General features: G+C 55.8%; 46 protein-coding genes and 1 pseudogene (2 of these 47 cut by a window edge). 33 read left to right on the plus strand and 14 right to left on the minus strand.

All coding sequences use genetic code 11. From position 1 onward, the window contains the following. The 11 genes from trbE to VL130_RS12590 all read left to right on the plus strand — a co-directional run. A protein-coding gene (gene trbE, locus VL130_RS12540; protein ID WP_325363259.1) for a conjugal transfer protein TrbE crosses the window boundary here: on the plus strand, window positions 1–2,363 show its 3' portion. The gene continues 52 nt to the left of window position 1, outside the view; the window shows 2,363 of its 2,415 coding nt (coding positions 53–2,415); the start codon falls outside the window, past its left edge; its stop codon occupies window positions 2,361–2,363. A gap of 84 nt (window positions 2,364–2,447) precedes the next feature. Further along, on the plus strand, window positions 2,448–3,173 hold the full coding sequence (gene trbJ / locus VL130_RS12545) for a P-type conjugative transfer protein TrbJ (RefSeq protein ID WP_325363260.1): 726 nt from the start codon (window positions 2,448–2,450) through the stop codon (window positions 3,171–3,173). Window positions 3,174–3,211: 38 nt separating this feature from the next. Then, on the plus strand, window positions 3,212–4,423 hold the full coding sequence (trbL, locus tag VL130_RS12550; RefSeq protein ID WP_325363261.1) for a P-type conjugative transfer protein TrbL: 1,212 nt from the start codon (window positions 3,212–3,214) through the stop codon (window positions 4,421–4,423). Window positions 4,424–4,426: 3 nt separating this feature from the next. Continuing rightward, window positions 4,427–5,170 (plus strand): conjugal transfer protein TrbF, encoded by a 744-nt coding sequence (gene trbF / locus VL130_RS12555; RefSeq protein WP_325363262.1) that lies wholly within the window; start codon window positions 4,427–4,429, stop codon window positions 5,168–5,170. Between the two features lie 11 nt (window positions 5,171–5,181). Further along, on the plus strand, window positions 5,182–6,093 hold the full coding sequence (gene trbG / locus VL130_RS12560; protein WP_325363263.1) for a P-type conjugative transfer protein TrbG: 912 nt from the start codon (window positions 5,182–5,184) through the stop codon (window positions 6,091–6,093). Next, window positions 6,086–7,267 (plus strand): TrbI/VirB10 family protein, encoded by a 1,182-nt coding sequence (locus VL130_RS12565; RefSeq protein ID WP_325363264.1) that lies wholly within the window; start codon window positions 6,086–6,088, stop codon window positions 7,265–7,267. The genes trbG and VL130_RS12565 overlap by 8 nt, the downstream gene beginning before the upstream one ends. Before the next feature lie 3 nt (window positions 7,268–7,270). Then, on the plus strand, window positions 7,271–7,483 hold the full coding sequence (locus VL130_RS12570; protein WP_325363265.1) for a DUF2274 domain-containing protein: 213 nt from the start codon (window positions 7,271–7,273) through the stop codon (window positions 7,481–7,483). A gap of 147 nt (window positions 7,484–7,630) precedes the next feature. Then, window positions 7,631–8,596, plus strand: a complete 966-nt coding sequence (locus VL130_RS12575; RefSeq protein ID WP_325363266.1) for an ABC-three component system protein — start codon at window positions 7,631–7,633, stop codon at window positions 8,594–8,596. Further along, window positions 8,580–8,828: an ABC-three component system middle component 8 gene (locus VL130_RS12580; protein ID WP_325363267.1), complete on the plus strand. Its 249-nt coding sequence runs from the start codon at window positions 8,580–8,582 to the stop codon at window positions 8,826–8,828. The genes VL130_RS12575 and VL130_RS12580 overlap by 17 nt, the downstream gene beginning before the upstream one ends. Continuing rightward, window positions 8,815–10,611 (plus strand): DUF2326 domain-containing protein, encoded by a 1,797-nt coding sequence (locus tag VL130_RS12585; protein ID WP_325363268.1) that lies wholly within the window; start codon window positions 8,815–8,817, stop codon window positions 10,609–10,611. Before VL130_RS12580 ends, VL130_RS12585 begins: the two co-directional genes overlap by 14 nt. Window positions 10,612–10,697: 86 nt before the next feature. Next, the gene (locus VL130_RS12590; protein ID WP_325363269.1) at window positions 10,698–11,978 is read left to right on the plus strand and encodes an RES domain-containing protein; all 1,281 of its coding nucleotides are present in this window, start codon (window positions 10,698–10,700) and stop codon (window positions 11,976–11,978) included. A 274-nt stretch (window positions 11,979–12,252) separates the two neighbouring features. Here VL130_RS12590 and VL130_RS12595 read toward each other — a convergent pair whose 3' ends face one another. Together VL130_RS12595 and VL130_RS12600 are read right to left on the minus strand one after the other, a co-directional pair. Continuing rightward, window positions 12,253–15,219 (minus strand): SNF2-related protein, encoded by a 2,967-nt coding sequence (locus VL130_RS12595; protein ID WP_325363270.1) that lies wholly within the window; start codon window positions 15,217–15,219, stop codon window positions 12,253–12,255. After that, window positions 15,219–18,188: a hypothetical protein gene (locus VL130_RS12600; protein ID WP_325363271.1), complete on the minus strand. Its 2,970-nt coding sequence runs from the start codon at window positions 18,186–18,188 to the stop codon at window positions 15,219–15,221. Before VL130_RS12600 ends, VL130_RS12595 begins: the two co-directional genes overlap by 1 nt. Here VL130_RS12600 and VL130_RS12605 point away from each other — a divergent pair. The 4 genes from VL130_RS12605 to VL130_RS12620 are packed head-to-tail and all read left to right on the plus strand — an operon-like array spanning window position 18,141 to window position 27,347. Next, entirely contained in the window at window positions 18,141–20,672 is a 2,532-nt protein-coding gene (locus VL130_RS12605; protein WP_325363272.1) for a UvrD-helicase domain-containing protein, read from the plus strand. The genes VL130_RS12600 and VL130_RS12605 overlap by 48 nt on opposite strands. Before the next feature lie 22 nt (window positions 20,673–20,694). Next, window positions 20,695–23,847, plus strand: coding sequence for a hypothetical protein (locus VL130_RS12610; RefSeq protein WP_325363273.1), 3,153 nt, complete (start codon window positions 20,695–20,697; stop codon window positions 23,845–23,847). Window positions 23,848–23,850: 3 nt separating this feature from the next. Then, entirely contained in the window at window positions 23,851–25,674 is a 1,824-nt protein-coding gene (locus VL130_RS12615; RefSeq protein ID WP_325363274.1) for a DUF1998 domain-containing protein, read from the plus strand. After that, window positions 25,671–27,347 carry an NERD domain-containing protein gene (locus VL130_RS12620; protein ID WP_325363275.1) on the plus strand — a complete coding sequence of 559 codons (1,677 nt, stop codon included), beginning with the start codon at window positions 25,671–25,673 and terminating at the stop codon, window positions 27,345–27,347. The genes VL130_RS12615 and VL130_RS12620 overlap by 4 nt, the downstream gene beginning before the upstream one ends. Before the next feature lie 173 nt (window positions 27,348–27,520). Here the strand turns inward: VL130_RS12620 and VL130_RS12625 are convergent, their stop codons facing one another. The 5 genes from VL130_RS12625 to VL130_RS12645 all read right to left on the minus strand — a co-directional run bounded on the left by VL130_RS12625 (window position 27,521) and on the right by VL130_RS12645 (window position 32,759). Next, window positions 27,521–28,744 carry a type II restriction endonuclease gene (locus tag VL130_RS12625; protein WP_325363276.1) on the minus strand — a complete coding sequence of 408 codons (1,224 nt, stop codon included), beginning with the start codon at window positions 28,742–28,744 and terminating at the stop codon, window positions 27,521–27,523. Then, the gene (locus VL130_RS12630) at window positions 28,741–29,157 is read right to left on the minus strand and encodes a very short patch repair endonuclease (protein WP_414636268.1); all 417 of its coding nucleotides are present in this window, start codon (window positions 29,155–29,157) and stop codon (window positions 28,741–28,743) included. The genes VL130_RS12625 and VL130_RS12630 overlap by 4 nt, the downstream gene beginning before the upstream one ends. A 40-nt stretch (window positions 29,158–29,197) precedes the next feature. Beyond that, entirely contained in the window at window positions 29,198–30,430 is a 1,233-nt protein-coding gene (gene dcm, locus VL130_RS12635; RefSeq protein ID WP_325363278.1) for a DNA (cytosine-5-)-methyltransferase, read from the minus strand. Window positions 30,431–30,565: 135 nt separating this feature from the next. After that, entirely contained in the window at window positions 30,566–31,795 is a 1,230-nt protein-coding gene (locus VL130_RS12640) for a type II restriction endonuclease (protein WP_325363279.1), read from the minus strand. A 364-nt stretch (window positions 31,796–32,159) separates the two neighbouring features. Continuing rightward, complete coding sequence (locus tag VL130_RS12645) at window positions 32,160–32,759, minus strand: HTH domain-containing protein (protein WP_325363280.1); 600 nt, start codon at window positions 32,757–32,759, stop codon at window positions 32,160–32,162. 81 nt (window positions 32,760–32,840) lie between these two features. On the opposite strand from VL130_RS12645, the gene VL130_RS12650 reads away from it, so the two are divergent. From VL130_RS12650 to VL130_RS12665, 4 genes are all read left to right on the plus strand, one after another. Continuing rightward, a complete protein-coding gene (locus VL130_RS12650; RefSeq protein WP_325363281.1) occupies window positions 32,841–34,400 on the plus strand; it encodes a recombinase family protein in 1,560 nt (519 codons plus the stop codon). After that, window positions 34,400–35,305 carry a ParB/RepB/Spo0J family partition protein gene (locus VL130_RS12655; RefSeq protein ID WP_325363282.1) on the plus strand — a complete coding sequence of 302 codons (906 nt, stop codon included), beginning with the start codon at window positions 34,400–34,402 and terminating at the stop codon, window positions 35,303–35,305. The genes VL130_RS12650 and VL130_RS12655 overlap by 1 nt, the downstream gene beginning before the upstream one ends. After that, entirely contained in the window at window positions 35,292–36,215 is a 924-nt protein-coding gene (locus tag VL130_RS12660) for a plasmid partitioning protein RepB C-terminal domain-containing protein (protein WP_325363283.1), read from the plus strand. Before VL130_RS12655 ends, VL130_RS12660 begins: the two co-directional genes overlap by 14 nt. A gap of 124 nt (window positions 36,216–36,339) precedes the next feature. After that, the gene (locus tag VL130_RS12665) at window positions 36,340–36,597 is read left to right on the plus strand and encodes a hypothetical protein (RefSeq protein WP_325363284.1); all 258 of its coding nucleotides are present in this window, start codon (window positions 36,340–36,342) and stop codon (window positions 36,595–36,597) included. Window positions 36,598–36,790: 193 nt separating this feature from the next. Here VL130_RS12665 and VL130_RS12670 read toward each other — a convergent pair whose 3' ends face one another. Further along, window positions 36,791–39,313, minus strand: a complete 2,523-nt coding sequence (locus tag VL130_RS12670; protein ID WP_325363285.1) for an alpha/beta hydrolase — start codon at window positions 39,311–39,313, stop codon at window positions 36,791–36,793. 446 nt (window positions 39,314–39,759) lie between these two features. On the opposite strand from VL130_RS12670, the gene VL130_RS12675 reads away from it, so the two are divergent. The 6 genes and pseudogenes from VL130_RS12675 to VL130_RS19530 all read left to right on the plus strand — a co-directional run bounded on the left by VL130_RS12675 (window position 39,760) and on the right by VL130_RS19530 (window position 45,124). Beyond that, complete coding sequence (locus tag VL130_RS12675) at window positions 39,760–40,947, plus strand: AAA family ATPase (protein WP_325363286.1); 1,188 nt, start codon at window positions 39,760–39,762, stop codon at window positions 40,945–40,947. Beyond that, entirely contained in the window at window positions 40,940–41,584 is a 645-nt protein-coding gene (locus VL130_RS12680) for an HNH endonuclease (protein WP_325363287.1), read from the plus strand. The genes VL130_RS12675 and VL130_RS12680 overlap by 8 nt, the downstream gene beginning before the upstream one ends. A gap of 1,041 nt (window positions 41,585–42,625) precedes the next feature. Next, a pseudogene (locus VL130_RS19525) lies at window positions 42,626–42,895 on the plus strand (Arm DNA-binding domain-containing protein); the annotation flags it as partial. Between the two features lie 21 nt (window positions 42,896–42,916). Beyond that, complete coding sequence (locus VL130_RS12685) at window positions 42,917–43,849, plus strand: tyrosine-type recombinase/integrase (RefSeq protein WP_325363288.1); 933 nt, start codon at window positions 42,917–42,919, stop codon at window positions 43,847–43,849. Beyond that, window positions 43,846–44,775 (plus strand): DUF2971 domain-containing protein, encoded by a 930-nt coding sequence (locus VL130_RS12690; RefSeq protein WP_325363289.1) that lies wholly within the window; start codon window positions 43,846–43,848, stop codon window positions 44,773–44,775. Before VL130_RS12685 ends, VL130_RS12690 begins: the two co-directional genes overlap by 4 nt. Window position 44,776: 1 nt before the next feature. After that, the gene (locus tag VL130_RS19530) at window positions 44,777–45,124 is read left to right on the plus strand and encodes a 4-fold beta flower protein (protein ID WP_414636269.1); all 348 of its coding nucleotides are present in this window, start codon (window positions 44,777–44,779) and stop codon (window positions 45,122–45,124) included. Here VL130_RS19530 and VL130_RS12695 read toward each other — a convergent pair. Then, a complete protein-coding gene (locus VL130_RS12695) occupies window positions 45,121–45,333 on the minus strand; it encodes a hypothetical protein (RefSeq protein WP_325363290.1) in 213 nt (70 codons plus the stop codon). The genes VL130_RS19530 and VL130_RS12695 overlap by 4 nt on opposite strands. A gap of 77 nt (window positions 45,334–45,410) precedes the next feature. Between VL130_RS12695 and VL130_RS12700 the strand changes: the two genes are divergently transcribed. Further along, the gene (locus VL130_RS12700; RefSeq protein WP_325363291.1) at window positions 45,411–46,343 is read left to right on the plus strand and encodes a hypothetical protein; all 933 of its coding nucleotides are present in this window, start codon (window positions 45,411–45,413) and stop codon (window positions 46,341–46,343) included. A 71-nt stretch (window positions 46,344–46,414) separates the two neighbouring features. Here VL130_RS12700 and VL130_RS12705 read toward each other — a convergent pair whose 3' ends face one another. Continuing rightward, the gene (locus VL130_RS12705) at window positions 46,415–46,693 is read right to left on the minus strand and encodes a hypothetical protein (protein WP_325363292.1); all 279 of its coding nucleotides are present in this window, start codon (window positions 46,691–46,693) and stop codon (window positions 46,415–46,417) included. A 288-nt stretch (window positions 46,694–46,981) separates the two neighbouring features. On the opposite strand from VL130_RS12705, the gene VL130_RS12710 reads away from it, so the two are divergent. After that, window positions 46,982–48,076 (plus strand): hypothetical protein, encoded by a 1,095-nt coding sequence (locus VL130_RS12710; protein ID WP_325363293.1) that lies wholly within the window; start codon window positions 46,982–46,984, stop codon window positions 48,074–48,076. A gap of 50 nt (window positions 48,077–48,126) precedes the next feature. Here VL130_RS12710 and VL130_RS12715 read toward each other — a convergent pair whose 3' ends face one another. Further along, the gene (locus VL130_RS12715) at window positions 48,127–48,363 is read right to left on the minus strand and encodes a DUF2312 domain-containing protein (RefSeq protein ID WP_325363417.1); all 237 of its coding nucleotides are present in this window, start codon (window positions 48,361–48,363) and stop codon (window positions 48,127–48,129) included. A gap of 185 nt (window positions 48,364–48,548) precedes the next feature. Continuing rightward, window positions 48,549–50,393 (minus strand): hypothetical protein, encoded by a 1,845-nt coding sequence (locus tag VL130_RS12720; RefSeq protein WP_325363294.1) that lies wholly within the window; start codon window positions 50,391–50,393, stop codon window positions 48,549–48,551. A gap of 47 nt (window positions 50,394–50,440) precedes the next feature. Here VL130_RS12720 and tnpA point away from each other — a divergent pair, with 47 nt between their 5' ends. The 3 genes from tnpA (at window position 50,441) to tnpC (ending at window position 52,790) form a co-directional block, all read left to right on the plus strand. Next, window positions 50,441–50,833 carry an IS66-like element accessory protein TnpA gene (gene tnpA / locus VL130_RS12725; protein ID WP_325363295.1) on the plus strand — a complete coding sequence of 131 codons (393 nt, stop codon included), beginning with the start codon at window positions 50,441–50,443 and terminating at the stop codon, window positions 50,831–50,833. A 26-nt stretch (window positions 50,834–50,859) separates the two neighbouring features. After that, entirely contained in the window at window positions 50,860–51,183 is a 324-nt protein-coding gene (tnpB, locus tag VL130_RS12730; RefSeq protein ID WP_325363296.1) for an IS66 family insertion sequence element accessory protein TnpB, read from the plus strand. Window positions 51,184–51,251: 68 nt separating this feature from the next. Next, window positions 51,252–52,790, plus strand: a complete 1,539-nt coding sequence (gene tnpC / locus VL130_RS12735; RefSeq protein WP_325363297.1) for an IS66 family transposase — start codon at window positions 51,252–51,254, stop codon at window positions 52,788–52,790. Here the strand turns inward: tnpC and VL130_RS12740 are convergent. Together VL130_RS12740 and VL130_RS19535 are read right to left on the minus strand one after the other, a co-directional pair. Then, on the minus strand, window positions 52,772–53,695 hold the full coding sequence (locus tag VL130_RS12740; protein ID WP_325363298.1) for a toprim domain-containing protein: 924 nt from the start codon (window positions 53,693–53,695) through the stop codon (window positions 52,772–52,774). The two genes, tnpC and VL130_RS12740, sit on opposite strands and share 19 nt — an antisense overlap. Before the next feature lie 74 nt (window positions 53,696–53,769). Next, a complete protein-coding gene (locus VL130_RS19535) occupies window positions 53,770–54,069 on the minus strand; it encodes an ogr/Delta-like zinc finger family protein (protein WP_414636270.1) in 300 nt (99 codons plus the stop codon). A gap of 160 nt (window positions 54,070–54,229) precedes the next feature. On the opposite strand from VL130_RS19535, the gene VL130_RS12745 reads away from it, so the two are divergent. The 3 genes in view from VL130_RS12745 to VL130_RS12755 are tightly spaced (at most 52 nt apart) and all read left to right on the plus strand, a layout consistent with a single transcriptional unit that may run on beyond the window. Then, a complete protein-coding gene (locus VL130_RS12745; protein WP_325363299.1) occupies window positions 54,230–56,320 on the plus strand; it encodes a filamentous haemagglutinin family protein in 2,091 nt (696 codons plus the stop codon). Window positions 56,321–56,372: 52 nt separating this feature from the next. Continuing rightward, entirely contained in the window at window positions 56,373–57,134 is a 762-nt protein-coding gene (locus VL130_RS12750; protein ID WP_325363300.1) for a SapC family protein, read from the plus strand. Between the two features lie 19 nt (window positions 57,135–57,153). Next, window positions 57,154–57,671, plus strand: the 5' portion of a protein-coding gene (locus VL130_RS12755) for an OmpH family outer membrane protein (RefSeq protein WP_325363301.1). It continues 73 nt past the right edge of the window; only the first 518 of its 591 coding nucleotides appear in the window; the start codon lies at window positions 57,154–57,156; the stop codon falls past the right edge of the window.

Below are 57,671 nucleotides of genomic sequence, written 5' to 3' on the forward strand. Positions count from 1 at the left end.
TCCCCTGGGTGGCACTCGTCGCGCCCGGCGTCGTCCTCAATAAGGATGGCAGCCTGCAGCGGACCATCCGTTATTACGGACCGGATATGGAAAGCGCCACCTCCACAGAGCTGGTCGCCCTCTCGGCCCGGGCCAACAATATCCTGCGCCGGTTTGGCTCGGGCTGGGCCCTGTTCTTTGAAGCCCGGCGCGACCAGGCAATGGGATATCCGTCACCCGGGGCGGAGACCGGGATTGCGCGTTTGATCGACGAGGAGAGGCGCGCGGCCTTCGAGGGCCAGACCCATCAACACTTCGAGACCCGCTATTTCCTCACGCTTGTGTTCATGCCGGGCGAGGATGTTATCGCCGGTGCCGGTCAGGCATTGATCGAAAAAGCGGACGAGGGGAGTGTGGACAGGGATTGGCGCAAGGAGATTCAGGCCTTTGTTTCGCGGACCGACAACCTGATCGATATGTTCGCCGGCCTTATGCCCTGCAGCCAGCCGCTCAATGATGCGGAAACCCTGACCTATCTGCACGGAACGATTTCTCCAAAGACCCATCCTGTGGCGGTGTGTGATCCGCCTGTCTATCTCGATGCCCTCCTGGTCGATACACCTCTGTTGGGCGGCCTGGCGCCAATGCTCGGCGACCAGCATATCCGCACCCTGACCGTCCTGGGGTTTCCGAACCATACGCAACCTGGATTGCTTGATGTCCTGAACCATCAGGATATGAGCTACCGTTGGGTCAGTCGTTTCATTGCTGTCGATAAGGAAGCGGCGGTGAAGACACTGACAAAAATCCGCAGGCAATGGTTCAACAAACGCAAGTCCGTTACGGCCCTGCTGCGCGAAGTCATGTACAACCAACCCGCAGCTCTGACCGACACCGATGCCGACAACAAGGTCGCCGATGCCGATCTGGCACTTCAGGCCGTCGGCGGAGACCATGTCAGTTTCGGCTATCTGACGACGACACTCACAGTCATGGACGCAGATGCCCGGGTGGCCGACGAGAAGCTACGGCGCCTCGAACAACTGATCAATGGCCTTGGCTTTACCACCATCAGGGAAACGCTCAACGCAGTAGAAGCCTGGCTGGGGTCAATTCACGGCCATCTCTACGCTAATGTCCGTCAACCCCTGGTTCACACGCTCAATCTTGTTCACCTCATGCCGCTCTCAGCGGTTTGGGCCGGACCGGAACGCAATGACCATCTGGACGGACCGCCCTTGCTATACGCCCTGAGTTCAGGTGCGACGCCGTTTCGTCTTAGCACCCATGTTGGCGACGTCGGTCATATGATGATCCTTGGGCCGACCGGTGCCGGCAAGTCGGTTCTGCTGTCTTTCCTCGCGCTCCAGTTCCAGCGCTACCCAAATGCTCAGGTCTTCATCTTCGACAAGGGCGGCTCGGCGAGGGCGGCGACCCTGGCTATGGGGGGGAAACACCATGTTCTCGGACGCCAGGCCGAAATGGCTTTTCAGCCGTTGCGCCAGATCGACGACCCAGCCGAACGCACCTGGGGGCTGGAGTGGCTACTTGGCCTGCTCATACAGGAAGGCGTGGAGATTGTACCCGACATGAAGGACGCCCTGTGGGCGGCGCTCAACAGCCTGGCGTCATCGCCTGAGGCGGAACGTACACTGACCGGTCTGTCAGCGCTCCTGTCGTCGAATGCCCTGAAGGCGGCCCTGCGCCCCTTCACTCTGGAAGGTGCTTTCGGCCAGACCCTCGACGCTGACCAGAACGGCCTCGACCTGTCGCCGATCCACTGTTTCGAAACGGAAGACCTCATGGCTGAGAAGGGGGTGGTCCTGCCCGTCCTGACCTACCTGTTTCACCGGCTGGAAGAACGCTTCGATGGCACACCAACCCTCCTGATCCTCGATGAAGCCTGGGTCTTCCTCGATAATCCCGCCTTTTCCGCGCGCATTCGGGAATGGCTCAAGGTGCTGCGCAAAAAGAACGTCTGCGTCATCTTCGCCACCCAGTCCCTGGCGGATATCGCCGACAGCGCGATTGCGCCAGCCATTATCGAATCCTGCCCGCAACGCCTCTTCCTGCCGAACGAGCGCGCTACGGAACCCCAATCGCGCGTGGCATACGAGCGCATGGGACTGAATCCGCGCCAGATCGACCTGATCGGTCGCGCGATCCCGAAGCGGCAATACTACCTGCAATCCCGACGAGGAAACCGTCTGTTCGATCTTAGCCTCGGACCCATAGCCCTGGCCATATGCGCCGTGTCAGGGCCGGAAGACCAGCGCCTGATCGATGATCTGCTGGCTGAAGGGTGGCGGCACACCTTCCCTGCGACGTTCCTGCGCGCCCGTGGTTTGGCCTGGGCCGCCGACCTTCTCGATCCGCCGCCTTAAACCTCCCTTCACCGTCAACTGATCGATCTCAATGTCTGTCTGAACAGGCGACGCTATCCCTTTGTCTAAATTCGGAGAATTCTCATGATGAACTCTGTAAATCGCAGGCTCTTTGCAGGCCTGTCTGTTGCTGCCTTTCTGGGTATTTCTGTAACACCGGCCGCGGCCCAGCTGGCCGTATTTGACCCGACCAATTACGCTCAGAATATCCTTCAGGCCACACGCGCCCTGGCGCAGGTCAACAACCAGATCCTCCAGCTTCAGCATGAAGCGCAGATGCTGCAAAACATGGCGACCAACCTGAAAAGCTTCAACGTCAGTTCCCTGTTGAAAATCAATTCAGACTTGGCCGCGATCAATCAACTGATGGCGCAGGCCAGGGGCATCGCCTTCACCATTTCTCAGACCCAGGCGGCGCTAAAAGCCCAGTTCCCAACGTCATACGCCCTCGGCATATCCACCAGCGCTTTGGCCACTGACGCGCAAACGCGTTGGCAAAGCGCAATGGACGCCTATCAGCAAACCCTGATCGTCCAGTCGCAGGTCAATGAAAGTCTGCAAACCGATGCCACGACTCTGAATGATCTGCTCAAAGGCTCCGAAGCGTCCGAAGGCAGCCTTCAGGCCGCTCAGGCGACGAACCAGCTCCTGGCCCTGACCGCCAAGCAGCAAATCCAGATCCAGACCCTGATGGCGGCGCAGTACCGGGCCGAAGCCCTGGACGCGGCGCGCAAGGCGCAAGCCGAAGCGGCTGCAAAGGTCACGACCCAGACTTTCCTCGGCTCCGGCACGGCCTACACGGACCACTAAGGTCAAGTGGGCGTTTTCCTCATCAAATCAGGTGCATCGTGGCAGATCTGAACATCATAGATTCATTCCTGGCGACCTTCATCGCCTATATCGACAGTGGCTTCGGTCTGTTGAAGGGCGATGTCGGCGGTCTCACCAGCATCCTGATCGCCATTGACGTCACCATCGCCGGGTTGTTCTGGGCGCTTGATGGCGAGAACAATGTACTGGGCCGGTTGATCAAAAAGGTGCTCTACGTTGGCACATTTGCCCTCATACTCAATAACTTCAGGACGCTTGCTGACCTGATCTTTCAATCCTTCTCGAAACTGGGGCTGGATGCCAGCGCCAACAGTCTGGCGGCAGCCGATCTGCTCAAGCCAGGCAAGCTGGCGGGCATTGGCTTCGAAGCCTCCCATCCGCTGCTGGAGCAGGTCGCCAGGTTGTCGGGCCTCGATACCTTCATTCCGAATTTCCTGACAATCGTCGTTTTGTTGCTCGCCTGGCTGATCGTCCTCTTGGCCTTCTTCGTTCTGGCCATCCAGCTCTTCATCACCGTTCTGGAATTCAAGCTGACGACCCTGGCCGGGTTTGTTCTGGTCCCCTTCGCCTTCTGGAATAAGACTGCCTTCCTCGCCGAAAGAGTCCTCGGCAATGTCATCACCTCCGGGATCAAGGTCATGGTCCTGGCGGTCATTGTCGGCATCGGGTCCGGTTTCTTCGGACAATTCGTCTCGGCGCTCGGCGGGCAGGATGCCGATATCGCGCAGGCGATGACTCTGGTGCTTGCCTCATTGACCATTCTGGGGCTCGGCATCTTCGGCCCTGGCATTGCTTCGGGTCTGGTGGCCGGCGCCCCACAACTCGGCGCCGGCGCTGCGATCGGAACAGTCGGTGCGGCGGCGGGCGCGGGTATGCTCGCCGGCGGCGCCGTCATGGGGGCCGCCCGCGCTATTGCAGGCGCGGGTGGCTCAGCTCTCGGTGCTTTGAAGGCGGCGACGTCTATGGGGGGCGGCGCAAGTGCCTCAAATTCAGGCGGAAGTTCGCCCTCCGCCCCCTCTGGCGGAAGCTCCGGCGCTGGTGGTGGGCCAGGCGCGGGTGGGGCGTCTGCGCCCATCCGGCAGGCCTCACCTGAGGCACAGCCCGAGTGGGCGAAGAAGATGCAACACGAACAACGGCTGCGCGGCCATCTCCATGCCGCCCAGACCGCCATTGCCTCGGGTGACCAACCCGTCGCCTCCGCCAACCCCGACATCACTCAGAAGGACTAAGCCATGATCTTCAGGCGCGCTGTCCAGCGTTATGGACAAACCCCCGAACCCGTCACGCCCTATCAGCGCGCGGCGCAGGTCTGGGACGACCGCATTGGCGCCGCGACGGTTCACGCCGCAAACTGGCGCGCCCTGGCCTTCGGCGCCGTTACCGTGGCCCTGACCTTATCAGGCGGCATGGTCTGGCTGGCGTCGCAGAACCGCGTCACCCCCTATATCGTTGAGGTCGATAAGCTGGGCGAGGTGAGGGCGCTCGGTCCCGCCACGACACCCTATAACCCAGGCGACGCACAGATCGCCTGGTTCCTCGCGCGGTTCATCACCAACATACGCTCTCTGTCGATCGACCCGGTTCTGGTGCGCCAGAACTGGCTGGACGCCTACGATTTCGCCACCGACCGGGCCGCCGTTTTCCTGAACGCCCAGGCACAGGCCCATGATCCCTTCGCCGGCGTCGGGGAACGAAGCGTCACCGTCTCCGTCACCAGTGTGGTGCGGGCGTCACCCACGTCCTTCCAGATCAAATGGCAGGAGCAGACCTATCAACGTGGCGTCCTTACCGGCACGGCCCACTGGACGGCGCTCATGAGCGTTCAGCAGACGACGCCCCGCCGCGAAGACGTGCTCCGCAAGAATCCGCTCGGCCTCTACGTCAATGAGCTGGCCTGGTCGCAGGACTATGCCGGCGCAACCGATGCCAGTTCTGCCGCTGCCCTGGCATCCTCCGTCTCCATCGCTTCGGAATAAGGAACAATTACATGCGCTTATCAACCATAGTTCTGATATCGGTTTCATCTCTGGCGCTGGGCGCCTGCGCCCAGGCCGAGGCCAGACCCATTCCGTATGGCCACCTGCACAAAGGACGACCGCCCATAACGGCGACACCGGCTGCCCGCGTCGCGGCGGCCAATGCGGCAGCTCTTCAGGAGCCGCAAACAACGGCTTTTCTGAACGCGGTCCAGATCTATCCGTTCATGGAGGGCGCTATCTACAGGCTCTATGCCGCCCCGGAAAAGGTCAGCGACATCGCCCTGCAGCCCGGAGAGCAATTGATCGCGATATCGGCGGGTGACACGGCGCGCTGGCTCATCGGCGACACCTACAGCGGCACTGAGACCACAAAGCAGATCCATATTCTGGTGAAACCCTACACTGCGGGCCTTAAAACCAATCTGGTCGTCACCACGAACAGGCGTACCTACCATATCCAGATGGAGAGCACACAAGCCACAGCCATGACGGTCATCTCCTGGAGCTATCCTGCGGATGATTTAATGGTGCTCCAGGCCGCACAGGTGAAGGCGCAAGCTGCTGCGCCCCTGGCTGCGGGCATTGCAGTCGAGGCCCTTCAGTTTCGCTACGCCATCTCCGGCGGCAAGCCGGCGTGGCGCCCGGTTCGGGTTTTTGATGATGGTGAGCGCGTCTATATTCAGTTTCCGGAAAGTCTGGCGCAAAGCGAGGCCCCGCCTTTGTTTGTTGTGGGCACCGATGGCAAGGCCGAGCTGTTAAACTACCGCGTACGGAAATCGCTGTATGTCGTTGATCGGCTTTTCCGGATCGCCGAATTGCGTCTCGGTGGTAAACACCAGCAGATCGTCCGGATCACCAGAACAGATCCGATCGCGCGAGTAAAGGCGTCGGAGCCTGGCATAGGTGGCGGCCATGACTGAGCCAGCGCCCCAGAAAGTCGATCCGGAAACCCTGGTGCTCCGCGCCCGGCCGAAACGCGTCGTGCGTTTTAAGCGCCATGTCCTTGTAGGGGCCGCGGCGGTCGGATGTTTTGCCCTCATGGGCGTCACATGGCTTGGTCTGCGCGGCCCGATCAAGGCGTCGGTGTCGGCACAGCAGGCTTACGATCCGGATAAGGCTGCGGATAGCCAGAAGCCAAAGCCCGATCGCCTGCAAGCCCTCCCCAAAACCTATGGCGACTTGCCGGCCGGCGTCCCTCAGCTTGGGCCGCCATTGCCGGGCGACCTCGGCAAGCCGCTCCTGGAAGCGAGAGAGCAACAGATGTCGTCGCCGGTCTCATCCTCGGCCAGCCCGGCGACGAACGCGCGGACGGAGCCGGGTCTGTTTTTTCAGGTTCGCGAGCCAGGGAACGCATCCGCGCCGGCGGCCCTTGCATCTGTGGGGGAGGCGGACCTCGCAGCTGCTGCGACACTGAAGGCAGCCTTGTCCGTTCCAGGGGAGACCGACCAGAATGGGCAGGGACACAAGCTTGATTTCGTCGCGGCCAGATCGACGGAGAGCATTTACAATCCCCATGCGGTTCAGACGCCCGCATCGCCTTATCAGGTGATGGCCGGCACCGTTATTTCCGCCAGCCTGATCACCGGCCTCAAATCGGATTTGCCGGGAATGGTCATTGCCCAGGTGACGGCGCCGGTCTTCGATACTGTTTCGGGGCGTATATTGTTGATACCAGCGGGAACGCGGCTGATAGGAGACTACGACAGTCAGGTCTCGTTTGGGCAATCGCGCACCCTTCTGATCTGGAAACGCCTGGTCATGCCTGACGGCTCATCGCTAGAAATCGACAATTTGCCGGCCACAGATACAGAGGGCTATGCCGGCCTGAGCGACCGTGTCGACTACCACACTGTCAGTCTGCTTAAGGGCGTCGGCCTTTCGACGCTTCTCGGAATGGCGGCGCTGGGCGGTAGTTCGGACGACAGTGACCTTGTCAGGGCGCTACGCGAAAGCACCCGCGACACCGCCAACCAGGCCGGCCAGAAGATTGTCGACAAGACCCTGAATATTCAGCCGACGTTGACCGTACGCCCGGGGTGGCCGTTGCGTGTCATCGTCCACAAGGACCTCGTTCTTAAGCCCTATGGAGTCTAACCAATGCCCGAACTTAAACTGGCCCGTTTGCCGGACCGTACACCGGTAAAATTGACGATTACAGTTGGTGCCGAATTGCATCAGTCGTTGCGGGACTATGCCGAGCTGTACAAGGCGGCCTACGGGACGGAAGAGCAAGTGGTCGATCTCGTGCCTTTCATGCTGGAGGCATTCTTGCAGACCGATAGAGAGTTCATCCGTTCTAGCCGAAGGTGACCTGCTGCAGTAACAGGACTTACGTAGCTCTAGCTCTCGGTGAACTCCAAACTTCCATGTAGGACGGCCATTTATTTACTCGACCGAGAGATGAATTTGAATAGAGTGCCATCAAACGGGAATCGTTTAGGGAACTATGGGGCGGTAATGAAATACGCGTACGAGGACTTAAGTCCCGAGCAATTTGAGCACTTGATTGTGCTCGTGTGCCAACATTTGCTAGGTGTCTCTGTAAAAGGCTTTGCAACCGGACCGGACGGCGGCCGCGATGCGAAATTTCACGGGACGGCGGAACTTCATCCAAGTACAGCGAAGCCTTGGAGTGGAAAAGTCATCGTTCAGGCAAAGCATTCCAACGGATATAATCGATCGTTCAGTGAAACAGATTTTTATCGTGAAGGTGGGGACAGTACCGTTATCGGGAAGGAGGTTCCCCGGATCCAGGCACTACGCATAGCTAAAGACTTAGATCACTACATGCTTTTCTCCAACCGCCGTCTTACCGCCGGTGCGGACGCGGACATAACCAAGCATATCGCTCAAAACACCGGCCTGGACGAGAGCTCTGTATATCTCTGCGGCATTGAAACAATTGAAATGCTTCTCAAGAGATTCCCGCAGATTGCCAGTATGGCAGAACTAGACCCGATCGATTCACCGTTAATCGTCAGTTCCGAGGAGTTGGCAATAGTCGTCGAGGCATTTGCTCGTCACCGGTCAGTGGTTGGGGAAGCGTTCGATCCTCCGCCGACCGCGAGGACATCCTACGAAGAGAAGAATCAGCTCAATAATATGTCCGAGGATTATGCTAAGGATCTCAGGCGTAAATTTCTCAAGGAGACAGCTCAGATAAAATCCTTCCTCGGGGACCCGGAAAATCTCGATATTCTCGAATCCTACGAGGCAACTACGGAAGAGTTTCAGGGCAGGATAATCGCTCACCGAAAAGATCACCAAAATTTCGACGCGGTGATGGAATATCTGCTAGGGCTGCTTTTCGATCGGGACGCGGTCCTGCGCCAGACAAAGCACAAGCGTCTGACGAGAGCATTGCTGTTTTATATGTATTGGAATTGTGACATAGGATTAAGTGGCGATGCTGAGGCCGAGTAAACACGCCCATCCGGATAAGACGGTTATCGCGGTCGCGTTGAACCTCCTGAGCCGCCTGCGCAATAAGCGGCTTTGCGAGTACGAAAGTTTACGCAGCTACTCCCGCCGGTCCAAGCCCGGTAGCGACCCATTGTTCCTGCCCGCTTTGAATTTCCTGTATTTGATGGGATTGGTTGAGTACCACCCGAAAACTGACGCGTTGGAATATGTAGGCCGCAATGAAGCTATCTAGGTTCTATTCTGACGACCCGGCGGTTTTCGGTCCGATTGAGTTCCTCGACGGGCTGAACGTCGTTTTGGCCGAGATTCGCCTCCCGGAGAACAAGGCCAAGGACACCCACAACCTTGGCAAAAGCATGTTAGGGCGCCTGCTTGATTTCGGCTTCCTCGCGAAGCGAGATCAGAATTTTTTCCTATTTAAACACATAGATCGTTTCGAGCGCTTTACGTTTTTCCTCGAAATACAATTGACCGATGGTTCCTTTGTGACCGTACGCCGCAGCGCTAGGGATTCATCGAGGATTGCCTTTAAGAAACACGTGGCCAAGTATCAGGATTTTGCATTCCTTCCGGACGACCAATGGGACCATTGCGATGTCGCCTTTGAACGGGCTCAAGAGCTGTTGGATAGTTTCTTGGATTGGCGGGGCTTGAAGCCTTGGGGTTATAGAAAAGGACTTGGATATTTTTTAAGATCGCAGGTCGATTTCCAGGATGTGTTCCATCTTCGCAAGTTTATGAATAAGCATGCGGATTGGAAGCCGTTCCTAGCGCACATCCTCGGTTTCGACGCAGACCTAATCGCCAAGCGATACGAGAAGGAAGCTGAGCTGGCGGCAAGCGAGGCTAGAGCTACCACCATCCGCCAGGAGATGGCGGCACCAGAGGAGAATGCCGGCAAGATCGACGGCATGCTCCAATTGAAGCGCCAGGATGTGGACAAGAAACAGGCCCTTTTGGACAGCTTCGACTTTCGATCTCAAGATAAAGCAAAGACTAAAGAGCTGGTAGATGAAGTTGATCAAACGATTGCCGATCTGAACGCGCGTCGTTACTCGCTAAGCCAAAATAAAAAAAAGGTAGCGAACTCCCTGAAAGAGGACGAGATAATATTTGATCCAGAGGAAGCTAAAAAGCTTTTTCAGGAGGCCGGAGTCTTGTTCGAAGGCCAGATTAAACGTGATTTCAAGCAACTCATCGCATTCAATCGGTCGATCACTGACGAACGACGTAACTACCTGGTGGAGGAGCAGGCTGAAATCGAGGCAGAGTTAAAGGTCGTAAATTCCCAATTGACCACTTTGGGCAAAAAGCGTTCCGAGATGCTAAGCTTTTTGGGGGACACTGATACTTTCAGAAAATACAAGCAGCTCTCAAATGAACTGGTCGTTTTGCGAGCGGATATCACTACGCTTGAACGACAAAAGCTGTCTCTAACGCGTCTCAACGATCTCAAGATTGAAATCCGGAAGCTGGGTGAGGAATGTACCCATCTACTTGCTGAAATAGAGGCAGACCTTAACCACCAAAATGCTCACGAAACCAGTCGTTTCGCAATTATTCGCTCGTATTTTAATGAAATTGTCGAAGCGGTAATTGACCGCAAAGCTTTGCTCAGTGTCACGCTGAATAAAGAGGGGCATATGGAGTTTAAAGCAGAGATTTTGGACGAGGCGGGTAATGCGACAAGTGCGGCCGCTGGTTTTACTTATAAAAAGCTTCTATGTGTTGCATTTGATCTTGCTGTTTTGAGAGCCCATATAAATGAACGGTTTCCCCGTTTTGCCTATCACGACGGGATTCTTGAGTCGCTCGATGATCGCAAAAAGCATAACCTAATAGAAGTGTTGCGAGAGTACACTGATCTCGGCATCCAGTCCCTAATTACTATGATAGACTCAGACCTGCCAGCGCTCGTGGAGGATGAGGAGCCATTATTTGCTACGGAGGAAATTGTCGTGCTGCTTCACGACGAGGGTGAAAGCGGTCGGTTGTTCCGCATGCCCAGTTGGTAGAGGCTTCTAGCCAATCAGGAGGCGAAATCAATGAGCTGCCTGCCTTAAGCTAGGAAACGTTGAGGCCAATTAATGACAGGATGCCAATGCCGATCGACCATGTTTGTCCTCAATGCTTTGGGACTGCCGGCCTTAGGCGCCGAATAGAAAAAATCCGACCGAATTATCCGAAAGAAAGTTGCTCTCTTCACCCCTCACGTAAAGGCGTCCCGATTGAAGCAGTTGCAGAAATCGTCGACGGCGTGTTTCGGGACAATTTCGCTCTGGGAGAATTCTCTCCCCACTGGGGTTCAGGCAAAGGAGATGATCTTCAGGATACTCTTTATTCCCTGACAGAAGCCAACGATGACCAAGTTATTCAGGCCTTGATGGCAGCGCTCGAGGATGGTGATGATTACTGGCCAGGTGACGGCGACGATGCGTTTTACGGCAGCGACTTAACCTATGTTCAAAGCGACCACGCGCTCGAAACCCACAGCCACCTTTGGGACCGGTTTTGCGAGAAAATTGTCTACGAACAGCGCTTCTTCAATTCAGAAGCTCGAACAGAGATAGAGACCATATTCAGCAAGATCCATTTACTGCGTGACTCCCAAGGAAGGCCACCAATACATACGCTACATCCAGCTCGAGTTAATGGCGTCTTCTATCGAGCCAGGATTGCCAACGATGATCAAACTCGAAGTAATATCTATAACGACACTGCCACGCACCTCGGACCTCCGCCACAGCGGCTTCGCCGGGCGGGTCGTATGAACGCGGCAGGGATTTCAGCATTTTATGGGGCGTTCGAACAAAGTACAGCAATAGCGGAACTTCGCCCAGCGGTAGGAAGCGTCGTGGCGGTGACGAAGTTTAGGCTTCTTCAGCCAGTGAACGTGTTGGATATGACGCGTTTTGCGCTGCCAGGCAAAAATGGAGACGTCTTTTCTGAAGATCAAATTCGCCGGCTGGGGCAATACCGATTCATGCAGCGGTTCACTGACGAAATTCGCAAACCGATTTTCGCTTCTGATGAGCACCTTGACTACATTCCCACACAAGCGGTCGCAGAGTATCTTGTTCATAGCCATCGTTATTTTTTTGGAGGAAAACAAAGGGGTATAGATGGCATAATCTATTCCTCTGCACAGTCAAAGAGCGGGCGAAACCTTGTTTTATTCGGTAACGCGGCCTTGGTTGAATCCGCCAAACCGTCGACGATGACGAGGGCTTTAGGTTGGGCGGATAATGAGGAGCGCCTAGCCGTCGTACCTGACAGTCTGAATTTTCACAGAATTACCGAAGCGAGGTTCGGACAGGTTGAATATCAGTACCGACCATCAATATCGCATCTGTATGAAGAGGACGACGACGTTCCTTTTTGACCTGGGGCACTAATCGGCGCCCCTCTGCCTTTTGGCTCGTTTCGGCAGGTGTGGGCGGCGCTGATGATCACATCATCGGCTGAAAAGCTGGGCGCATCGCCAGAATTGTCGCTCTTGCGGGCCGGACGTTCGGCGGCTTTGGCGCAGAGGTGCCGAGCACCGAGCACCGAGCACCGGGCTTTTCAAACGGTTGCCAGTCGGCCGGCAGGGCGTCCAATCCATGGTGACCGTGCTGGCCTTTGCACGTCATTGTTCTGGAGCAATTCAAAAGGCCTTAGTGATCGTCTGTCAGCGCAAGCAATATACTGAATATTGTGGGTTGCACCTCTGACATCCGCCCTGCGGCGTATTTCTGAACCAGAGCGATTGCTTCCTTGGCATTCTGTTGTGACATGGCCAGTTGCCTTTCCAGAACCGCAATCTGTCCATGCCGAAACTCAACTGGTCCTGCATTCACCGGCATGCTTTCCCGTCGTTCGAGCGCGAGTTCCCTGTTTTTATTGACGGACTGAAAATGATTAAAAAGCTGGGTAGAATGCATATCCGCTGCTGAAAAGGCACGGCGGGAGCAGTCGGTTATATATTCGCCAGCCAGCACCCGGATTTTATTCCTGTGACCCGTCCGGATGGCGGCTATCTGCTCAGGTTTGAGGACGGGTTGTGAGGGGGACCTGCCTCTTGCAACGGCACTATTTTTCTCGCCGGCCAATGGGCGCAGACAGGTATCTGTTTCATCCTGAGTCATGTCCCGCCATCCATTTTCGGTGTGACAGGCACCGATTCGAATGGTCTGCGCGGGAACCTCTATACGAATGCGTCGCTGAAACGCGCGCCAGAGGGCAAGCAACTGGTGACGGTCTGACTCAAGCACGTGTCTTTGAGCGTCGCTTGTTGCCTTGTTAAATATCTCCTTTGCATCCTCCGACCACAAAGGAGGGATAAAATGGTCCGGAAACGGATCGAACGCGGCGACCGTAATTAGAACGCGTCCAAGCCCGGAAGCAGGGTGTCCTTCAGGAAGGCGGACGACCGATTGTTCGATCGGAAGATTTTCAGGGAAAGAGATACCAAGGTCTGTGGTGTAGCCCGTAACTATCGCATCGTGAACCTCGCAGCCATGATCAAGAAAACGTAAGGGACGCGCAGACTTCTCACCTGCCACAGCCCGTTCGCCGTCATCGGTGAATACCCCTTTTCGGGGGCGGGCTGAAAGGTCAGTACGACGGTAGATGAAAGGAATATGTCCGCCCATCCAGCCATCATGAGACGCTCCGGGTATTAGAAAAGGACTTACACCAGCCCGACCTCTGTCTCCCGTCCCGTGGTACCAGAGGGTCCTGAATGAGTAGTCATCCGTACGGTCATTGCGTTGTCCGATATCAAAATCCGTCGAGGCGGCGATTGTTTTCAGCCAGGATCCAAGTGCTCGCTCCTCATTCCGCAGAGGGGTGTCGTTCTCCCGCGGAGCCTCATTTACGATCAGCGGCGCCGGAGATCCGGCCGATTTCCAGGTGTTGAATTCGGTGCGCGAATTATCGGGACTGAAGGGCGTGTGTGCCGTCAGCCGGCTTGTCAGCCCGGTGCCCTGACCGGTGATTGGGGTAACGGTGCCGGAGACCCTTCCTTTCATAGCTGTACGGCCAAGTGCCTCCTGAATAGCCCGCAGTTCGTCCGGCGACATCGGTGGCAGTGGCGCGTCGAACACGCCCAGGGCTGCAGCATGATCGGCGATCGCAGCTTCCTGCGAACCGTCGGGCAACAGGCGCCAGATATCGACAAGCAGCGACGATTTAACGGGGGCACCGGCTTTACCCAGGCGGTCAACCCGCCCGATCAGCTGGTCGATACTGTCTATTTCCCACGGGAGGGAAAAGAAGATGATCCCCCGGGATACATAGTGAAGGTTTAGTCCTGCCTGAACCCAGTCACCAACGAGGAGTAGCCGATTTTTTCCTGCCAGGAGAGGTGCGAGGGTTTCCTGAATCTCCTTTAGATTCGTCACGCTTTCGTTGTCTGCTGAGGCCGTTCGCCGCAAAGCGGAAATAGCGCCACTGAGCTCGGGAAAGTATCTGGGCAGGGCCGACTGCAGCATGTCGATTGTCGGGTTGTCACCACAGACGACGATAAATGCACGATCAGGACTCTTAGCCCATTGCTCTGAAAGAATATCCAGTAATGCCTCAAGGCGGCTGTCGCCTGGATCAGTCAAGGATAACTGGAGGGCTTCTTCGGCGCGTTCTCCGAGAGCCCCGCCCAGACCGCTCAGTTCCCGAAGCACCGTCCGCGCTGCACGGGCACTTCGCTGGAGTGCGCGGGCCGCAGTCCAGGCCGATCCCTGCATTCCCTGTGCCGGATCTGAATTCGCCAGAAGAGTGGCGGCAATTTCATATCTCAGCCGTTCTGATTTCAGGGGCAGAATGCGGATCTCGTGATTTCGCCGCTCCGGTAGAAAAGCGGACCAGTCAGTCCGGCTGTTACGGATAACCCGACGCGATGACGCGGCCCGCATAAAGGCCCTGGCGCGGATCGCAGGGTCATCAAAATCGGTAGTTTCAGAGACAGCCAGGGCTTCCCGCTCTTCAAGAAGCTCGTCAATAGATCGTGCTTCGTGTCGCGCGCGCTCACTCAGTTCCGGCTCTATAATGCGGAGCAAAAGTTCGCGCCACGCAGGATCACCAAGTCTGGGCGTTGCAGAAAGCACCAGTACTTCGCGGAAGGTGTCGGCTGCCTGCGCCAGATACGCCACAATCTCGCGCGGCATGGTCTGAGGTTCGTCAATGATCAGAAGGTCGAACGCCCGGGAATCCGCCTCGATCGTTCGCCTCTCCTGGCCTGGCCTGGTTGCCAGATCACGGGCCTGGGCCAGTGTAACCGGGCTGAGATCGCCATCTTCAGGTGAAAGGCCGCCTGCAACCGCCGGCATAACATGTCCCCTGATCCAGCATTCTTCCTGCCACTGTGACAACAGGTTGTCGGGGGTTACAACGAGCGTGCGATGCCCGCGATTTTGCCAGCGCAAGGCATTGACTATCATCAGAGCCTGTACAGTTTTTCCCAGGCCGACTTCGTCGGAAAGCAGATGGCGGATCTGTGTGTCACCCAGAACCCGGCGAACTGTGGACATCTGGAAAGGCAATGGATCGGCCGCCACGCCCAAGGCACCACCTAGCGCAACATTAATCGCGGCAGTTCTACGCCTGAGTGCCTGAACGCCGTTTATGAACCGAAGATAAGTGTCCATCACAGGGCACTCCGGTCCGGGATATCCTGACGGGCAAGTCTGTACCTGAGAGCTGCATAGCGAACAGCGCGAGCGGAATGCGGATCTGACAGACACCTGTTCAGAGTGGCAGGCCAGTCACTTGATTCAATGAGAAGGCGCGGAGAGAGCCATAGCTGGAGCAAAGATCTGAGTTCGGGCCGGCCGAGCCGGCGCATCCCTGAGCGACGGGACGCATCGACATGGCTTTCATCCAGTAAGTCAACCAGATCGTCTTCAGTCAGACCTTCGTAGAACGGATTTCGGAGCGCCTCCCAGCGTGCGGCAGGTAGAATGTAAGGTCGGAACATTGACAGGAGCGGCATGTCGCGGGCTTCAACCAGCGCGCGCTGCCAGTTTGCCTCCGGCCTGCTGATATCGACATCGTCAAATGACTCTCGTCCCGAAGCCTGCTGATGAAGCCGGAGATCTTCGTAGGCCTCTATCACTGCCAGGTCGAGATTATCGGCCACATCTTTCGCCCAGTACTCCAGTGAATGACTGAGGTCGGGAACAATGGCAGTGACACGCGTCAGCAAGCGGTCACGTAAAAACATCCGGTCAGCGCTGTCATCGACAACCGGAAGGTCTTCTCCGGAGATAAGGCCCAGTTGCTGAGCACGGCGCAGCAGCGCACCGTGCTGCGTAAGCGCTGACCGGTCAATTGTTTCGTCTATCTTTTGCCACGCCTTGCCACACAGAAGACCGACCGCTGCAAACTCAAGCTTGTCAGCGACGCTCCGACGGCACCATTCCGTCAGTAAGTTGTCAGCACCGGCCATTTGCCAGGCAAGGCCGGAACGCACGATGTCCGTGAGTCCGGCCGTACCGGCGCGGCTGTCCTGCTCACGCAGGAGCGGAGGCAGATTTACGTCCTGAATGGTGACCGAGCCAGGTCGCATGGCGCCCTCCGGAGACCGGACAATGCCGGCTGGCAAAGCATCCATATCCGGAGCCAGAGGCAGGAGCAGCCTGAAGCCGTCATCCTCGTTTGTGGACGCAAGCAGTGGAGAAGTCGGACTGGCGGAAAGCGATGAAAATGATTTTGTTTCGCCGTCATTCGCGGCCCAGTGATTGTCGACCGGGCTGTAATGTAATTCGCGGGGGACCGGCGGGAGCGAAATTCTTACCGGCAGGAAACCCGGGGCCTCTATAGTCAGCTGCGCACCGGATATTCTGTATGCGTTCTCAGCGAGACCTGCCCGCAGCGGGTCAAAAACCGGGGAGTGGCCTGTCAGAGTTTTCGGGAGCCTGTCAATGACTGTGGCTGAGGAAATTTCGGGATGGCTAGCTGATGTAAGGCGTAGAATGACGCTCACCGAATCAACGGCGACCGGTGCGTGGATTCTTATTTCCAGATTGCCCTTTCTCAGGTCATCCAGAGTGGCTTTGGCCGGCAATACGCTGATTGTTGCCGGCCTCAGTTCCGCTGGCTCAACCATTGCAAAGCTGAGATTTTCGTCGCTTTTGCCATCTGCTGACAGGGGGCGGATCGCGGTATGAGTGCCTGCATCAAGGAAGAATGCCAGTGGTGTTCGCCCGCCCGGCGAGGCCGGGCTCACAGGTCTGTTATTACCTGACGGCTGCGGAAAAGCGATGCTGACGCCTGGCTTTACAAAAACAGGGAAGGTGGTGGAAAATGTTGAACCGGCTCCGGGCATTGGCAGGCCGATAACGCCTGGATCGGTAACGGCTCCGGTAAGCCGGAAGCCCTGCCTGCGCAGATAAGAAGCGTCTGTTTCGACCGATGCACTGAAGCGGCGGAATCGGGGCAGGTCATCCGGGCCGGCCGGAAGGGTTTCAATGACAGAGGCAGAGGCAGGTATCGAATCTCCCGGGAAAATCGCCCGGGCCATCTGATCTTCGTCTTCAACCTGAAAAAACGAGGTTTCGCGGGGCTGCATCTTCCCGAGGATTGGGTCACTGTCGTTGGCCAGCGGCGTCATATCATCGCGACGCAAAGGATTTGACGGAATATTATGCAGGTCGGGGAGGAGGATATCTCCTCCGGCCAGGAACGAATGGAGGCTCACTACGTTGTCTGAACCAGAGACCCGCAGACGGTCATTGAGGATTCTCATCGCTGAGATTACCTCGACCCGGAGGTGCATTGGTAATGCGGGGCCGCGAATAAAAGCCCCGACGGGAACGCCTCCGCTCATTCTAAGAAATAGTCGCGACGCTGGAAAATCAGTCGAGCGCCCGGATTTTCTGACAACTAAACTGCGTGCATCGGCCATAGCGCGCTGCGCGACTGGGTCTTTACGGATGTCCGCATCTATCCGTCGCAGGATCCCTTCAGACAACCAGCCCGTTGCATCCGGTAATAGAAGGCGCCGCATGATTTCAGAAGCTGTGACCTCCTGACGTAACCAGTTCTCAAAGCGTATGCTGCCGTGCCCGGCTGCGAGGATCGCCACCTGATTTAAAAGCGCCTCCGGCTCGTCAGCAGATATACCGGATCTGATCGCACGGCGTAATGCATCTGCAAGTCGGGACTGAATCTCTACAGGTACAAGAGCGTTTCCGACTGGCCATGCGATGAGGGGGAAATGTTGCTCCCACGGACTGGTTCCCGGACGGGCCAGACCGAAAATTCTATGCCCTTCTTCGAAATGTCCTGTCACGCCCAAACGGAACTGATGGTCCGCATCCACCCCGAGTTCAGAGGCCAGTACCGGCCAGAAATCTGTTCCTGTGCCCCTGTATCGATAACCAACTTCCGTGACGACAACGAGTAAGGGCAGGTACCGTTCCAGCCAGATGGGTCTTCGAAGGTCAGGTGCCTCTTCGAGGAAATGACTGAGATCTGCCCGCATCTTCCGAAGACTGATCTCGTCAAGGCCGTGCTCAATGGCATACAGGGGCGCCTTATCCCGCTTCGCGCCCAAGGAATCGAAGTGATGCGCGAGCAGCATGTGACCCGATTTCAGGTTCTCAGCCGCCTTCATTCCGTTTCGCTCACTAATATTTTACCCTTAAAAAGACGGCGAGTGCATCGCTTCTTCGCTATAAAGTTGACTGCGTACAAGCGAAAGGTCAATCATATTTTAGATACAAAATGCGAATCAGCTGTGAATTTTCCACCAGACCTCTCATACGGACTTCTGCCATCTGAATCCGGTCCCGATCTCAGGCGGGCTATTGCCGATCTGGTGCGCAGCTTCGTGCACGCGAGACGAGGGTGCAGCCGTTTTGCGGCTGTTGAATGGGTCGCTCAATTTCTTGATCCGGAAACAAAGTCAGGGATCCACCCGACAATCGCAACTGTCGTAGAAGCGATGTGTGAGGTCAACGACATCGGTTCGGGACAGATGCGTGGTGAGCCTGTGCTCTTTGCATTGCCTGAGCGCCGTGTCGCGCTTCCGGACGGCAACGTAATTGTACTCGGGGACCACGGCATCTTGGACTCCCGCGGTGCCTCGCTACTATTCCCGACGGTGGAGGGGAGCGCTGGAATTAATCTGATCGACCTCTTAGATATGGGAGACAACAAAGTTCCCAAAGGGATGCCCCTGATTCGGAGCGAAGGACGCTGGCCGGAGGGCAAAGACATGCCGTCGGTGGTCCGGCGCGCCCTGATACTTTGCTCCGGGTTTGATCCGGCTACGTCTGCCTGGTCGATGAGTGAAGAGAATGCCGCCTTCCTAAATGAGTGGTTCCGTTCCGGACAGGAAGACGAACCGGAGGCAGGGCCTACGGATGCTGATGGCGATCAGCAACTCATCATTGCCGGCGGTGCCGACCGCCGCGTAGTGGTCGAGGCCGGTCCGGGGACCGGTAAGACGTATGTTGCATGCGAACGGGTAAAGAAGCTCGTAACTGATGATGGAATCGCACCGTCACGTATACTGATGCTAAGCTTCACCCGTCTGGCTGTAGCGGAACTCCGCCGGCGTATTGAGGCAGGTATTTCGGACACACCCGGGCTCGCATCGCTTCAGATTTTTACCTTTGATTCTTTTGCTGCGAGGGTAAATAGCGCTTACGGAAAAAATGTCTCCGGAACATATGAAGGCGGAATACGGAACGCAACGCGGGTTCTGTCTTCGGGCGATTTCCTGGTTGCCGATACTTTATCGCAAATCGAGCACCTTATTATTGATGAGGCTCAGGATCTGGTCGGTGACCGAAAAGACTTGTGTCAGGCACTGTTAAAAACGCTGAACCAGACATGCGGTGTGACGGTCTTCGGTGATTTCGCCCAATCAATCTATGACTATCAGGCAACATCAGGAAGTCCGCAGAACTTTCTTTCGGAAGTTGCTGAGAGACCGGATTTTCAGAGCCAGACCCTTTCGTCGGATCATCGCACGAAAACGGTGTTGTTGAAGGCAATGTTTCGGTCTGTCCGTCAAACACTTCGATTCGGGGGAACAAGAGACGCGTATTTTGAGGTCCGTGAGAAAATTCGCGCAGGTGCGTCCGAAAACGACATCTCTGACTTCAGTTCGCACGCATCAACGACCAGCGGTCTGATCCTGACCCGAAGCCGGGCCGGTCTTAATGCGGCAGCAGAGGCTATGCGCGCGCGCGGGAGACGTTTCAGAATCCATCTGCCGGATCGCCCTCTCAGGGTAGAACCATGGATTGGCGCGGTACTGGGAGGGGTGCCGGCATCTCAGCTGGTATCGCGGGCCATGTTCGGCGCTTTGTATGATGACGTTTATCCGTCATGTGCAAGACCGGAAGACGAGTGCTGGGAAATTCTGAAAGATCTCGACGGAGCAAGCCGCGACACGATTACGGTAGGGCGTGTGGCAGAGGCACTTGAGGAGCCGCCTGTTGAGTTAATAAGCAAGTATGAAGGCGACAGCGGCCCGCTCCTGTCCACAATTCATGGTCAGAAGGGCGCAGAGGATCAGCGGGTGCTGCTGCTGATGACAAGGGCGCCAGCTAAGGATGAAACAAACTGGGGAGAAGAGGCCCGAATTCTTTACGTCGGCGCGACTCGTGCTGTCAGGGAATTGCGAACGGGATGGATAAACCCCGCCAGACTATACAGGAACGGAACACCGGAACGTCATTGGGCACCAAGAGCAGATCATTGGTTGACCGAGGTCGGTCTTGAGGGAGACCTTTTGCCCTGGAGTGTGTTTCAGCAGGCAGGATGTGTCGGCGATACAAAAAAAACGATCGCGGCGATCTGGTCAGCGTCGGCTGCAAAAACGTCAGCCGAGGCGATAACAGACTCAAAAGGTAATCTTATTTTATATTCTTCTGGTGAAAAGATACCTCTCGGGTGTTTCTCGGAAGGGTTTGGCAGCTTTATACAGCGCATGCGCCGGGCAGATCCTGATGCCACTCTGCCGGCACGGATTTCCGGTTTTAATTTTTCAGGCGCGACAACGGTCGTGGTGCCTGGCATTCGTTCGGAAATGCCGGGTCTTTCACTAATGCCCTTGCTGGGCGGATTTGCACATGTCGCGCGTTGACTGAAACAGAGGGAGATTTTGCATGACTGACGCCCGCGATCTGATTTTGCAGAGGCTGAAGGCCGATCTTATCGGGCCGGAGGACGCCGGGGAAATAATCTCCGACAGACCGACCGACAGATATCTGACCGGCATCCTATTCCCTCCCGCTACCAACCTTGCACCCGAAGATGACGATGATGCGAGTGATGCCGACAATGCGGATGAAACCGGGACCTCACTTGACAGTGTGAAGGCGTCTTCCACGTTCAGGCCGTCTTCGGCGGGATTGTCGTTTGCTGTCCGGCTGACCGGTCCCAGGCCTTCCCTGCGGGTGCGGATCGATGGTGCGCGATACCGCGGCGAAAAGCATCGGGAGAACGGGGATGCTGATGCCAGCTCAGGCCGCAATCAGCACTGGCGACGGGAACCGGGCTTCGCGGAAATAGTCCTTGATATTGAGACAATGCGGGAGAATGCGAGAGATCCGCTGGACCTGGGCATTAGCGGACTGCCAGGCGTTAGTCTTCACTATCGTCTGGCGCCATGGGGTGACGTGCAGATGGTGACACTTGCCATCACGAACGACGCAAAACCCGCTGCGAAGAAGAGCCGGACAGCAAATGAAGAGGCGGCCCTGTTTCAGGTATCGGTAAGTGTCAGCTGTGCTGAAGATTGCCGGTTTGTTCCTAAGCCCGACAAAATCAGGGCGGGGCTGGATGACGAGGACGCGAGCGCAGCAGCACTGATGTACCGCAATGTGCAGCAATGGGCTGTCGGCCACACCTGTTCGGCCGAATGGGATGAGCCGGTCGGAGACGCTGTCGCTGAGGTACGGACGAGCTGGTTCCCGGAATCCACAGTCTGGGTAGTCAGTGCGGAAGGGGATACGGAGTTTCGCGCCGACAACGTGCGTGCTCAGCTCAGCGCTACATGGCTGTCATCTCAGCATGGCACAGCGCTCTGTGACGGTCTGGAAGCGTTTGTCGGGGCCTACGCGACCTGGATTGAAAGGATCGAAACCGGCACGGATCTTTCCTCTGACTTTGCGGATCAGGGGAAGAAGCACATGGAGACCTGCAGGGATGCCGTCCGGCGAATGCGTAAAGGCATTGAATTGCTCCGGCGTTCACCCGAAGCTCTTGATGCCTTCCGGCTCGCCAATGCGGCTCTGGCATTGCAATATTCGTGGCGACCGAACCGTGATCCGCTTGATCTGACGTGGCGGCCATTCCAGCTGGGTTTCGTTCTGCTGAGTTTGGAGTCCGTAGCGAATCCTGAATCAGCTGACCGTGAAACGATGGACTTGTTGTGGTTTCCAACGGGCGGCGGGAAAACGGAGGCCTACCTGCTTCTCACAGCTTTCACGATCTTTCTGCGGCGCCTTAATGCAGCTGGTGGTTCTTCCGGAGCGGGCGTGACGGCCTTTATGCGTTATACCCTGCGTCTGCTGACCATCCAGCAATTCGAACGCGCCGCGGCGATGATCTGCGCCTGCGAGATGATACGTCTGGGTAAAGCGTCCTCCGGCGGCACCACTTTGCCGGCCCATTTCGGTTCTGACGCGGCCATTTCGCTTGGGCTTTGGGTCGGGCAGGGCGCGACTCAGAATTCTGTTGCAGACGCCGCGAGGGCATTGGATCAGGAGAGTGAAAGTTCGCCGGCGCAGTTGCACAGCTGCCCCTGTTGTCACACCGTCCTCAGCTGGACGGCCTCGTCAGATGGAACCCGTATCGAGGTCAGATGCGTATCCGACAGCTGTGATCTTGCGACCGCGACGGATCATTTGCCGATATGGACTGTTGATGAAAACATCTATCAGGAACGCCCTACGCTGTTGATCGCCACTGTAGATAAATATGCCCAGATAGCGCGAAATCAGAAGACCGGTGCCCTGTTTGGCCGCGGAGGCCCTGAGGTGCCTCCGGATCTCATTATTCAGGACGAACTGCATCTGATTTCCGGGCCTTTGGGTAGTCTTACCGGACTTTATGAGGCTGCTGTCGATGAGCTGTGCAGATCTCAGTCAGGTCGCCGGGCCAAAATCATCGGTTCAACTGCCACTATCCGTCGGGCCGAGTCTCAGATCAGAGCCTTGTTTGACCGCAAATCTTTTCAGTTTCCGCCACCGGGCCTGGATTACAAAAACTCCGGGTTTTCTGTGGAGGACCGAAGTGTACCTGGCCGACGATATGTTGGCGTTACCACTGTCGGGAGATCGGCAAAATTCACTCAGCAGGCAGTGGCTGCATCATTGCTTCAGTCCGCAATGGATCCTCAGCTACCCCTAGAGTCGCGGGATGGATACTGGACACTTGTCAACTATTTCAACTCACTTCGGGAACTGGGGGGAGCCATGGTCCTGATGCGTGACGACGTGGGGCGCAGTATCGGAGACTACGCTGCCCGCCGGAATGAAGCTGAGATTCGTGACACCGGAGAACAGATCGAACTTACCAGCCGGGTCCGGTCTAGTGAAATTCCAAGGTTTCTGAAGAATCTGGAGAAACCCTTCGACCATCCGGATCATGTCGACATTGTGCTGGCGAGCAACATGATTTCGGTCGGTATGGACGTATCGCGACTGGGACTTATGCTCGTGAACGGGCAGCCAAAAACGATTGCGGAATATATTCAGGCAACCAGCCGGGTCGGCCGAAGCCGTAAAGTGCCGGGTCTGGTCATTACGATGTTCAATGCGGCGAAATCCCGCGATCGTAGCCGTTACGAGACGTTTGCCAGCTGGCATCGCAGTCTTTATCGTGATGTCGAGGCCACCAGCGTCACACCATTTGCGCCAAGGGCGCGCGACCGCGCGCTCCATGCGCCCTTTGTTGCCATGATCCGCCACCTTGTCGATGGTATGGCAAATCCTGGCGCGATAGAGGATCATCAGGCCGAGGCAGAGGCCATTCTTGAAACCCTGGTCGAACGTATTGAACGTATCGACCCTTCCGAAACTGAGTCGGCGCGAAGCCAGTTAAACAGATTCCTTGATGACTGGTTCGACCATCAGGGGCTGGAAAAGTACTGGGATGATTATGGCGATGCGTTGCTCACATCTGCCGAAGCCGCAGCTGAACGCGGTAACAGGGCACGATTTTCTAAACAACGACCTACACCAAACTCTATGCGTTCGGTTGAAGCTTCAACTCCCTTCGTCCTCCTGGGCGGCAACGCAGGCATGGGAGAATAAGTAATGAAACCTATTGGGAAAATCCGACGCAGCCAGGTGCTTAGCGGAAATGGTCCGGGCGCAATTATCGACTTCAGAGGCGAAAATGGCGCACCCGTGTCTGTCGTGGCCGCAGGTCTTGAAGCTTGGGACAAGCTGTCAGGAAAGCGGGGCCTCCTTAATGACCAGCGTATTCATCACGACCAACTGCAGGCAAAGCTCCAGGTTAGCGGATTCCGTCTGCCACCGGTAGGGGAGGAAACGGTCGGTCGTGAAAAGCGCCAAAGGCTATTACCTTCCTACCGTTTCCCGGACTGGCACGTCTGTCCGGGGTGCAAACTGCTCCAGAGAAGCAGATCATGGGGCGCTGAAATTGAGAAGCCCGAACTGTTCTGCAATGCCTGCTCAGTAGGCCGCGGCAGGCGAGCCCGGAAAACCTATGTGGTCCCCGTTCGCTTTATTGTCACCTGTGCAGCGGGACACCTGCAGGATTTCCCATGGCTATCCTGGCCAAGACATTCAGAAGGATGCTCCCGCAAAAGGCCTTTAACTTTGATTGGCGAGGGAGCGGGTCTCAAAGGGCTAAAGGTCCACTGTACAGAATGCCGGGCCGAACGGGACCTCGACGGCGCCCTGTCGCCCGGGGCCCTTGGCAAACTCAGGTGTGAAGGCCGGTCACCCTGGCTGAGATCCGCCCCCTGTGACTGCAGCCACGAGCCCGTAGCTATTCAGCGCGGCGCATCGAATGCCTATTTCCCGGTGATTGCGTCAGCGCTCGACGTTCCGCCTTTTGGCGGATCGTTCCGCGACTCGCTTGACGAGTACTGGGACGAGCTGGTGTCACTGGATGACCGGAAGCAACTCCCGGACTATGTACGAAAACGTCTCCACCCAAAATGGCCTGAGCCCAACGTCAGTGCGGATGAACTGACGTCAAGAATTTCGCGGCTCCTAAACCTTCTGGATGACGATGATGTAGGCGATCTGCGACCGAACGAGCATTTGATGCTGTGTGCCGGTGCACCAGGAGGTGAAACTTTTTCTGAATTCAGGATCCGGCCTCAGGCCTTGCCACCAGAAATGGGCGGGCTGCTTGACCAGTTGGTATCCGTGGAGCGCTTAAGAGAAGTCCGTGTGTTGAAAGGCTTTACGCGGCTTACTCCGGCAGAGGGTGGCGACAGCAGTGCATTTGTCGCGCCCCTGTCTGAGGGACGTTTAAACTGGTTGCCGGCAATCGAGGTCAGAGGCGAGGGAATATTTATTAATTTCTGTCTCAGAGACGTGATTGACTGGGAAAACCGTGAAGACGTTAAACTTCGGGCAGGAGAGGCTCACAGCGCCGCAGAACGGGCGTGGAGGGATCACAACGGAGACGACAGACCCTTCCCGCTGGACATTTCTCCCCGGTTTTTGCTCGTTCATACGACGGCGCACGCTTTGACTGAACGCCTGTCCCTCGACAGTGGCTATTCAACCGCCTCAATCCGCGAACGGCTTTATATTTCACCCGGGCCAGAGGGCATGTGCGGGTTTCTTCTATACACGTCGGCGCCTGACTCTGACGGTACCTTAGGTGGTCTGTCCCGAAAAGGCCGAAGCGAAGAAATTGGCCCTCTGTTACTTGGTGCGCTGTATGACCTCGAATGGTGTTCTGCAGACCCTCTTTGCAGTAGCGGGATACTCTCCCTGTCGGAAGGGTCAGGCTCCGCGGCCTGCCATTGTTGTACCTTCCTCCCGGAAACATCCTGCGAGCATTTCAACCGTCACCTCGATCGCGCAATGCTGATAGGAACACCCGAGAAGCCGGACCTGGGCTTCTTCAGACCTCTTCTGAACAGGAATAAATGACCATGGCACGAATGTACCCATCAAAACTTCCTAAGCACGTGCTGGAGAATTCGAAATTGTCTTCGGAGATCAGAGTCTATGATCATCTTCGCGACAAAGTACCAGGAGACTATAACTGTTACTACTCTCGCTCGTGGCACGAAGCCGATGATGACGGCGCAGAGTTCGACGGAGAAGCAGACTTTATCGTAGCACATGCTGAACATGGTCTGCTGTTTGTCGAAGTAAAAGGTGGACGGGTCAGCTGTCGTGAAACCGACGGGCAGTGGCTGAGTGAAGATCGCGATGGCTTCACCTTCAAAATCAAAAACCCAATTGCTCAGGCTAAGAGCAGCAAGCATCATTTTCTCAAACGCCTGAACGAAAGTAAAAGGCTGGGGGGGCGATTTATTCGTGCGAGACACGGTGCGGTTCTGCCAGGCAGTTCCAGACCGTCGCGGGCCCTGGCGCCTGATGCCCCGCTAGAGATTATGGTGTTTGGGGACGGCATGCCGCAACTCCATAACTGGATTATTCAGCGGATGACAGAAGGCGGAGATGCACGCGAAAAGCCGCTGGGTCTGGATGGCCTGAAGGCGCTAGAGGATATTCTGGAGAGCCATTTCGAACTGAGGGCGCATATCGGGATCAGTCTTGCCGATGATGCTAAGGCAATTGAACGCCTCACCGGGGAGCAGGCATGGATACTGGATTCCTTTGAGGATAATCAGGAAATGGCGATTTCTGGCGGAGCTGGTAGCGGGAAAACCGTTCTGGCAGTCGAACATGCACTGAGGTCCGCGGCGTCAGGGCAAAGGACTTTACTGACCTGCTTTAATGCCCCGCTTGCCAGCTATCTGGAGCGAGCGTGTGCCAAACACGAAAATCTGGTTGTCGCCAGCTTCCACGCGTTATGCCGCGCCTTGGCAGGGCAGTCAGGAATTGACGTCCCGTCAGGTGGTGGAACAGCTCTGTTCGACACCATCCTGCCTGATGCGCTGATCGCCGCTGTTGCGAAAAAACCGGAGCTCGGGTTCGATACCATAATTGTGGATGAAGGACAGGATTTTAAGGATTTCTGGCTTGGCGCTCTGAAACTGACGCTGAAGGATAATGGCCTGAAACGGTTTTATGTCTTTTATGACGACAATCAGCGCCTGTTCACTGGCGACGCAAGTTTCATAAAGGAGCTGCCTTCGTCGGTAATTGCATTGAGCAGAAATCTTCGGAATACCAAGAAGATACATGCGCTGATGTCAAAATGGTATGAGGGCAGACGAACGACGGCGTCCGGACCAGAAGGGGAGCAGGTTGGACTTTTAGAGTGCCGTTCCGCCGAAATGAGTTTAGGCCGCGTGAACGAACGCGTATCCCATCTGATACGGTCGGGTCAGGTCACTGCGGGTGATATTGCCATTCTGACCTGCGCCTCCGCGGAGACGCTGTCGGCCCATAAGATAGCCGGCCTCGATACCTGCAAGTCGGAAGACATGGCGAGTGGTCGGATTGTTTTTGACACAGTCAGACGCTTTAAAGGCCTCTCAAGACCCTGTGTTTTCGTTATCGGTCTCGAGGCTCTCAGCGAACCCGAACTAATTTATGTGGCGACGAGCCGCGCAAACCTGCTTCTGGAACTTGCCGGTACTTCCGCCGATATCACAAGAATTACAAAAGCACAGGCCGACCTTACCTGATGGCAAATCTGAACCCACGTTAAGATCACGCCCTAAGCAGATCCGGCAAATTGATCGGGGGGGCGTTGTGAGGCCTCAACGGTATATGAAGACGCGTAGGAAGGCTCGGTCTCGGGAGAGACCGGGCATAAAAGGGCATCGGCACCTATCGGTCCTGTACCAGGGCTTAACGGCTATGCCCTGCTCTCGACGAGTCGGATGAATGAAGATACGTCACAAAGCCACTCGCGTTGGGCCGGCCGGAAGCTGGTATGGATCTTCGAAGGCAGGACCAGCTGAAGTCCTTTGGTACGCATCTCGTCGGTCTGGTTTTCGGATATGCCCGGCTCAAGTGTTAGCAGGTGCTTGTTCTCGATCCGCTGAGCCTCGGATAAAACCTGGCGCCAGCGGTCTTTGACCGTCGATTTCGAGCCCAACATCGTCAGGTTCTCCGTTGGGAAAGCTGGGTCGCGGTAAGCGGCCTGCCCTGGGAACAGAAAGTCTGGCTTATTTCGGTTCTCGGTTTCGACGCCACGCTGGAACTGGATTTTTCTGGCAAGGAACAAAGCCTCCAGATGATTTTCCAGTGATTGGCCAGCGCGTGATTTTCTTCTGTTTTGAACGCTGAGTGAAAAAGACATAAAGCCGTCAACATCAACGTGCTCGCCCGTCAGGAAGCCGGCCTGAAGACGGGCCGCGACGATCCGACGCTCAAGACGTCGGAACAGAAGCTCTTCACGCTCCACCCATGCCATCAGGACTGCATCGGCGTCGTCGCGCGGATCGACATGGGGCAGTGTGGCTCGCGCGAATTCTGAAAACACCCTGGTGGTCGGGAATTCGAGACCGAACTTTTCGAGAAGGTTATCGAGCCTGCTATCTTCGGCCTCTTCGATTTCGATACCAAGTTCATCGAGAATGTAGCGCGCGGCGTATCCCAGAGTTTGAGACTCGTCCCGTCCGATATCGCGAAATTCGAAGTCAATTGTTGCCTGATCTGACAGGCCGAACAGCCAGATGAGCTGGCTTTGCGCTGTGCTGCCAGCGGGCGCCACGATGACCAGTGCAGATCCGTCGCGTTGCATGGCGAGGAACAGAGTGTCGCCCGCCTTCATGCCCTCGGTGACGGCATTACCCGAATAGTACAGATGAAACTCAGGCGCGCGGGGCTTGCCTTTGCGAACGTTCGACCAACTCATAAAGCCGTCTTCCGCACGCCCTTCCAGATCGTCCGACAAGGCAATAAAACGCGTCACAATCCGCCGGCGGTCCTCTTCGCCAAACAACTGACGAAAGGGTTTGATCCCCTGAAATTCGTGTTGATTTGACTTGGCGGTAACCGTTTCAACCAGCGTGAGCGTTTTCGCCACGACGCCGTCAAACAGCTCTGAAAGTAATCCCCGCCTGACGGTTGTCATCCTGAGCCCCGAATGTTTATAGAATCCTCGCCGGACCTTAACCACTCAGCCAAAAGCTGTACAGACGACTCTGCGCCAATGCGCGTCCGGCCCTTAACCGCGCACTCCCATACCGTCGCTATCCGCCAGCCGGCCTTGGCCAGCTCCAGCGTATTCCGGACGTCATTATCGGCGTTCCTGCCAATTTTTGCCTGCCAGAAGTCGGGACGGGTGAGGGGCCATTTAAACATATGACAGTCGTGCTGATGCCAGAAACACCCGTTGATAAAGACGACCGCCCTGTATTTGGGGAAAACCAGATCCGGCTTTCCAGGAAGGTCCTTCGCATGCGTCCTGTACCGAAAGCCCAGCGCATGAAGACCTTTGCGTATGCGAAGCTCGGGGCTGGTGTCCCGGCCCCTAATCGCGGCCATGTTCCGGCTGCGCGTTGCCTTGTCATGGACGTCAGTCAATTCAGACGGCGACCTTCATCTGACTTTCACCCGACATAACGGCCTGGATATGGGGCTGCATAATTCTGGCGACTTCCCTGAAGACAGGGACAGCGACCGAGTTGCCGAATTGCTTGTAAGCCTGGGTGTCAGACACAGGGATGCGGAAGTCATCATCATAGCCCATCAGGCGGGCACATTCACGTGGGGTCAGACGGCGCGGATTTTGTCCGGCACCACGGTCGATAAGTATCTCAGAACCATCCTTGTAGTAGCGGGCCGACAAAGTCCGCGCGACATGGTTCGGGCCGACAAGCCCAAAGCCGAAGCCATTCCCGGCAGCCTTATGCTTCTGTGCATAACCCTGCAGATAAGCCCAGAGCTTGTCGGTGAGGGTGTATTTAGCGTTTACCTCAGCAGTGCTGCCGACCGTATAGGGGGCCTCGGTTTCTTCACTGCCATCTTCAGGATGCAGGATATGGCCGAGGCGCTGTTCGCCCTTCGGCGGAAGCTGGAGGTCATCCCAGCTGAACGGGACGTTTTCGCGGAAGCCAACGATAACGATACGCTCGCGGTGTTGTGGGACGAAGTGCTGGGCGTCGATGACCTTATGCCAGACGTGGTAGCCAAGGTCCTCACGAAGCGTCTTCATGATGACCTCGAAGGTCCGGCCCTTATCGTGGCTTTTAAGGTTCTTGACGTTTTCCAGCATAAAAGCTGCCGGACGTTTGTCGGCAAGAATGCGGGCAACATCAAAGAACAGGGTGCCCTGCGCCTCGTCCAGAAAGCCATGGCTCCGCCCAAGCGAATTCTTTTTGGACACACCGGCGATGGAGAAGGGCTGGCACGGGAAACCTGCCACCAGCACGTCATGGTCCGGAATGTCAGAGGTCTGAACCTGAGTGATGTCGCCGTTCAGCGGATGATTGTCACGGAAATTGGTGGCATAGGTCTGCTGCGCGTACTTGTTCCATTCAGAGGTGAAGACACAGTGACCGCCTATAGAGTCGAAGCCACGGCGAAGGCCGCCAATACCGGCGAACAGATCGATGAAGGTGAACCGCGGAGGCATAGGCGTAACGTTCGTGGTGTCGGTCAGCATATCGCGAAGCGTCCTCAGCGCGATCTCACGCGCCGGCTGTTCGCCGTTATCCCAGCGGCGTACCTGACGGGTGCTGTATCCAAGCTTTTCGGAAAGCTCTTCGATCGAAATACCCGTCTGAAGGCGGAGGGCATGAAAATCCGAATTGGGCATAGAATCAGGCTCGCTGGGAATAATTTTGACACCGTGTCGCTATTCGCCCCAGAGATCAAGGCTCAAAACGTATGCGCAGGTGAATAAATTCACGTTATGTTCTGGTCGTGTCACGCCCGGTCTGATGCCCGTTCTTCATGCAACAGAACGGGACCTGACAAGTTCGAGAAAATTACTGACGCTCAGGAGCCAGCTCTGCTGCGCGGGTTTGTAGGTCGCGTGGATCGGCGAGGGGACGACGAGCTGCAACTTGAACTTTTGCATCTCCGTAGTCTGCGCTACCGAAATGCCGGGCTGAAGCGTCAGCAGGTGCTTGAACGGTATCTTGTCGGCCTCGGCCAGCACCTGACGCCACCGGTCCTTGCAGGTTCGTTTTGCGGCGAGCATGATCAACCGGTCGGAGCCTGCGGGCTCCGTCCGGTAAAGGTCCTCAGATGGAAAGAGAAAGTCCGGCCCCTTGCGCTTCTCCGTTTCGGCCTCGCGCTTATACGTGACTGAATTGGCCTTCAGAATAGCTTCAACATGATTGCCAAGGGCGAATCCTGCCCGCGACTTTCTGGTGCCATGTACAGACAGAGAGAATTGCAGGAAGTCGTCGGCGTCGGTATTTCCGGCAGCGAACTGCGCTTTGAGGTATTCTTCTACGAGATGCTTTTCAAGTGTCCGGAAAAGCCGCTCTTCCATTTCCATCCACCTGATAAGGGCAGCGTCCGGATCGGCGACCGGATCGACGTCCTTCACCGCCTTGCGGGTGAACGCAGAAAATCTTTCTGTGGTCGGAAACGCCGGACCGAAGGCCCTGAGCAACCTGTTGAGCCATTCGTCTTTTGTGACTATGACTTCAATACCGAAAAGCTCAAGAAGCTCGCGGGCGACAAGATCGAGGGACCGTCCGTCCGTCTCTCTCAGATCCACCTGTTCGAGAGAATCTCCATGCGTCAGTGATAAATCAAAGAGCCAGAGGAGTTGCTGTTCAATCGAGCTGCCGCTGGCACAAAAAATAGCCATCAGGTCACCCGCCTTCTGCTTACACAGAAACAGGGTGTCGCCGGGTCGGGCCCGACGTGCGACCTCATTTACGGCAGCCGGATAATATAGCCGATATTCCGCGGAGCGCTTTTTCTGTCCTTTCCGGGAGTCGTACCAGGTGGCGGTTCTTTCCACGCGCAGGGGAAGCTCATCGTCGCCAAGCCAGAAATAGCTCGTCGGCAGATAGACCTTTTCTTCGGGCGTCCCCAGGAAGGCGCGGAAATCGTCTACCCCCTGAAGCTCGTGCCCGCGCGAAACGGCCGGATCCACTTCCGTGGGCGTAAGCGTCTTAACGCTAACGCCTTCAAAATATTCCGAAAGATATCCCTTGCGCATGTCCGCCCGCGTGTTCTTGTCACCGATATCGGATAACCTTTGTCACGAGTCGGTGGCACCTGTCGTGAAGTTTGCTTCGCGCCAGGTGCCTGGGAATTCTCACCCGTAGGAACGAACTTTTACTGGCTGCAAGGTCAGGGCTAAGGGCGCTGCCCTCGCGCGGACAAGGATGAAGACCCGGCATGGCCGGGTCCGGCCCGGAGGGTATCCCCGATCTTCGCCGGGCTTCAGGCCGACTGTCTGAAAAAGCAATGCCCGGCATGCAGACCGGGTGATCCCCCTCCCTCCGGCCGTCCTTGTCCTTGCTACCCCGGTCTCGCCGACAGCAGGGTTTCAGGCGTCGCTGAAACCTGATTTCAGGAGGTTACTTACCGGCCTGCCTGCAGGGGGCGTAGGATCCAGTGCGCCGTGCGCCCCGGAACTCGACGTGTCCGGCGGTCTTCAGTTCCGCAATATCCCGACGCGCTGTCCGCAAATTGATCGTCCAGCGCTCCGAAATGTCTTCGGCGGTGGTTTTATTTCCCTGCACAAGTTCGGTCAGAAACCAGATCTGCCGTTCGTTCAGATCGGGCAAAGTGCCATTCAAGGTGACAGCTTTCGGGCGTTCGCGCCGCTCCGCCGTCTCACGCCTCGTTGTCGGAAGGGCCGTCTTCTGAGGCTTTACGAAGAACTGGAATGCATCCCATAGTTCTTCACCGCCGACCTGCATCAGGATGAACCGCAGGATGCTTGGGGAGGACCGCGCCAGGATAAGTAAGTATTTGGAATTAGGCATATTTTTCGCCTCGTACCAGTTCTTGATCGCCCGTAGATTGGCAGATGTAATCTGACCGATTTCCTTGATGGCAGAGGGCGTATCGCCGAAGTCTTCCCGAAGCGCTCTCGCGATAATCTGTGCCAGTTCCAGGTCGGACACACCCAGTAAACTGACAGGAATTTTTCGGTCCTTTTTTGCCTGAGACAAATCTTTCACTCCTGCGGTAAGTCTTGCCGGCACCCGACACGGGACAGACAAGTCATTGTTTTCAAAGTCAGGAATAGAGAGATGAGAGCGGCGGAACCCTCCAGGGAAACGGAAATAAATATCCGGCGGGCGGCGATGTATGTGCGGATGTCGACCGATCACCAGAAGTACTCAACGGAGAACCAGGCAGACGCCATCAGGGAATACGCCACCCGCGGCAACATCGAAATTGTACGCACCTATACCGACAGCGGTAAAAGCGGTCTGAGCCTCGATGGCCGCGATGCGCTCCAGTCGATGATACGCGACGTGGAGAGCGGAAACTTTGATTACACCATGATCCTCGTGCTTGATGTGACGCGCTGGGGGCGGTTCCAGGATGCCGATGAGAGCGCCTATTACGAATACCTGTGCCGGCGGGCCGGCATCGACGTCCAGTATGTCGCCGAGCAGTTCGAGAACGATGGCAGCCCGGTCTCAACCATTGTCAAGGGTGTCAAGCGGGCCATGGCCGGCGAATACAGCCGTGAGCTATCCAGCAAGGTATTTGCCGGGCAGTGCCGCCTGATTGAACTGGGCTATCGTCAGGGCGGACCAGCAGGCTACGGTCTGCGCAGGGTGCTGCTGGATGAGCAGCGCCAGCGGAAGGCAGAGTTGCGCCGCGGAGAGCACAAATCCCTGCAGACCGATCGGGTGATCCTTGTGCCGGGCCCCGAAGACGAGGTTGAGAACGTTCGCTGGATCTATCGCGCCTTCACCGAGGAAGGCCTACGCGAGTCAGAGATCGCGGCCCTCCTTAATGGCCGGGGCGTTAAGACAGACCTTGGCCGGGACTGGACCCGCGGCGTTGTTCATACCGTGCTCACGAACGAGAAATACATCGGCAATAACATCTTCAACCGCCGCTCTTTCAAACTGAAAAAGCGCCGCGTCGAAAACGAACCAAATATGTGGGTACGGGCTGATGGCGTGTTTGATGCCATTATCGAACCGCGCTATTTCTACACGGCTCAGGGTATTATCCGGGAGAGAAACCGAAAATTCTCCGACGATGAGATGCTGGCGAAGCTCAGAGCACTGCACGGGCGGCAGGGCTGGCTGTCAGGTATTCTGATCGACGAGACCGACGATATGCCATCCAGCTCGGCTTACGCCTATCGGTTCGGTGGCCTGGTTGGTGCCTACCGGCTGATCGGTTATGAAATCAACCGCGACCTGAGCTTCATCGAAGACAACCGTCATATCCGCCGTATGCATCCCGAGATCGTGGCCGGCGTGATCGAACGTATCGGCGAAATGGGCGGGCGCGTTACTGTCGATCCGGACACAGACCTGCTTATCGTGAATGATGAGGTTGAAGCCTCGCTTGTCATCTGTCGATGTACGCAGTCCGCTGCTGGACAAAACCGCTGGCGTATTCAACTGGACGCCAGTCTGATGCCGGACATCACCATTGCGGTGCGCCTGGCGGCGAATAACCGGGACATCCTCGACTACTATCTGATTCCGGCCATCGACGTTGAAGATCCCACCATTCGCCTTCGCGATAACAATCACATCGGCCTTGACGCCTACAGGTTCGACGAACTGGAAGTCTTCTTTACTCTGGCCGAACGCGTCAGACTATCCGAGGTGTTCTGATGGCCGGTAAGGGGCGCCGCAAGTCCGAAATCAAATATATTGCCATCGACCGCATTCATATTCTGAATCCGCGTGTCCGCAATCTGAAGGTCTTCCACGAGATTGCGACGAACATGACCGAGGTTGGGCTTAAGCGTCCCATCACGGTCACGCCCTGTCAGTCAGCGGCAACAGGTAAGGACTACGATCTGATCTGCGGGCAGGGGCGGCTGGAGGCCTTTATCGGATGCGGGGAAAGTCATATCTGGGCGCACGTCATTGACGCCAGTGAAGAGCAGGCCCTGATCATGAGCCTTGTTGAGAACCTGGCGCGCCGGCAGCATCGTCCGGTCGACCTCCTGCAGGGCATAGAAGTGCTCAGCAAGCGTGGCTATGACGCAAAGACGATTGCGAAGAAGACGGGCCTGATGCCAACGCACGTCAGTGAAATTCTGAATCTGATGGAGCGAGGTGAGGAGCGACTGCTCGCTGCCGTCGAAGCCGGCAACCTGCCCATGTATCTGGCAATCAAAATCGCTGAGAACCCGGAGGACGAGCAGCGGGCGCTCCACGAGGCCTACCAGTCCAAGGAATTGCGCGGCAACCGTCTGCTCGCCGCTAAAAAGCTGATGGATCAGAGGCGGCGATACGGCAAAGGCCTTGTGCGGGAGAGCAGGGACCGCAGAGAAGCCAGAAAGCCGATGACCGGCTCAGACGTGGTCAGAGCGTTCGAGCGGGAGACCGACCGGAAGAAGTTGCTTATCCGGAAAGCTAATGCGGCCAGTGACCGGCTTGTTTTCATCACGGAGGCAATGCGGGTTCTGATCCGTGACGAGAATTTCAATAACCTGCTCCGGGCAGAGGGGTTGCAGACCCTGCCACGCGGCATCGTCGAGCGAATGAACGGGCGTCATGGCCAGAGATAAGAAAACGCTGTCCCTGCCGCTTAAAACAATCCGGTCAGGCTTTGAAGACGAGTCGGTTGACCTGCGGATTGATCAGATCATCGCTGTCAAATCCATCAATGGCCTGACCCGCAAAAGCCCGAAATATCTCCAGATTAAATCATCTATTGAGCAGGTCGGCCTGATTGAACCGCCGGCCGTCTTCCGCGACCCGAAGCTGGAGGACAAATACATCCTCCTCGACGGCCATCTTCGCATCGATGTTCTGAAGGAAATGGGAGAAACAGAAGTGACGTGTCTGATCTCACGCGACGATGAAGGCTTTACCTATAACAAGCACATCAACCGGGTGGCCACCATTCAGGAACACCGGATGATTCAGAAGGCTATTGAGCGCGGCGTTTCCGAAGAACGCCTGGCGGCGGCGCTAAATGTGGATCTGAAGAGTATTATCGAGAAGCGGGACTTGCTGGATGGGATATGCCCTGAAGCGGTCGAGCTCCTGAAGGATAAACAGATAGGCCCGAAATCGTTCCGGCCGCTACGCAGCATGTCGCCGCTGCGTCAGATCGAGGTGGCGAACCTCATGAACGATTCCGGCGTCTATACCCAGTCCTATGCCCTGGCGCTGCTGGCAGCCACGCCGCCCTCTCAGCTTTTACACCCGCAAAGACCGCGAAAAATCCGCGGGCTTGACGAAGAGAAAATGGCCAGGATGGAGGCTGAAATGGAAAGCCTGCAACGGGAGTTCCGGCTGATCGAAGAGAGTTACGCCGTCGATGTCATGACCCTGACGTTCGCCAAGGGCTATCTCGCGGCCTTACTGAATAATCCGCTCATCACGAGGTATCTTGGGCAAAACCACGCGGATTTTCTGGATGAATTTCAGAAGATTGTTGATATCGGAACGCTGGCGCCTCCCACCGCGTAATTGATGTCAGGGCCGATTTCACTCGATTAAATTTCCTAAGGTATTTGTCATTTCGTGCCTGGTCGTACATCGCAGACGATGCTATATTGCGCTTTAACAGACAGGGCGTCGGAGCTTGAATCTAATGGCTATTTCCGTAGATATCGCAGACAGACTTTATGACTATACGGACGAAGAAAAGGCCGCTGAGGCCGTTGCGGAATTTCAGGTCCTCTCTGGGCTGGATGACGAAGGCGTGGTTGCGCTGTGGCAAGATGAGGCGAACATTCGGCGGAGACAGTTGGAAAAGATGATCATTGAAGCCGTCGACGCCAATGGGTCTGAAAAGCGGGCGAAAGAGAACGTACCAGCAGAGATAAATCTGTTCGTATGTGAAGGGTAGCAATTTGAATTTTGACAAATCGCTTGCTCCATGCGTCGATATTTGGAATTTGCGGCGTTAAACTCAGCGGACAAGTGAAAGCCCGGAAAGGCAGCTTTGCGGCGAGCACGAGTCGGGCGTGTCGAGAGCTGACAGACTAAGGTCAAAAAGCTTGGCATTAGTCACCTTGGGCGGGGCTGGTCCCAGTCCGTTTTCACCGAAGGTATCGCCACCATTGGGCCGGCAGGCCAACGGGCATGCCGCCAATCTCAGCCAAGCGTTTTGTTGGTGGGCGAAGACCCTGAGCCAGAAGCAGTTTAACGTCGTTTAGGATGGATTTTTCAGACGCAAAAACCCCGTGATTGAGGCCGAATATCTCCGCGCCAACAGCAGTCACGTCAATGCTATCGACATTCTGAAGAATAATTGGCTTGCCGTCGTAGACATCACCGGCCCGGGGTATGTTACCGGCAATCGCCTTTGATAACTTCAAAGCCTTGTCAACAGACGACGCATATAGTGTCATTCCACTACATGCGGCACGCACCTTCGGACCGATAGATCTATAATGGTCGGCATCGACGTCGGGCGCCGCCATAAGGACTTCCCCGATCCCGAGGGGAAGATTGCCATGGTTGTGGTTGGCAATCGCATCCAGCACCACAAAATTACCCATGCTGTGTGCGAGGACATGTACGGTTTTGACGCCCGCGCTCCGCAGGTCGCCAAGCATTTTAGCAAACCTTGGGCGAGCGACGAGTGCCGAATTTCTGTCGTGTTCATAGTCTCCCACCTTGCCTCCCGAAGCCCAGGAAAAGTAAACGGGTAGGCCCTCGAATTTGATATCCCACATTATTTGGGCACATTGATACATGCCCTGCATAAAGGTAGTTTTGAAACCATGTACGAAAACGAGTGCCTGGTCCTTTCCTGATGCCTTAATAGTGTCGCTCCATTGCTCGAAGGAATAGGTCGATAGATTTTGTAATACGAAATGCTTCTTCGAGTTTTCCGCGGGGAAGTTGAACGTGTAGGCGCCGAGTGGCACGGATAACCATGGGCGGCACACGGTACCAAAGTCACGCTCCTCTGGCACGCGGATCGTTGCGGAACCGTAGGAGTCAGTGTCAGATCGCATTCGCGAAAAATAACCTCCACGCCTAGTGTCTTTGGCGCGGGTTGTTACGAACATGATGTCAACACTATTGTTTCCTTCGGAGACACCTCCGCTTTTTGTAATTTCTAAAGTGAGGTTGCTATCATGATCGTCTATCGGCTCCGGGGGAGAACTGTTCTCAGTATCCAACTTGAAAATCCGCGGAAGTGAGGAGCCTGCTGAACGAGGGGCGTCGAGGGGACTGATATGCCTCCCCATAATTTCTGTTTCAATCCCAAAGGCCTCTCTGGGATATAAGGGGGGCCGATCTGACAAAGTGGCGATGGCGAAGGCGCTTTGAATTTGGCCGATGTCAAGCGCTTGTTGGACTCTGGAATATTGCCGTACAGAACCAGATAACGAGAAGCCGATTTCATCACGATTTCTGGGTGCCCAAAGAGGGACGTCAAAGTCATAAATTTCTGAGGAAATTTGAGAAGAACGCTCTCGAAGTCCGAGACGCCTCAAGCTTGGTTCAAATAGACTGCGGGGCTGGCGGTCGATCAGCACGGATTCGAATGATCGGTAAAACATCGGACCGATATGCACCCCTTCATTGCCTTTTTTAGGCGTTCCTTGGAAATAAACGACAGTGCCGCGCCGCATGGCATAAGCTAACAGTAATTTATGTACAGGTGTAATTGGTGCAAGTAAGGGGGAAGTATACCGGGAATCGGCCAGAACGACACGCTTGTCGGAAACAATACTTTCCGACAAAAGTTTTGAAATGGAGTGGAGACTGTCGACGTAATCTATGGCCGAGACAACGTTTTGATACACCTCTATTTCTTCAAACCCATCTCGACGCCCTCCCTCAGCAATTTTAATAGCTCGCCGAATAAACTCGCCGTCACTTGAATTTGTAATTGCTTCTAATAGTTTGGGGTCCCAGAAATTTCGATAGACTGACCGCAAAACGTCGACGACCCCGCCGTCCGTGCACCCTGAGACAATCACGGTTTTCGTAGAATATGTCAGGTCTTCTATTTCATCGCGCACCCAATATCCGGCACCGTTTAAATCGGAATCGGCCAGGACAATAGCATCGTAACGGAGGGTTGAAATCGGACCCGGTGCACCGACGATTTCGACCTGCTCTGCATTCCCCCTTTTGAGTCCCTTGAATGCGCCAAGATCAAGAACTCGACCGGGGAAATTGGTATCCCAAAAAGACTGGGATATCCCAGAAACGATGGCTGCAGCATTTGCCGAGGGGGCGTTGAAAATCGAGTGGTCGCGGGGCGAAATTTCCGGCCATTCGGAGGCGTGGGGATTTAGCCAGTTCAGAAATGGTTGGCTTCCCTTGTTTGGTGACCATCCAAAATATTCCACATCGATGTTGAGATTTGCAAGAGCTGCCGCAGTCGTTATCGCCGATACGCCGGTGCCCACAAGAGCAACCTTGCCGCCCCGTTTCACCTGGTCACTCTTCGAGAGTGCCCAAACAAGATTCAGCGCCCGAGTTTGCTGAGCCGCGAAACTGGAGCGTTGCTGATAGTTGCCGAGGTAAAACATCGGGGTGCCGGGCGCGTCGATTTTCGATGCGTTTAAAACATCTAAAGGTGATGGTCTTTTGGCCACGTACGAATCCCCAGCTCGCTACAACCGTTGGATGATATCTTTGAGAGAGGGAAACGTACAGTTTAAACTCTTTGTTCTGCGCTGCGGGCGAAAATAAAAACCTCGACGTGCAAATGCGCGCTGATTTACGGCGATGTATACTGGGTTCCCAATTTAAAAATTGACCTGCGGTATGCCGCGTTCGACGTCTCGCCTAGCGACAAGTTTTACCTGGGGCCTGAAGAGCGTGTTCACATCTGGTGAGCGGCATTCGACACCGTGGTGGTGGCCGCTTACTTTTTTAACGGACCACAGGCATATACGGTGCGTTTCAAGCTTTCCACAGAGTGACTAGGCATTTGGGAGCCAATCAAAGCGATAAAAGCCGACACCTTCAAGGTGCTTAGATCTTGCTTGCCCTCAAAAGTAGAATCGGAAAGAAGGTACAACAATAGGGGAGATGAGCTTTGCAGTATTATCAGTATTTTCAACATCGGCGCGACATTACAACATTGCTCGTTGGGCCAAATGGCGCTGGGAAAAGTCGATTTTTAGTTTCCATGGGCAAGGCCGCGATTGCGGAAGGACTCCCAGTCTACGCTATTAGCAATACTGTGTTCGATAGGTTGAGAGGAATCAGGGGCGCCAAGCGCATATCGGCAACTCAAGGCGAGCGTTTGCCGGAAAAACTTATCAAGCAGGCCCTCAGGAACGTTCACGGCATTCGCGACGGATTTGGCGTGTTCCGTGAAATCGGGCGAGTTCTTGACTACTGCGGTTATGAACGAACTGTTGGAATGCGAATAAGGTCCAGGCTTAAGGCGTGGCCTGTCGATCTTCATGAGCGACTTGCAGAGATGAAGCTCCCGCCTGAGGTAACTAAGCGACTCGTCGAAGTCACCGAAATGTTTTTTCATCGTGCGCTTCCAGATATTGAGTGGCTTCATTTTGAAGGTCTATCTTACGAGATATCTCGATCCTATGACCTGACAGAAATAGTATTCTGGGAACGAGAGCTGAAACAGCTTGGCATCATTCGCGCTATCGATCTTTTTCTGCGGAAAGATCAAATGGTAATGCCAATCGCTAACGCGAGTTCAGGGCAACTTTCCATGATCTCAACGCTCGTGTTTTTGTCGAGCGAAATCGACGAAGGACGTGGTTGGGTGCTAATCGATGAACCTGAAAATAGCCTGCATCCTCAATGGCAGAAGGAGTATGTCACTCGCCTTTCAAAGGTTATCCATTATAGAAGCATCAAGGTGATGATAGCGACCCACGCGCCGGTGCTCGTGTCTGGAGCGACGCTCGGTCCTGTTGATGTGGACATTATCCACCTTCAAGATGGTGAACCTACTGGCCTTGTCTTTGATCGTGTCGCCAAAAAAACTGAGAGTGTCGAGCAGGTGTTATGGGATGTGTTTGACACTATCACGCCTGCTAATCATTTCGTCAGCTCCAAGTTGGTTGAAGAGATTGAACGTGTTGAAGAGGGAAAAACCTCCGCAGAAAGTGTCGGAGAGTTGATTGGGCGTATGCAATCTGGGTCCTACGATGACAAGCAGCGAGCATTTTTCAATGACGTTTCAGAGCTGGCCCGGCGGGTGGAAGAGCGGCGTGGACAATTTGGCCTGACGGAGGGCGACGATGAGTGATCCTTTGAAGCCACCGCTTAATTCGCTGACATTTAGCATTGAAGAATGCGCGGCAATAACGGCTGCGTTGGCATCGAAAAAGCCATGGGACCACACGAAACAGGGGTGCAAGATCGTTGAAGGACACCTCATATCTGTAAAGGGAAAGCTCAAAGCTTTTCATCTTCAAAGGCAAAAGAATGATTGTGCGTATTGTAAAAACAGCCTGGCTGGCCGTGACGGCGTCTCAATAGACCGCGAACACATTTTGCCGAAATCTAAATTTAAAGAAAAGGCATATGATGTTTTCAATATTTCGATCGCATGTAAACGCTGCAACATGGACATAAAGCGAGAGAGGTGGAATTTTTTAATAAACCCCAGTATAGGTCCACACTTGGAAGATACCGGGAATTACCTTATAATTCATCCCAACTTTGACAACTGGTATAAGCATCTTTGGATTGAAGCTGTAAGAAGTGGTGAAAGCCGCATCGTCAAATATTTAGTGAATCCGAATAGTAAAAAGGGCTCTTACACTTATACGTTTTTTAAGCTGCGTGATCTTGAGGAGGACAGCTTCGACGACGCTCAAGGATTGAACCGGCCTCATCTCAGGCGCATTGAAGATGTATTTGAAGAATATAAACCGCTCTAATTAGAGACCGTTTCAAAAGTCTCATTTTGACGTCGAATTCGCATTGTCACAGTGTGTTGCGAGCGAATTCATAGCGAGCCTTAATTTTGAATCTTAAAGTTGTGAAATGGGGCGGGGCGCACAACCATAGGGGCTAGACATTAGAACGAATCGGGTACATATTGTAGGCTTCACTAATCTGAGGAGCCTTAACATGGCCAAAGTATCTCCGTTTCATTCTTCAAAGACAGGCACTGCGGTGCATCACAACGATAACAAATGTACCGAGGGTAATAACATCGAAACGGCCAATCGTAAGGCTGGTACCGGTGGTCTTCCTCTGTGCGCTCGCTGCAAAACACTTTAATTTCGGTCGATCGTGGGGCACCGCCCCACGATCTCATCACCGGTCAAACTGCAACTGGCACTATCGTAATTCGTTAAATTTTTATTAAGCACAACCCCTGCGCGACCGTATTGTTGCCACCATGTGCTGTCCCGGAAATGCTCGCCCCAATCATAGTTTGCTGGCGTCAGCACACGCAGAGGTTTTGCGATCATGTGCAGATGGTGAGGTCTCAAGTGAGTGTAGCCATTCGATGACGCCCGCGACAGGGCGTCTTCTTGCGCTTCCATGCCTCATGTCGATCGCCTCAAAAGTGGCGAATTGGGCTTCCAACCTGCTATGTTAGTTTATTGAGCGGACAGGACGAGGCGTCGAAGAGCGGTGCCTCACTTTCCACTTTTCAAAATGTGAACAATAGTGTAAATAAAGAACAGCAAGGTTTCCTTTCGAAGGTAAGTCATTGATTTTTAAAAGTCAGTAAATTTGGTGGGATAAGTGGTGGGATATTGGATTTACTTGGATTGAAAAATTACTTTATATTCAATTGCATACAGTAATTATTCGAATCCCTGCGTCTCCGCCATTACCCCTTTTCATATTTTCCGTAATTGACCGAAACCCTTTTTGTCCAAAGGGTTGTGCATTTTGCCGTTGACCGTTGTTCTCTTATTGTTCTTATCTATCCGCGAAGAAGATAGGGAAAAGAATAGGGAAAAATGGAGAGCGGGAAAGTTCGCAATCAGGCCATCAAACGGCTCACGAACGTGGCGATACAGGCCGCGTCGGCGCCTGGGCGGTATCCCGATGGGGACGGGCTGTATCTTTATATAGCCAAGGGCGGGTCAAAGTCGTGGGTTTTTCGGTTCCAGTGGGACCGGAAACTGAAAGATATGGGCCTTGGGTCTGTTCGGGACATCAGCCTCAAAGAGGCGAGGGAGGCGGCCGGTGAGGCGCGCAGGCTGGTGAGGGATGGCAAAAATCCGATCATAGAGCGCAAGCTGGGCGGTTTGAAGAAATCGGTGACGCCGACATTTAAGGATTACGCGGAGCAGTACATCACCAATGCTGAGGGGCAGTGGAAGAATGACAAGCACCGGGCGCAATGGCGGATGACGATCGAGGTCTATGCCAAGCTGTTGCATGGGCTGCTGGTGAGCGCGGTCGAGACAGCACACGTGTATGAAGTGTTGCGGCCGATCTGGTCAACCAAGGCGGAGACGGCCAGCCGGTTACGCGGCCGGATCGAGAAGATTCTCGATGCCGCCAAGACGGCCGGCTTTCGGGACGGGGAAAACCCGGCACGCTGGGGCGGCCATCTTGAGCACCTGCTACACAAGCGCAAAAAGCTCACCCGCGGGCATCATGCTGCCATGCCCTATGAGGAGGTACCGGCCTATGTTCAGACCCTGCGGAAGCGCGAAACGATCGTGGCGCGGGCGCTTGAGTTCCATATCCTGACCGCGGCGCGGCCAGGGATGGTCGAGAATATGCGCCTTGAGCATATCGATTGGGTCAATGATCTGTGGGTGATCCCAGCCGCCTTTATGAAGGTGGCAGTGGATCATGTGGTGCCGCTGGTGCCGCGGGCGATGGATATTCTGCGCGAGCTGGGGCACAATACCAAGAAGGGCTATGTGTTCTGGGCGCGCCGGCGCGGCTGCAAGATTTCAAATTCGACCCTCAAGCGTGAAATGACCTTGACCGGGGCCGGCGAATATACGCCGCATGGCTTCCGATCTTCATTTAAAGACTGGGCGGGCGATGAAACGGCGCATGACGATGAAACGAGCGAACATGCCTTGGCGCACCAGGTGGGCAGTGAGACCAGGCGGGCTTATAGGCGTCGGTCGGCTTTGAAAAAACGTCGTGCATTGTTGGGCGAATGGTTTCTATATACGCAACTGCAAAAAGCTAACTGCGACAATAGGGAGGTCGAGTGACACATCCTGCTTATCCAATCTCTAACAGCATAATGTCGAATATTGACCGTCTGAGGAGTGAAAGCTCAACATTTCTCCATTACACTTCATTAGAAGCGTTTTACAATATAATGGACACTGGTAGGTTAAGGTTCACGTCCGCGAAAAGCACCAACGATCCATCAGAATTTTTATTCGGTAAAGAGATCGTCGACCGCGCACTTGAAGAAATAATACCTGAGCTGAACGCCCGCGATCAGCAGGTTGTATCTGAGTGTAAGACAGATCTTCCTAATAGGGATTTTAGGGCATTCGTCTTTTGTATGTCTGAAGCCCTTGAAAACGAAGAGGCGGTTGGAGAGCTTAGCCAGTGGCGTCTCTACGGAGGCGACGGCAGAGGTATCGCTCTTGTTTTTGATGTTAGTGATTCGATACGTCGGTCGCTTATGGAAACTCAAGGGTCGATTCCCCGAAAGGTTATTTATGGCGAAGAGGAAGGACTGGCCCTCGTAAAGGACGAGATAAAAGCCTACTTTGCCGGGATAGGACAGCTCCCAAAGTCTGAGCTCGATCAACTGTATCGGGAAAATATGACAAACGCGGGTTATCTTGGAAACCGTCTGTTTTGGTTACCCAGTGTTATCAAGCACAAAGCGTATTCGCACGAACGTGAAGTTCGGTTAATTCGTGGTGACATAGGGGAACGAGCTGGCAATCCATTGATATTTACGGAACGTGGATCAATACGCAGGCCCGCAATCGAATTGCCCATGTGTTTAGCTTATAACCAACCGCCGCATGACTTTAATTATTCAACAATTTGCAAGATTATTATAGGTCCTTCTGGCGACCAATCGGCGATCGAGGACAGCATAAAATTCTATTTAGAAGCTAGAAATTATAGAATACCGGTCTTGAAATCTAACATTCCCTATAGAGCAATTTGATATGAGAAACCTGCCTATATATGATCGCCATGGAAGATGTATTGGGTTCCTGATTGAGGGAAACAGGTTCATTGACTTAAAGGGAAAAAGCATAGCGTGGCTTAATTCCAGTGGCATTTATGACTATACAGGCCAGCACAGAGGGTGGTGGCAGAACAATTACGGGATGGCCAGCGATGGAGGGGCGATGTTTTGGGCGCCTGGCGCGAGTCCTGGGTTAGTTTTGCCAATTCCCAGTATTCCACCTATTCCCCCGATAGCCTCAATCCAGCCGATTAAACCAATTCCTAACATTCCCCCAATCAGACCAATACCAAGGTTAAATTGGAGTCTATCATCCATTTTTTAGGCTCTGGAGAACTCGAGGGCAGCCCTAACGATACGCTGCGCCTCTTCCACCGGTATGATGCGTTTGCCTTCTAGGATGCCGGATTTGAGGCGGCCGTCGTTGATCATTTCATAGACCTTGGTTTTGCCGATGCCGACCGCCAAGCAGAAGTCGTTCACATCATAAGCGAATATTGGCAGGCCGTTTTTGAGGGTAGGACGTTCGGTCATGCCACCACCTGTTTGAATGAATTGCGCGTAAGACGCGAGCGTGCCAAGCTGAGTGCTTGGTCGGGGAGACGGACAGAATGAAGAAATTGTGGTTGGTCATCGTTGGCGTGATGCTGTGCATCGCTTTGCCGAGCTTGGCTTCCCCGCCAAGAGCTGATCCAAAACCCACAAAGGTCGAGGTCGTTGGTGAAGTTAAAGTCGCGGGCGAACCCGCCAAGCCTGATCTGACGGCTATTCCCTGCGACCCGTCCATGGATATCCGCACGTCTGATCTTTGTGCGCAGTGGAAGGCGGCTGATGCCGCGAAAGTGGCCGCCGAAGCAGGTCGAGATAGTGCCAAAATAGCTTGGTACGGTCTGCTGACTGGGATAGCTCTTAATTCCATTACGCTGATTTTTTTGCTCATTACTTTCAATGAAACGAGAAAGACCACTAAGGCCGCCATCAGAGCTTTGCATGTCGATAAAGCCAAAATGATGCTTAAGACGCCAAAGTTCATTCCCGATGTTCGGATTGATGGAAACCAACGCGTCAAGCGGGCAGCATTTGCGTCTCTGGATTGGGAAAACGTCGGCGGCAGACCCGCGATTCATGTGGGAACTGGCGTGAAACGGATTATTCTTCCCAAAGGTAGTCCTGTTCCTAAACCCATTTGGAATGATGCGCCTGATGATTGGGCGACTGTTGCGCCGGGGGAGACGCATCCTGGCTTTCGCTTGCTGCAATCCAACAACGCAGTTGAAGAAATGCTCTCTGCCGCCAACGACTGCTATATCTTTGGGGTTATCACCTGGCGTGATAGATTGGAAAGTGAAGTAACGGATAGTGTCCAGGTATTGGTAAAAGTGAAACCACTGGACGTAAATTCCTTTTTCGACGGCCGTGAAGTGTTTTTCACATCGGTGTGGGACAGCTCCAAAGAAGCCAAGTTGAATATCGGGCATCGTATTCTGAAGTTTTTGCATCTTTATAGGGCTAAAAAAGCTGAAGATGACGATGAATGGGAATAGACGATCTTGTCGCATCACCAGGTCAGGATCCTGGAATAATACAGACAAATAGATTTCTGACGGATCCATGCTCATGCTCTCAGCCTCCGGCCGGTGCGGTCGACCGCAGGGGCTTCGGACAGCAGGCGTTGGCCGTAGCTGGCGAGGGCGCGGAAGACGGGCGCGTAGTGGTGGGTTTCGAGATCGGCGCCGGGGCTATCCGGTATGCCTTCGGCCAGGTCGGCTATGGTTTCCATTGCCTTGAAAAGTTGGTCCAGTTCGAGCTGGACGCCTTCGGAGATGGCGTAATGAGTGCTTTGTTGGGGATTGAAAGGACGCACATTATCGGCGCCTGACGCTTGGGCTGTCATGGTGGTCTCGCTCGCTAAGGATGGAGTCCGACCAACAGCTTCTAACCTGGTGGCCGAACGCAGCGGGTTAGAAGACCGCGTGCGAGCATGCGGCGTCTCTTGCGAGACCCCGCTGCGCCCGACCATAGGAAAAGCGCCGGAGACCAAGGTCTCGGCAGCGCTTCGGGCGCTCACACGTGTGCAGCTTCTAACCTGCATCACTACCGTTTTCGTAGTGACATCCGCAGAATTGCGCTGATTGCGAGAGCGTGTCAAGGTGTGCCCCTTGAGAATCGAGGGGCGGGAAGAATGAGCAAAGAGCTGCGCCAATACGTGAAGGGCTGGCTTGAGGTTGTCATTGGCTGGTTGGAGAAGGAACGGAAACCCGCGCCGCCGATTCCACACCTCTGGAGAGATTATCTCGGGCCGATCATGTTCTGCTTCGGGTTGGCATTGGCCATTCCTGGCGCAATTATCATTGCTGGCAATACTCACCAGATGATGAGCACAGAAGAGGCGGCAGCTAATCCGCCGACCGATCTTGAGAAGTCTGTTTATAACTCGCCCTGCCCGAAAAATACTGATCTCAGGGCGTCCGATCTGTGTGCGCAATGGAAAGCCGCGGATGCGGCTCGAAAAGCTGCCGAATGGGGGGTGACAGCGTTCATAGTAGGTACGATCGTTAACGTACTGACCCTGATCGGTGTTGCATTCGGTTGGATGGAGACGAGAAAAGCATCTATGGCGTCTATAAAACAAGTTGAAATTGCTCAGCTTCAACTTGATATGACTAACGTTTCCTTGGATATTTCGCGTGAAGAAGCGCGACAGAATGCCCGAGCAATGGACTTTCAACTCAGAGCTTGGATTAGTCTTGCTATCAAAATGGAGAGTATAGTCCAACGCAAGACATTTGAAGAAACAGATGTTATGACGCTGAGAGTCGGCGCGACAATCAAAAACCACGGGGCTTCGCCGGCAGTTGGTTTGAGATTTTATGCGAAATTGGATATTTGGAAGGCAAGCTGCACTAACGAGAAATCGAGAAACAATTTTACTGCTCAATGCGTTGAACAATATACAAGTGGAATCGGCGATGTTGATTCGGGGCCAGATGCAGGTGTTGCAGTATTCCCTTCTCAAGAGCACGGCGAAGATGAAAGGATTTCCCTTGATTGGAAAGAAATTTTGGCTTGTATCAACGACAATGACTACTTTTATCCATTGGTGATTTGCGTTGTTCTCTATAGAACTTCTGGAAATCACGAAGTTCGGCATACGGCGTTGGTCTTTGATCTTCGAGATGCCTTGGGTCAGGCGGAGCGAATGAAGGCCATAGCAAATGGAGTTTGGACTGACCGCAAAATGCTTTTGGGCGAGCCCGGACTTATGGATGCCGTGTAACGGTTGGGCGACGACATTGGTAAAAGGTTGTTGGGCAAAATTTCTAACCATTACCGATCTCCGATCGCAGTGAGATAAAAGTCCAGAACCGTTTCCTGTTCTTCGCGGACGGTTTTATCGAGCTTGCGCAGGGAAACGACCTTGCGGAGGATTTTGACATCAAAACCTTCGCCCTTAGCTTCGTCGTATACCTCTTTGATATCGCCCATAATTCCGGCTTTATCTTCCTCCAGACGTTCAACGCGCTCGATAATGGTGCGCAGGCGTGACTGGGCGGCGCCGGTGATGACATCATCGGCTGAAAAGCTGGGCGCTTCGCCAGAATTGTGACTCTGGCGCGCCGGGCGTTCGGCGGCCTTGGCGCAGGCGGTACATAGGTGCAGGGTGCCGATCACCGGGCTTTCGAACGGTTGCCAGTCGGCCGGCAGGGCGTCGGTTTCGGCGTCGCAGCGGGCGCATTCATAGGTAGACATCAGGCGGCCTTTCTCTGTTTGGCGGCGGATTCAGGGGTTTGGAAAATCCAGCAATGGATCGCCTTGCCCACGATGGGGTTGACGGTATCCAGCTTGATAAAGGGGCGGGTTTTGCTGCTTTTGAGGTGCCGTTTCAGGTCTTCCATCGGCGGGCACGAAATCCGCGCCTCATGGCAGCGAGCTTCAAAGCGATGCAGGCTGACGGCGATCAGCTCGTCCGGCTTCCGGTGGACATTGACCGGATCGGGGTGGGTGTCGCCTTCATTGGATTGCAGCCATTCAAACGCTTCCCAGAACTGCGCCACGATCGGGTGATCGGCTTCGAGGGCGCGATCGCGCGTCACGGCTAGGGTATCGATATGGGCGTGGGTCTTTTTCAGAAGGTCGGCCGGTAGCTTTATAACCGCATGCAGGGCATCAAGTCCGGCATGTAACTGCGCGAAATTCTTACGGATACGGCCATTTCTGACCCTGCGGTCGGGATCGAGAAAGCCCGCCTCGTGCTTGGCATAGGTGGCCTTAAATGCGGCCATATAGTCGGCTTCCCGCCGTGTGATATGGACTATGGCGCCGGAAAGTTCCTCGATCGGCCAGCGTTCTAGCTTTTCGGCGGCGAGTTTGGTATCTAAATCCCAGCCATCCTTGTTGAAGAGCATGTGCATGATGCGCTCCATAACGGCGGGGGAGGCATTGACCGGGTAATTCTGCTCGATGATCAGAGCGCCGCGGAAAGGCGGCTCATAGGTTTCATTGCCGGCGTTTTTGACGCCGCGGGAGCGGACCGAGCGGCCGTTATAAAGGGCTTTGATTTCATCCCAATCGAACTTCCGCGAATGGGGCGCCTGATCGTTGCGGTCGCCTTCCATGAAAACCACCGGCAGGTTAGCGACGCGGGCGAGGTTACGGCCGAGCGCCGCCGGTGTGGCCTTGCTGGGGTCAAACCCTTCGTAATTTTCGCGGCCGGCCAACTTCCAAAGGAACTCGATCAAGGTGGATTTGCCGGTGCCGGGAATGCCGGACATTTCGATAAAGGCCAGTGACTTGTGTTCGACGCGGATCTGCTCGGCAAAGAAACTCATCACCCAATAGGTGAGAGTGACCAGGCCGTTGCCGCCGAAGGCTTGCCAGATAGTTTGCGCCCAGGCGGTGTCGAAATTCTCGGCATCATAATCGATGGAGAGCATGCGTTCGGCGGAGCGCAGCTTGAGCTGGACCTTGCCGAGATCAAAGAAGTCCTCATCATTGATCGGGACCACGCGGCCATTGGAGACGGCGATATCGCCCAGCACCCAGGCGCCATGATCGCGGCTATAGCCGGTGAAATCGAGGGTCTGGATTTTTGCGATGCCGCGTTCGCGCTGCTGACTGACCAGAATATCGAGCTGGCGAGTGCTGCCCAGCCATTGCGCGCCGGGATCGACGGCCAGCAGGCGCTTTTTGAATTCGCCGGCGGCGGCAAGCGTCGAGGGGGTAAATGGCGCCTTGCTGGGCGGCGCATCGGTGGGGGTATCGACGCGCAGGTAATAGTGGCTTTCGTCGATCGCCTTATCCTCCTGAAAATAGAGGATGCGGAAGGCGCAGTTGGCGATTTCCGAGACATTGGCGCAGGCACGGGCGGCGACCTTTTCCTTCACCTTCTCCTTCAGGACGGTCTCGGCGATCTTGGCTTCATCGAAGCTGGCCCACCAGGTGCGGTTATCGTGGATGAAGGAGAAGGATGACCAGGCGTGTTTTTCCCAGAGGAGGAGCGCCTTTTCGGTTGCGTTCTCAGCCAGCAGGATTTTGCCGTTCCATAGGTAGTGATCGGTAAGCGGTGTTCTGCCCCCACGTTTCCTTGTCGGCATTGATCTGCGCATGGCTTGTTCAGAGTTGAACGAGAGGGACTTTCTCCATGGAGACTACACCGGAGATTCTCATTGAAAGAACGGGCCCCGGTGGGACACGACGTTCTCGCCGATGGCCGGATGAGGTTAAGGCGCGGCTTGTAGCAGAGACCTTGCGGCCTGGGGTAAGCGTCAATGAAGTGGCGCGCCGTACCGGGGTAAAGGCGAACCACCTGTCTTCCTGGCGGACATTGGCGCGACGGGGCAAGTTGATCTTGCCGGCGCCTGAGGATGATTTCGAGTTTAGCGCTCTGGTGGTCAGCGAACCGGCCCCGGTCGCGGCTACGCATCCGGCTATCAGGCCTGAGATCGTGGTCGGGAATGTGACGATCCGTCTTGAAGACGGCGCTTCAGCAGATCGTATTGCGGCAGTTGCGTGTGCCATGATGGCGTCGGTATGATCTTCCCGTCAAACCGGGTACGGATCATGGTGGCGACCAAGCCCATCGACTTCCGTAAGGGGCATGATGGTCTGGCCGCACTGGTGAAGAACCAATTGCACAAAGACCCCTTCACCGGCACGGTCTTCGTCTTCCGGTCGCGCAAGGCGGATCGCTTGAAGTTGCTCTATTGGGACGGCACCGGACTGGTGATGGCCTATAAACGGCTGGAGGCGCATGTGTTCACCTGGCCGGCGATCAAGGACGGACTTATGAGCCTTAGCCACGCTCAGTTTGAGGCGTTGTTCTCGGGGCTGGACTGGCGCCGGGTCCGAGCCCTGGAAGCGCGTGCGCCGGAGGCGGTGGAATAGCTGCGACAAGATGACTCGGTGTGCATTTTAGGCAGGAAGGTAAAAGCGGATTTTGTTAGATTGCCGTCATGCTCAACCCCGCCAATTTGCCTGATGATATAGCGGTTCTCAAAGCCATGCTGGTGGCTTCTGAGGCCCGCAATCTGCGCAAGGATGACCGGATCGAGCGATTGGAGAAGCTGGTCGCCGCCTTCAGGCAAGCGGCCTTCGGGCGTAAATCCGAGAAGGCCGAGCCGGGTCAGTTTGAACTGGCGCTGGAAGATCTTGAAACCGCTATTGCCGCGATCCATGCTGAGGAAGAGGCTGATGCGCCTGGCGGTAAACGGAAGGCTATGCCACGCGCCGCTAATCGCGGGGCGTTGCCAGAGCATCTGCCCCGTATCGAAGAAGTCATTGAGCCTGACAGTCTGATCTGTGCCTGCGGCAATGGCTTACATAGCATTGGCGAAGACAGGTGCGAGCGGCTGGACGTGATCCCGGCGCAGTTCCGCGTCATCGTCACTCGCCGCCCTAAATATGCCTGCCGGGCCTGCACGGATGGCATAACTCAAGCCTCTGCTCCGGCGCGCCTTGTTCCCGGTGGTCTGCCGACTGAGGCGACTGTGGCTCATGTGCTGGTCAGTAAGTATGCCGACCATCTGCCCCTTTACCGGCAGGCTCAAATCTATAGCCGTCAAGGCGTTGACCTTGATCGGTCTACGCTGGCTGACTGGGTTGGCCGGGCCGCGTTCGAGTTGCGCCCGGTGTGGGGCGCCCTGATCGCCAATCTGAAGCAATCCACCAAGCTCTTTATGGATGAAACCCGCGCCCCAGTCCTCGATCCCGGCGCACGCAAAACGAAGACCGGATACTTCTGGGCCCTGGCCCGCGATGACCGACCGTGGAACGGTGCGGCGCCGCCCGGTGTCGCCTTCACCTACGCGCCTGGACGCGGAGGACAACATGCAGAACATATCTTGCAAGGCTTTACCGGCATTTTGCAGGTAGATGGCTATGCCGGTTACAATCGCCTGATCGCACCCGACCGTATCGGCCCGGCAATCCGGCTGGCCTACTGCTGGGCGCATGCCCGTCGTAAGCTGTTTGAGATTACCCGCGCCGGTCCGGCGCCAATCGCCGAAGAGGGCCTCAGGCGCATCGCCGATCTCTACAAGATCGAAGGGGACATCCGCGGTAGCGATCCGGCGGTGCGTCTGGCTGCACGACAATTACGATCTGGCCCCGTAGTGGCCGATATAGAGGCATGGCTCAACAGTCACCGCAGCCGTGTCGCCGCCAAATCGCCGCTTGGCGAGGCATTGAATTACATCGCCAAATACTGGGGCGGCCTCTGCCAGTTCCTCGACGACGGCTGCGTCGAGCTGGACAACAACACTGTTGAACGCACGATCCGGCCTATCGCCCTGAACCGGAAAAACGCTCTCTTTGCAGGCCATGACGCCGGCGCCCAGAACTGGGCCATCATCGCCTCACTGATCGAAACGTGCAAACTGAACGGCATCGATCCCCATGCCTACCTGACCAACACCCTAAGGGCCATCGCGGGCGGCCATAAGCAAAGCCAGATCGACCACCTTCTCCCTTGGAACTACGCCGTCAAGGTGTGAGCGAAACACCGCTTACAGTGATCGAGCCAGGCGCGGCCACGATCATCGGAGCCATTCAGGCGGTTGCGTTCAAGCAGGTCATTCCAATCGAGCTTTTCGGCTTCGCCTTCCGGCCGGGGCTGGGCGGCGGTGGCGCGCCAGCCATCTTCGCGGGCGCGGGCGACATAGCGGCGGGTATATTCGGCGCCGGCCTTGCCGACATCGAAGGCAAAGACGAGTTCCGGCTGTTTCAGGCCCTGATCGCTGCAAGTCTTGCGCAGATCCGCGAGGCCCTTTTCCGGGTAGTTATTGACCGACATGGAGGAGACGGCGAACAGGCCGGCCTGGCGCAGGGCCATGGCGTCAAATATGCCTTCGGCAATCCAGATGCGTTCGGCCGTGGCGAGTTTATCGGTGGGTTGATCGGGCGCCTGCCACCACTGGCCAGCATATGAGGCGCCGGGCTTGAAGCGGGCCTTCTTATCGAAGCGGCCGGGTTGATCGATCAGGCGTTCCCACCAGGAGCCGCCGGGAAGGGGAAAGCGGATGGTGGCGGAGACCAGATTGCCCTGGCGCTCGTGATAGGTTTCCTGGCTATAGGCGCCGATCAGGCCGTTGATATTGAGGCCACGCTTATGATGGAGGTAGGCATCGGCCGCGGCGTTAGGATTGGCTTCGGACGCCTGAAAACGGTTTGACCAGGTATCGAAAATATCGGGGTAAAGCTCTTTGACGCTGCCTTCCCAGCCGCAGCGATTTGACCGGCCGCAGCGGAGTATCCACGGGCCTTCGGCATGGGCGAAGAGTTCGCGCCGGCTGCATTTCGGGCACTTGCCTTGCTGCAGCCAGTTGCCTTTTACCTTAAGGCCATACTCGGCCGTGATGCGGCTGAGGACGTCTTTCAGGATATCGGGTTTCATAGACATGGGCGGCTTTCAGCAGGCAAGGCGGTAGCGGGCGCGCCGAAGGGCGCGTGGTGGCGGTTTCATTTTGGGTAGTATCAGCCGGTCGGCCGGGGCTTTAGATTCAGCAGGGGCACCGCGCCTTGGACTTCGCCGAGGGCGGAAGGCGTCGTGGTTGCTATATATTCCAGGTGCGCCGTCCAACGATGGCCACACCGGGGATTGAAACATCGATAGTAGAGTTTTCGGACGAGGCGACTTAATTGCTCTGACGTGCGCGCATGACCTTTGGTCTGGCACACAGGGCAAGGGAAGGCGGGCGAAGCGCCCTCTACCCACTGGAGCAATGTCTTTTCTTCGGTCCGGTCTCTGAAAATGGCCGCCCCCGCATGTTTCATGGTTTTGAAGGCTCCATACGTTCGAGTTGGGTGTAAAGGCCCTGAAAAGCGGTGACAGCTTCGCCGACCTCGCGCAGGGCTTCGCGCGATACGCACGCCAACGAATCCTCTGGGCACCTTCCTGCCGACGCTCAGCCGCCCGCAAATACGCAATGCCGGTATGGGCAGCGCCTATCCGTCGATCCAGCCTTTCTCGGTCAGCCACCTGCCAAATTTGCACGCCGGCGATCATGAACCCGTGCGCATCTATGCCGCCAAGGGCGATATAGTCACGGCAGGCCGGACGGTGATGTACCTGCCCAAGCAGGCCTGGTTCCAGGCGGGCGGGGATATCTATTTCCCGTCCTATGACATCCAGCATAACAATCCGAACGATCTCAGCATCGTGCGGGCGGGTGAGGGGATCTACTTCGATATCTCTGGCCAGTTCGGCGATTCCAATGACGGTATCGTGGACTCCTACGGTCATCTGACAGTGTCTGGTCCGGGTCGTCTTGAGGTCGAGGCCGGCACGGATATTTACCTGCCGAGCAACACCTATGGTATTTCAAGCAAGCGCATCACCCTTGAGCCTGGCTCGCAGGCCTGGAAGCCGGATGAGAAGGCGGCCGATATCGCCATCAGCGTCGGTTACAATCAGGACCCGGCCTATGCGGCCTTCGAGGACGCCTACCTCAACCCCGAAAAAGCCGGTGACATGGCGGACTACCTGAAGGACGACAGCGGCAAGTCGCTTTATCTCTTCGACCGCGAATACAAACGTGCAGATGGCGCGACCGGCGAATTCGCCACGCCGGAATCGCGTCAGGGTCTGGTCAACTATGTGCGTGGCCTGCAAGGGCTTCAGCCGCTGAAGACCAAGGCCGAACAGGTGGCTTACCTCGATATCGCCTGGGCCTTCTGGAATACGCTCAACTCCGATTACAAGACGCCGATGTACCGAAGCGTGCTGTTCATGGAGTTGCGGACTACCGGCCGCGAAGCCAATGATGCGAAGAACGATCGCTACAACACCACATTTCGCGGTTACAAGGTCATCGAGACCCTGTTCCCCGGCGCCCAGAAGGACAGCGGAGAAACCCTGGCCGAAGGCGAATCCCGGTGGAAGGGCGATTTTGAAACCTATGCCAGCCGGGTGATTTCCAGCGGCGGCGGCAAGATCGAGTTCGTTATGCCCGGTGGCGGCATGACGCTGGCCAATATCGCGGCCAAACCGGGTGAGGTCGGCCAGCCGGTTATCGATCCGGTAACGGGCAAGCCGGTGCAGGTCTATAATCCGGCTAACGGTCGTTATGAAGACGACAGGGGCAACGCGCAGCGCGCGGGTATCCTGACCACCGACGGCGGCGAGATCAATGTTCTGGCGCACAACAGCGTGGTTCTGAACGAATCCCGGCTGCTGACGGCCAAGGGCGGAAACGTCCTGATCTGGTCGTCATGGGGCGATATCGCCGCCGGCAAGGGCGCCAAAACCTCGCTCAGCCCGGCCTTCTTCAACTACGGTCTGGATACCTTCGGCCGTATGGAACGCGAACCGGCGGGTCTCCCGACCGGCGCAGGCATCGGCACCCTGGCGACGCAGGAGGGGGTGCCGCCCGCCGACGTCGATCTGATCGCGCCTGCCGGCATTATCGATGCCGGTGACGCAGGTATCCGCGTCTCGGGTAACTTCAACGTCTTCGCCATCGAGATCCTCGGCACCGACAATATCGATGTGGGTGGTGTTTCGAGCGGTCTGCCAGTGCCGCCCGCCGCGCCACCGACCTCGCTCGATACCGATGTGACGGACAAGTCCAACGCCGTCGACAAGGCGATGGGTGACGCCATCAAGCAGGTGCAGAAGAACAACGCGATCATCTCGCCCTCGTTGATCGAAGTCCGCGTCACCGGTTACGGCGAGGAATGCGATGACCCGGAAAATCCGTGCGAGAACATTGAGAAGACAGAAGCACCGCGTGTTTCAAGCATGGCGCCGGAAGCGGCGACCATGAGGGTCTCTTTTCAAACCTCGTCGCCCAAGGTTGAGTTCAACATCCCCGCCCAGCCACTCGCCGACGCTGTCCGCAAGATCGGACAGGCTGCCGGCATCACCATCCTGTTCGACTCCGGCCTGCTGAAAAAGCAGATGGCGCCGGCGCTCAACGGCCTGATGACGCCGGAAGAAGCTCTCGCGCGACTGCTCTCCACCGAAGGCCTTATGCCGGTGCGTGTCGGCCCGCGCTCCATCATACTCAAAAGACTTCAGGGTTGAGCGCTATAACACCCGCACCAGCGGCCCCCTATCAACACACCCGGATTAAGCTATGACCCAAAAAACCACGACCAAACCCACCGGTAGCCTGCCGATCTTCTATGTGACGCCAGAACCCTTGTCCTCGGAGCGTCACGCTAACTGGCGGATGAAGGAAGGCGACATGACGTTTGCGGCGAAGGCGGCCTGCGTACCGTTGATGCTGAGCGAATTCGCCATCGCCAGCCGTGATTTCCCCGTCCTGTTCGCCGAGGCCAATGCCGCGCCGATCACCTTGCTCGGCCTCGAAGCCGACAACCTGTTCGTCGAGAACGGCCGCTGGGCCGAGGATGTCTACATCCCCGCCTATGTGCGCCGTTATCCCTTCACCATGGTGCGCGCCAATGACGCCAACGGCTTCGTCATGGTCATCGACGCCGCCAGCGACCGCATCGCCCGTGACGGCGACGAGGGTGTGGCCCTGTTTGAAGACGGCCAGCCCTCGGCCTTCACCAGGCAGGTGGTGACCTTCTGCGAGCACTTCCACGCCGACGCCCTGGCCACCGAGGCCTTCAGCGCGGCGCTCAAGACGCAAAATCTGCTAATAGATCGCCGGGCCGACATCACATTGCCGGATGGCGGCAAGATGGGCGTCAACGGCTTTCAGGTGATTGACCGCGACCGCTTCGCGACGCTGGACGACGCCGTGGTGCTCGACTGGCACCGCAAGGGCTGGCTGGCCCTGGTCCACTTCCATCTCGCCTCGCTCGACCGCTTCCAGAACCTGATGCATCGCCGTGCGGCGCGCCAGATGCTTTCCCCCAAAGCCGCCTGATTTTTTCGGAGTAATACCCATGTACACAAACCTCTTCTGCAAGACCGTCATCCTGGCCATCGCCGTGGCCGCCACCCCGGTTCTGGCCCAGACGGATCAGACCGGCCTCGGTGGTCCCGTCATCCCCGGAGTCTGCCTGATGTCACGTGAGGCCGTGCTGGTCAATTCGGCCGCTGGCAAGGCCGCCACGGCGCGTTTGCAACAATTGACGACCGAAGCCCAGACGGAAATCGACACCGAGCGCGCGCCGCTGACCGCCGAGGTCGAAGCTTTGCGCAAGGCGTCTTCCACCCTGACGCCTGAACAGCGCAAGACGCGCGAACAGGCCGTCAGCATCAAACTCCAGGCGCTTCAGGCCAAGGCTGAGCATCGTGGCCGCGAGATCGAGGCGACGCGCACCAAGGCGCTCGATCAGATATCGGTCCAGGCGCAGGCGGTGATCGCCAGCGTCTACAAGCAAAAGAGCTGCGGTCTGCTGATGGATCGTAACAGCGTGCTGGGTGGCAACCTGACCAACGACATTACCGCGACCGTGGT

The organism is Asticcacaulis sp. (assembly GCF_035497195.1).
In the GTDB taxonomy this organism is placed as follows: domain Bacteria; phylum Pseudomonadota; class Alphaproteobacteria; order Caulobacterales; family Caulobacteraceae; genus Asticcacaulis.

Excerpts from the sequence above, each read along its gene's own strand:
- trbJ (WP_325363260.1), top strand. The coding sequence starts at position 2,448 with ATGATGAACTCTGTAAATCGCAGGCTCTTTGCAGGCCTGTCTGTTGCT.
- trbF (WP_325363262.1), top strand. The coding sequence starts at position 4,427 with ATGATCTTCAGGCGCGCTGTCCAGCGTTATGGACAAACCCCCGAACCC.
- trbG (WP_325363263.1), top strand. The coding sequence starts at position 5,182 with ATGCGCTTATCAACCATAGTTCTGATATCGGTTTCATCTCTGGCGCTG.
- VL130_RS12565 (WP_325363264.1), top strand. The coding sequence starts at position 6,086 with ATGACTGAGCCAGCGCCCCAGAAAGTCGATCCGGAAACCCTGGTGCTC.
- VL130_RS12570 (WP_325363265.1), top strand. The coding sequence starts at position 7,271 with ATGCCCGAACTTAAACTGGCCCGTTTGCCGGACCGTACACCGGTAAAA.
- VL130_RS12575 (WP_325363266.1), top strand. The coding sequence starts at position 7,631 with ATGAAATACGCGTACGAGGACTTAAGTCCCGAGCAATTTGAGCACTTG.
- VL130_RS12580 (WP_325363267.1), top strand. The coding sequence starts at position 8,580 with ATGCTGAGGCCGAGTAAACACGCCCATCCGGATAAGACGGTTATCGCG.
- VL130_RS12585 (WP_325363268.1), top strand. The coding sequence starts at position 8,815 with ATGAAGCTATCTAGGTTCTATTCTGACGACCCGGCGGTTTTCGGTCCG.
- VL130_RS12590 (WP_325363269.1), top strand. The coding sequence starts at position 10,698 with ATGCCGATCGACCATGTTTGTCCTCAATGCTTTGGGACTGCCGGCCTT.
- VL130_RS12595 (WP_325363270.1), bottom strand. The coding sequence starts at position 15,219 with ATGGACACTTATCTTCGGTTCATAAACGGCGTTCAGGCACTCAGGCGT.
- VL130_RS12605 (WP_325363272.1), top strand. The coding sequence starts at position 18,141 with ATGCGCGAGCAGCATGTGACCCGATTTCAGGTTCTCAGCCGCCTTCAT.
- VL130_RS12600 (WP_325363271.1), bottom strand. The coding sequence starts at position 18,188 with ATGAAGGCGGCTGAGAACCTGAAATCGGGTCACATGCTGCTCGCGCAT.
- VL130_RS12610 (WP_325363273.1), top strand. The coding sequence starts at position 20,695 with ATGACTGACGCCCGCGATCTGATTTTGCAGAGGCTGAAGGCCGATCTT.
- VL130_RS12615 (WP_325363274.1), top strand. The coding sequence starts at position 23,851 with ATGAAACCTATTGGGAAAATCCGACGCAGCCAGGTGCTTAGCGGAAAT.
- VL130_RS12620 (WP_325363275.1), top strand. The coding sequence starts at position 25,671 with ATGACCATGGCACGAATGTACCCATCAAAACTTCCTAAGCACGTGCTG.
- VL130_RS12625 (WP_325363276.1), bottom strand. The coding sequence starts at position 28,744 with ATGACAACCGTCAGGCGGGGATTACTTTCAGAGCTGTTTGACGGCGTC.
- VL130_RS12630 (WP_414636268.1), bottom strand. The coding sequence starts at position 29,157 with ATGGCCGCGATTAGGGGCCGGGACACCAGCCCCGAGCTTCGCATACGC.
- dcm (WP_325363278.1), bottom strand. The coding sequence starts at position 30,430 with ATGCCCAATTCGGATTTTCATGCCCTCCGCCTTCAGACGGGTATTTCG.
- VL130_RS12640 (WP_325363279.1), bottom strand. The coding sequence starts at position 31,795 with ATGCGCAAGGGATATCTTTCGGAATATTTTGAAGGCGTTAGCGTTAAG.
- VL130_RS12650 (WP_325363281.1), top strand. The coding sequence starts at position 32,841 with ATGAGAGCGGCGGAACCCTCCAGGGAAACGGAAATAAATATCCGGCGG.
- VL130_RS12655 (WP_325363282.1), top strand. The coding sequence starts at position 34,400 with ATGGCCGGTAAGGGGCGCCGCAAGTCCGAAATCAAATATATTGCCATC.
- VL130_RS12660 (WP_325363283.1), top strand. The coding sequence starts at position 35,292 with ATGGCCAGAGATAAGAAAACGCTGTCCCTGCCGCTTAAAACAATCCGG.
- VL130_RS12665 (WP_325363284.1), top strand. The coding sequence starts at position 36,340 with ATGGCTATTTCCGTAGATATCGCAGACAGACTTTATGACTATACGGAC.
- VL130_RS12680 (WP_325363287.1), top strand. The coding sequence starts at position 40,940 with ATGAGTGATCCTTTGAAGCCACCGCTTAATTCGCTGACATTTAGCATT.
- VL130_RS19530 (WP_414636269.1), top strand. The coding sequence starts at position 44,777 with ATGAGAAACCTGCCTATATATGATCGCCATGGAAGATGTATTGGGTTC.
- VL130_RS12695 (WP_325363290.1), bottom strand. The coding sequence starts at position 45,333 with ATGACCGAACGTCCTACCCTCAAAAACGGCCTGCCAATATTCGCTTAT.
- VL130_RS12700 (WP_325363291.1), top strand. The coding sequence starts at position 45,411 with ATGAAGAAATTGTGGTTGGTCATCGTTGGCGTGATGCTGTGCATCGCT.
- VL130_RS12705 (WP_325363292.1), bottom strand. The coding sequence starts at position 46,693 with ATGACAGCCCAAGCGTCAGGCGCCGATAATGTGCGTCCTTTCAATCCC.
- VL130_RS12710 (WP_325363293.1), top strand. The coding sequence starts at position 46,982 with ATGAGCAAAGAGCTGCGCCAATACGTGAAGGGCTGGCTTGAGGTTGTC.
- VL130_RS12720 (WP_325363294.1), bottom strand. The coding sequence starts at position 50,393 with ATGCCGACAAGGAAACGTGGGGGCAGAACACCGCTTACCGATCACTAC.
- tnpA (WP_325363295.1), top strand. The coding sequence starts at position 50,441 with ATGGAGACTACACCGGAGATTCTCATTGAAAGAACGGGCCCCGGTGGG.
- tnpB (WP_325363296.1), top strand. The coding sequence starts at position 50,860 with ATGGTGGCGACCAAGCCCATCGACTTCCGTAAGGGGCATGATGGTCTG.
- tnpC (WP_325363297.1), top strand. The coding sequence starts at position 51,252 with ATGCTCAACCCCGCCAATTTGCCTGATGATATAGCGGTTCTCAAAGCC.
- VL130_RS12740 (WP_325363298.1), bottom strand. The coding sequence starts at position 53,695 with ATGTCTATGAAACCCGATATCCTGAAAGACGTCCTCAGCCGCATCACG.
- VL130_RS19535 (WP_414636270.1), bottom strand. The coding sequence starts at position 54,069 with ATGAAACATGCGGGGGCGGCCATTTTCAGAGACCGGACCGAAGAAAAG.
- VL130_RS12745 (WP_325363299.1), top strand. The coding sequence starts at position 54,230 with ATGGGCAGCGCCTATCCGTCGATCCAGCCTTTCTCGGTCAGCCACCTG.
- VL130_RS12750 (WP_325363300.1), top strand. The coding sequence starts at position 56,373 with ATGACCCAAAAAACCACGACCAAACCCACCGGTAGCCTGCCGATCTTC.